Genomic DNA, 45,440 nt, shown 5'->3' on the forward strand with positions numbered 1-45,440 from the left:
GATGCCAAAGTTGCAATCCATAAATTGGATGCGATATCAATTAGAAATAAGGATACCTTGGGAACTTCAATGTCCGTTTTTGAAAATGAAGGAAATTGCAGAGTTGATATCGAATTGGAGGAAGGGGATAAAATTGCTGATTTTGAAGTAATCCACACTCCGGGACATACAAAAGGTGGAATCTGTCTATGGGATGGTGAAAGCCTAATTTCTGGAGATACAATATTTGCTGGCGGTGGCGTCGGCAGAATGGACATAGGTGGGGATTTTGATGATATGAAAAATAGTGTCCGCAGATTAACTGAGCTGGACGTTAAAAACATTTATCCCGGTCATGGTCCGATAGTTGAAAATAATGGAAAAGAACATATTAAAATGTCTTATTCATTATTCTAATTTTATTTTTCTAATTTTTTGGTAACTTTGCTTAGTTTTCCTCTTTTAACAAGTAAAGTGATTTTTTCTCCACGGGCGATTGTATCGTCAGGTTGTGGGATGGCAAGTTTACCGTTTTGATAGGTTGCGATAATAATGTAATCTTTAGTTGGGGAAATCTCTTTAAAGCGTTTTCCGACAACTTTGTCATTTGTAATATTCATTTCATGAATTTCAGCGTTTCCTTCTCCGAGGGTTGTTAATTTAACAACTAATGGGTTGGTTACAACTTGTTGCAATTGTTTTGCAGCTGTAATTTCTGGGCTGATTACCTCATCAATTCCAACTTCTCTGAACGCTTCCTCGTGGTCAGGGTTACTTACACGTGCGATAATGTGTTCAACATCAAATTTTCTAACTAAAATACATGAGAGTAAGTTTGCTTCGTCATTTCCAGTGGCAGCAACGAAGACATCTGCATCATCAATGTTTACCTCTTCAAGCAATTTGGAATTTGTACCGTTTCCACAAATAACGAGTGCATCTAAATCCGCTGCAACTTCATTGCATAATGTCTCGTCACTTTCAATTAAAGTAATGTCGTTTCCATCTTCACTTAATAAGTTTGCAAGAGTGAGTCCTACACGTCCCCCTCCCATAATAATAATGTACATTAAATCACCTATTTAACATTGAATAATCATTATTTATCTTTTGATAATATAAATATTATCTTTTGAAAATCTCGAAAAATGTTCTTAATGTAATCAATACCGGATATATTTCCAGTCTTCCGGTCCACATGTCGAACATACTGACTATTTTTAGGACAGGGTCTAGTGTGTAGTTTATGATTCCGAGTTCCAGACCATTGTTACCTTGAAGGGACATTGCTCCAAATAAACTTCTGAATGGGTCATATCCATATAGGCAGAACAGTGCCCATGTAAACATTATAATCATCATGTATAGTGTGATGAAGTTTCCGGATTGTGCAATGGATTTTTCAGGTATTTTACGGCCTTGCAATTTCACCGCTACAACTCTTCCTTCAGGGGATAGGATTTCTCTGATGTGTCTGTATATTCCTTTGAAATAAGTAATCATACGTACAAGCTTAATAGCACCTACTGTTGATCCGTTTGACCCTCCAGTCAACATTAAGCACATTAGACAAACTATAACGAATGATGGCCAGCTTGCCATTGTCATTGGTGAGGCCACACTTGCTCCAGTGGTTGTAATTGCGGATACTACGGTAAATAGTAAGTCGATTGGAACGATATTTGAAATGAAGTACAGCATTAATGTGACTCCTGCAATTACAGTTATTATTATTTTAAATTGCAAATCATTGATTAATGACCTTCCTCTGGTGCTGATTACCTTGTAATGCACTAAAAAGCTGGTAGCGCCCAGTATCATTAGGATAATGGATATCATATATATTACATCATCATGATAGTAGCCCATATTTGCATTTTTAATGCCCATTCCTCCTGTGGATATGATGTGGAATGTGTTACAAAGGGCATCAAAAACAGGCATTCCTGCAAGCAAATACAATATGAATCCTGCAATTGTATATATTGCATAAATTTGGAATGTTTTTTGCAGTGTTGTTTTAATACTTGGTTTTATACGTTCGTCACGAGCTTCTGAATGGTAAAGTTTTGAGGAAACTGATCCTGGTTTGGTCAAAACACCAATGACCATGACGACCACTCCCAAACCGCCAATCCATTGTTCCAATGCTCTAAAAAATAAGATACTATGAGGTAAAATTTCAACGTTTTCAAACATGGTTATTCCTGTACCGGTCAATGCGGACATGCTTTCAAAAACACCATCGATAAGGGGGATGTTTGTTGCCAGTGTAAAAACGATCCCTCCGATAATACTTGCCCACAGCCATGCGAATGAAGATATAATCATCCCATGTTTCAGACGTATTTTTTTGTCGGTGACGTCATCAAAGTATTTTATGCAGAACAGTCCTGTGAATGCTGAAATTCCTGCAGGAAGTATAAAACTGATTACATCGAACTCAAAATAAATTAAATCAAAAATTAACGGAATTAGGCACATCATACCTATTCCAATCATTAGCATTCCGGAGTTCCTTGCTATGATTCTCAAATCAGTTTTAGTAATATACCTCATTACTGTAAAGTTTGAACAAAATTCTATATAAATTTATAAGTAATCATTTCTATAATTAATATAAACTATGGACCGCAAAACATTATTTTTCTTAGGTGTAAGTATACTGATTTTAGCCATAATGTTATGGTTTGTTGGTATCGAAGAAGTTATTGAGGCTTTAAAGCTGGCTAATTTAACTATTATTGGGTTGGCAGTTCTAGTTCAAATTGGAACTTATTTTTTATATGCTTTTCGTTGGCAAATTCTCAATAAGCTTGCTGACATGGATGTGAGCATTCGTGAATTGATTCCAATGGTATTGGTAGGTTTAGCGGTCAACAATATCACTCCCTCCGGTCGTGGTGGGGGCGAGCCTGTACGTGCATATATTTTATCTAAGCAAAAAGGTTATCCTATGGAAGAATCATTTGCAACAGTTGTGGCTGACAGGGCTTTAGACACTTTTCCTTTTGTGGTGCTTGCAGCCATTACAATTGCCGCAATGGCTATGTACTTTGATTTTGACTTATGGCTATTGATAGTAATGGTTTTGGCAGTAATTGCAATTGTGGCACTATTGTTCGTTCTAATTTACATGTGTATCAATCCAGGGTTCGGTAAAAGGGTTGACGGATGGATTATTGGTCTTGTAAGAAGATTCTACAAGAAAAATTCAGAGGATTTGGAAGAAAAAATTCATGATGCTATTTTCGGATTCCAGGATACCATGAAGCTTTTAATCTCAAACAAGAAGGTTTTGTCCTACACTATACCATTGTCCTTCCTGATATGGGTATTTGAAATTATCAGGGTTTATCTGGTCTTCTTGGCATTTGGCGCTCAAGTTAATCTGGTTGTCATCGGGGAAGTGTTCATTGTCGCTTCTCTTGTCGGTATGATTCCCCTTCTTCCGGGAGGGCTTGGTGCTGTTGACGGTATGATGATCATATTTTATTCAGCAGCAGGAATCTCTGCGTCAGTCAGTGCTGCAGCTACAGTCATTGAAAGGTTAATATCTTTCTGGATGGCTACAATCCTTGGGTTAATAATATTGCCTCATTACGGTTCTTCACTATTGGATAAGGCATCCTCTTCAGTTGAGATTGAAGAGCCTTCGGATGATGACTTGGAGGACGAAGGGTAGATATCATGGCGGAAAGTAATGGACGTATTTTTTATTTTGATGCATTAAGGGCAGTTGCTATTCTATGTGTTATTCTGTTGCATGTGACTGGCCATCTTGGGGAAATAATGAATTATAATGTCCATACTATTTTTTCAGCTAGTGGAATTTTTGAGACTTTCGCTAATAACTTTTTCAGAATTGGCGTTGACTTGTTCCTGATGTTGTCTGGAGCATTGCTTTTGGGCCGTGATTGGGATTTAAGAGGATTTTTGTCTAAAAGGGTCCCTCGTATTGTAAAACCATTTGTTTTCTGGTCTTTGGTATTCAGCATTTTACTCATTGCAGCATCTTATTTTGTTCCAAGCATCAATTTTGTAAAGCATTTTGCAATATTGGACATGCTGACTGTATTCTGGAATACTTTGATGTGTAAAGCTCCGGGATCTGCGGTTTATTGGTTCTTTTGGATGATGCTTGGAGTGTACTTGATAATGCCGGTCTTCAATAAATGGGTTAAGCATGCCGATTTGTCCGAACTCGAATACTTTTTAGTCATCTGGATTGTATCAACATTGTTTGATTATACATTGATGATGGATTGTCCTATAAAGCTGTCCTATTTCACAAGTCCGATAGGATTTGTTGTTTTAGGATATTATCTGAGGTATTCCGAAAGAAAAATATTCAATAGTTCAGTCATTTCATGGATTTTAATCATTGTTCCGGCTATTGCGATGTTGGCTTATTCATGTTCAGTAGCAGATAAGAGCATATTATTCGAATTCCATAGGTATTCACTTCCGGTTATAGTTGAAGTGACTGGTGTGTTTTGCTTATTCAAAACAAGTGGCCGTTTGAACAATATTCCCGTTTCACTTAAAAATTTCATTTCATCAGTTGCAATCTGCAGTTATGGGATGTATTTGATTCACAGTCAGATTATAATGATATTCCGTAAAATATTCCATTTGTCATTTGGCTTTTTAGGCAATTATATTATACTATTCGTTGCAGGTTTTATCTTATCTTGGTTAATAATATATATTTTAGCAAAAATACCATTCATTGATGAATTTATTGGTGTTAAATAACTTTTTTTCTGTTTAAAAAATTACTATTTCCTAGTTAAAATAGAAAACTTTATTTTAATTTATTTTCATAAAATTAATTATCACAAAAAATTATTTTTAAAAAAATTTTGGTGAAATTATGGAAATTAATGGTGTAGAAATACAAGATACCTTTGCTGAAGGTTTTGGAATTAAAGTATCTAGAATTATTATTACTGCAGCTACTAAACATTTAGCTAAAATTGCAGCTACTGAAGCTACAGGATTTGCTACTTCCGTTATCGGATGTCCTGCAGAAGCAGGTATTGACCAATATGTTCCTCCAACTGAATCTCCAGATGGAAGACCTGGTTATGCAATTATGATTTGCCACATGTCCAAAAAAGCTTTAGGCGGACAAATCATGGACAGAATCGGACAATGTGTTTTAACTGCTCCTACTGCAGCAGCATTCAATGCTTTAGAAAGTGAAGAAGCATTCCCAACCGGAAAACAACTCAAGTTCTTCGGTGACGGATACGAAACTGAAAAAGATGTAAACGGTAAAAAAATGCACGTTATCCCTATCATGTCTGGTGAATTCTTAGTGGAAGATGAAATGGGATGGAAAGATGGTGTAGCTGGTGGAAACTTCTTCATCATGGCTGACAGTCAAATGGCTTCCATCGTTGCTGCTGAAGCTGCTGTTGATGCTATTCACGCCGTTGCTGGTGTAATCACTCCTTTCTCCGGTGGTATGGTTGCTTCCGGTTCTAAAACTGGTTCCAAATACTCTTTCATGAGTGCATCTACCAACGAAAAAGAATGTGTAACTTTAAAAGACCAAGTAGAAACTGAATTACCAGAAAACGTATTCGGTAACATGGAAATTGTTATTGACGGTGTAGACGAAGAATCCGTTAAAGCTGCTATGAAAGCAGGTATTGAAGCTGCTTGCCAAGTTCCTGGTGTTATTGAAATCGGTGCTGGTAACTACGGTGGAAACTTAGGACCTTACCAAATCCACTTACAAGACTTATTCTAGAGAATTTCTAATTCTCTACTTTTTTTTATTTTTTGATTATTTAATTAAATATTGGCTGTTTTATTAAAAATGGTGTTAATATAATGTTTAAAAATAAATTATTGTTTCTGTTGATATTAGTTATATTTTTAATTGGTTGCGGTGTTGTTTCAGCTAATGAAAATATAACTGATGTTAATGCGATTGAAAATGTGCATGAAGACGTTGAACGGGATGATTCTATAAGTTTAAGTGAGGAAGACTCACAGGACTTGCAAGATTCTTCCCAAAAACCTGGTAAAGTAGATACTCACATTCAGTCAGGTGACGTGAATAATTATTATAAGGAAAGTTCCGAGCTTGTCAGTTATCTGAAAGATGACAATAACCAACCGATTTCAAACAAGATGCTTTCCATTTCTATAAATGATAAGATATACAACAAAAACACGGATAATGAGGGAAAAATCGTTTTAAAATTAAACCTTAAACCTGGCGTGTATCATGCAACAGTTAAATTTGCTGGTGATGAAAATCACACTTCAAGTGTTGCAAATGCTGTTGTTAAAGTGGATAAATCTGTATTGGCTATTCAAACTAAGGATTTCAAGACTTATTTTGAATCTGGTTTTTATTTTAAGGCAATTGTCATTAATAAAATTACTAAAAATCCCGTTCAAGGTGTTAAGGTAGCTTTTAAGGTAATTAAAAACAATAAGCATAAAACTTACTGGGCAATCACCGATTCTAATGGTGTTGCAATGCTAAAAAAGAATCTTAAAGTCGGATCTTACAAGGTCGTCACTTCTCTTAAAAAGAATGCAAATTTGAAAGCTAAAAAAGTAAAATCCTCATTGACTATTAAGGAAACTGCTGAAACCGGTTGCAGCTCTTTGTATATTCAGGTAAACAAAAATGAAGCGGTTGTTGGGTTCAGAAGAGATGCAACAAATGCCAAGACTTTACACATTGTCAAATATAAGCTGAACGGTAAAGTGGCTGTTAAGCAGTATAAAACCAACAGTTACTTCTTCCATTGTTTAGCAACTGCCGATGGTTGGATGGCAGCAACTGGAGGTATGGACAATCCCTCAATCAACCATGCCATTGAGAAGCTTGCAGGTAAAATGGCAAAATCCGGTAAGATTAAAAAATCTTATTTAAAAAAGATTCAAAGGTATGAAAGACAGTTGGGGATAGGTCATTTTTCAATCAAGGCGCCTAACGGTAAATATGCATTGGTTTGGGCAAGTGGCATATCAACCGGTAAATTGAAGTCCGGTGAATTTATCGACGTTCCAAATGCAAGGTCAATGTTTAGGCATGGAACTTGGGATAAGTACAGTAGCAATCCAGTAAAAGCAGCCATTAAAGTTGCCGCAACTGATTCATTTGGAGTTAACAGAAGGGATGCAACTGCGTTTCATTGGAAAGCCACCACTTCAGAAGGAAAGACCACTTCAACATTAAAGGCTTATGCTGCAAACGATAATGGTCGCCTTGCTGGAAGAAGCACCGCTCATCTAAGGGATGACATTGTCTGCAAGGGCAAGTTCATATCTAAGGAGAGTCTTCCTAAAACTCCATCAAGCAAGTTCATTGGAAAATTTAAATTGGGAAATATTGACAAGTTAATCAAGACACAGACTAATGTTAAGGCTCCAGCATTGAATATGAACTTCAACGATTCCAAAACTTTTGATGTGACTGTAAAGGACAAGAAAACCAAAAATCCAATCAAAAAGCTTAAGTTAAAATTAAAGATTGATAACAAGGTTTACACAGTAAAAACAAATTCGAAAGGGGTGGCAAGCTTCAATCCGAAAACATTGAAAGCGGGCGACCATGAAGTTACAATTTATTCCGGTAATGATAAATACTTTGTGTCTTCTAAAAGTACAATTACAATTAACTAATTGTGCTCTTTTATTTCTTTTTTTTAATTTCTAGAGTTATTTTTTTTTCTGAATTGAGATAATTATATTTATGTCAGAGTCTTATATTTTAATCAATAAAGGTGATTATTTGAATCCGATTGATATGATGGTTACAGATTATAACTGCGAATATTTAGGTTTATCAAGGTTATGCTTAATGGAATCTGCGGGAAAATCCCTTGCAGAGGAAGTGGGTAAAATTGCTGTTTATACATTTTCAAAACCAGTTAAGGTAGTTATCTTCACAGGTTCTGGCGGAAATGGTGGAGACGGTTTTGTTGCAGCAAGATACTTGCTTAATAGGGGATATGATGTTGACATTTACATGTTGAAGGATAACATCCGCTCAACTGAGTCTAAAGTTAATTTTGAAATATTGCAAAACATGAAACCACGTCTTTCACGCTTAAAGATTTATAATTTAAAGACCTTGGACGACATTAACAATACTGAAGTTGCTAAAAGTCAAAATTCTGAGTTTATAATTGTGGATGGTCTTTTGGGCACCGGTATTAAAGGCAAACTTCAGACTAATGTTAAAAGGGCGATTGAAGTCATCAATGAATCAAATGGAATTAAGATAAGTGTTGATGTTCCTTCAGGAATGAATCCGTTGACCGGTGAGGTAAGTGACTTGGCGGTTGTTCCGGATTATACCATCAGTTTTCATAAAATCAAAACAGGTGTGAGGAATGCCGAAGAGGAACTTGTCGGAGGATTGGTCACAGCGGATATTGGAATTCCGTTTGAAGCGGAGTATTTTGTCAATTATGGTGATTTTTTAAGACTTAAAAATCGAGATTCATCATCTCATAAGGGCAATAACGGCAGGCTATTGATTATTGGAGGTTCAAAAGATTATTCTGGAGCACCTGCCATCGCAGGAATGGCTGCAATTGGTGCAGGTGCGGATTTGGTTTATGTTGCAACACCTGAAAAGGCTGCAGCTGCAATTAAATCCACATCACCGGATTTGATTGTCAAGTCTCTTGAAGGGGATAAACTGTCACTTAGTCATGCTGAGGAAATCCTTGAAATTTCTGAGGGTGTTGATGCTGTATTGATTGGGCCGGGATCTGGAATTGATGAGGATACATCCAAGCTATTCAATGTTCTGGTGACAAAAATTAAAAAACCGATTGTCTTGGATGCGGATGCCCTAAAGCAAGTTGAATTAAAATTAATCAAGAATCGTGAGGATATCATACTGACACCGCACATTTTTGAATTCAAGTCATTTTTCAACGTTCATGATGATTTAAAATTGGATATTGACTCTTATGATTTTGATAAGGTTGATGAAAACATTACCAAATTCCAGCAAATTTCCCGCCAGATTAAGGGAAGTGTCATAGTTAAGGGGCAATATGATTTAATCCTGTCCGGAACTAGATTTAGAATTAACAGGTCTGGAAATTCAGGCATGACTGTCGGTGGAACTGGCGATGCACTGGCTGGAATATGCGCTAGTCTGTTTGCACAGGACTTGTCTGCTTTTGATTCTGCATGTTTGGGTGTTTTCATTAATGGATGTGCAGGTGATGAGGCATATGAAGTTAAAGGAAATGGCTTTTCAGCAACGGATTTGGTTTCTCACATTGGTAGTGTGATTAAAAATGGATTATGTTAAGGGAATTTTTAAAGCAAGACCTAACAGGTTCATTGCTGAAGTTGAAATTGAGGGGGAACTTGAAATAGCTCATGTGCCTAATACGGGAAGGTGCAAGGAGCTATTGGTCGAGGATGCTGTTGTCTGGTTAAAACCTTCAGATAATCCAAATAGAAAAACCAAGTTTTCACTTCATTTCGTAGAAAACAAGGGTGCCTTAGTATCACTTTACTCTCAACAGGCCAATAGTATTGTCTATGATGCAATCATTGATGGCAAAATAAATGAACTTGATGGCTATTCACTGCATCAAAGAGAAAAGACAATCGATAACTCAAGGATAGATATATACTTGGCTAATGAAAATGAGCAGTGCTATGTCGAAGTTAAGGGTGTGACATTAATTATCGATGGGGAAGCAAGATTTCCAGATGCTCCAACTGAACGTGGAGCAAAACATCTAAAAGAGTTAATTAAACTTAAAAAAGAAGGAAATAGATGTTGTGTGTTCTTTTTGATTCAACATCCAATCGGTAAATTCTTCAGACCTAATTGGGAAAACGACCCTAACTTTAGCCAGACATTAAATGAGGCCTATGACAGCGGTGTTGAAATTCTGGTCTACCGATGTGATAATCAGCTGTCAGGCATTGAATTGATTCCAGAATCACTCGACTTTGATTTGGGACAAAGTTTTGCCGATGGCATCATTGACGACTAAACTTGCAATGTTGTCGTAAGGTGTTTCACTTTTATTAATTAACACTAAATTCTTGCCGTTGAAGTAATTTATCAATCCTGCGGCAGGATAAACAACAAGTGATGTTCCACCTATTATTAATGTGTCCGCTTGAGATATGTAATCCACTGAAAAATTTAAAACAGCATTGTTTAAAGGTTCCTCGTAAAGGACAACATCTGGTTTTACAATTCCTCCGCAATCGCATCTTGGAATTCCATCACTTTCAAGAATATAATCTAAATCATATGATTTGTTGCAAATTTGACAGTAGTTCCTATGGACACTTCCATGAAGCTCCAACACTTCCTTGCTTCCTGCTTTCTGATGAAGTCCATCGATATTTTGCGTAATGACGGCTTTTAATTTTCCTGATTTTTCCAATTCTGCCAGCTTTAAATGGGCGGCATTTGGTTCGGCATCATTAAAAACGAGAGTGTCCTTGTAGTATTCAAAAAACTCTTCGGTATGGTCCATGTAGTAACTGTGGGATATTAGATTTTCAGGGGTGTCCCCATATTTTTCCAAACTCTTGAAAATTCCACTTTCAGACCTGAAATCCGGAATTCCACTTTCTGTTGAAACGCCTGCTCCTCCAAAGAATACTATGTTGTCAGAATTATCAATAATCTCTTGTAATTGCTGAATTTTAGACATATTTCTATTTATATTTTTGATAAATATTAATTTTTTCTAATTAACTGGTAAATGGCATTTTATTGAAGGTTAAAAAAAAGAAGTGATGGATAGCTTAAAAGCTATCTGTTTAATTTTTGGTAATTTGCAGCTTGAAGACCGTGGTGCTTAATCATACCTTCAACTTCTCTTTGATCAGTGTCTTTGTCTTCAAAGGTAATTTGCTCAATGCTGTGTAAGCTGAATGGAGATTTTCTTGAGATTGGTTGGATTGAACCTTTGAATAGTTTCATTACAACTTCTCCGCTTACTCTTTCTTGCATGTTGTCGATTGCTTGGTCAAGGTCTTCTCTTAATGGTTCTTGCCAGAGTGCTCTGTAGACAAGGTCTGCATAGAGTCCGGACATATATTCTGCAAATCTTAACTCATCAGTGGTTAAAACTAATTCTTCTAATGCTTCGTGAGCTGCAATCAACAATTTAGCACCAGGGGTTTCGTAGATTTCCCTACTTTTAATACCGATCATTCTGTTTTCAATGGTGTCTACTCTACCGATACCGTGAGCTCCTGCAATTTCGTTTGCTTTGATGATAATGTCAATTAATGGCATCATTTCGCCGTTAATTGCTACTGGAATACCTTCTTCAAATTCGATAGATACTTTTTCTGGTTCGTCTTTAGCATCTTCCCAGGAGGCAGTCCATTCGTAGATGTCTTCTGGTGGTTCGTTTGCAGGGTCTTCTAGGACATCTCCTTCAATTGCTCTTCCCCAGAGGTTTTCATCAATACTGTAAATTTTATCGTAGCTTAACTTGATTCCTTTGGATTCTGCATATGCTTTTTCTTCAGATCTGGTCAAGTTCATTTCTCTGATTGGTGCAATGATGTCTAAATCGGACATTGCGCGAATAACTGCTTCAAATCTGAATTGGTCGTTTCCTTTTCCTGTACAACCGTGTGCAATTGCGGTTGCTCCTTCTTTTTCAGCTACTTCTATAAGTTTTTGGGCAATTAATGGTCTTGCAAAAGCAGTGCTTAATGGATATCCTTCGTATTCTGCATTTGCTTTGATTCCACGTGCGATGTATTCGTTTGCGAATTCTTCTTTAGCATCGATATTGAAGTGTTTTAATCCTCCAATGTTAGCTGCACTATTTTTTGCTTTTTCCATTTCTTCTTCGCCTTGTCCTACATCTACGCATGCGGTAATAACTTCTACATTGTATTTTTCTTCTAATAATTTAACACAAACAGAGGTGTCTAGTCCTCCACTAAATGCTAAAAGTACTTTTTCAGTCATTATTAATCACCATTAATTTAAATTATAAATAAGAATGTTTAGTCTATTAAATAATTTTATTATTAATAGTATTTAAAATTTTTAAAAATAGTTGGCAGAAGAAACTCTTAATTGAGGGTATAATTGAGGTTGAAAGACATATTGGTTTTTTTAAAATAAAAACCCCAATTAAGAGTCATGAGTATAAAGTATTTTTCAATACTTTTCATCTCTGTTAATATGTTGGGGCTCATAGTATATAAAAGTTTAGGTATACCTAAATTTTAACCAATAAATTATTTTCTTCAACGAATTTTATGAGTCTGGAATATGTTGAATTTATTTTTAATGTGTCCTTATTTCCTATAATAATTAATTTTCTCTTTGCCCTAGTGATGGCCACATTCAATCTTCTTAAATCCTTTAAAAATCCAATATTTCCATTTTCATTACTTCTTACAGTTGAAATTATGATTATTTCCTTTTCACGGCCTTGGAATCCATCAACGGTTTTCACTTCAACCGGTGTGTTTTCCTGTATTATCTTGACTTGGTCAGCATATGGGCTGATTATTCCAATGTCATCCTCACTAATCCCTGCATTCAGGTAATCTCTAGCGATGCTGACGCTGATGTCTGCTTCTAACTTGTTGACAATTGACTTTGAATCCTTAAGGTGCATTTCACGATTGTCCTCAACATCTGATGTGTCGATAAAAAGCAATGCCTCCTCGTCATGATCAGAATCCAAAATATCGTTGATTGTTATTTCATCAACGCTTGATGCACTCCTCAATCCGTTGTTGTAGAACTCCTCATTCGGGAATTTCATAAGCAGGCTATTCATCCTATACTGAACATTCAACAGTTGGGACTTGTGGGGATACATCTTGATAAGTTCCTCAAACATTGTTTTTTCAAGCTCTCCCGCACGTTCGCTGATGATTGTTGGGGGCAACTGCTTATGGTCTCCTGCAAGGATAAACCTATGCGCCTTTGCAAGGGGAATGAGTATGCTTGGAATTGTTGCCTGTGAAGCCTCATCGATGATTGCAACATCAAACTTGACTCGAGCTATTGATTCCAGTGCCGCAGATGAGTTGGTTGCCAGAATGACGTCGCTTTCCTCAATGATGTTTTTAATCATTCTGTTTTCGATTCTTTTGATTTCGTCATGTGCCTCATCGATTTCCTGATTGATTTCAATCCATTTTGCCATTGACTTCATCTTGTCTGAGCTGACTCCTCTTGCTCCTTTTCCTTTTGATGCGAAGTGCAGAATGTCATAGTCTCCAAGTCCTCGGCGGTATTGGGGGGTTGGCTTTGTGTGAACCTTTCTCTTTTCAATCAGGTTATCAATCTTTTTATGGATTTTTTTAATCTTTTTGTTGAGTTTGTGCTTTTCAACTTTATATGCAAGGGTTTGTGTGATATTATGTTTGGAAACCCTTTGTGGATGGCCCAATCTAGTTAAATTAAGTTTCTTGTTATCCATCAGTCTTTCCAATATATTGTCGACCGCAGCATTACTTTCGGCCGTAGCTAAAACCTTGTGATTCTGACGTGTTTCCTGTGAAATCAGTTCAACAAGTGTGCGTGTTTTTCCTGTTCCGAAAGGCCCATGTATCAAAAAGAAGTTTTCACAGGACAGACTATTTTCAATAGCTATTTTTTGGGAATCATTCAATGATTCGTCAATATAGTTGATGTAAGGTGTCTTGCGGTTTTGTTTAGGGTCTCTTTCGCTTAAGATATATTCAAGTGCGTTTTTTCCCTTTAAACTCAAATGATTCAAATTGTCTTCCATTCTTCTGAATGTGATGTCGTTTGCATATAGGTCAAGGCGGACCTTCTTTTTTATCGCCCATTTTGGAACTCTCTTGTCAAATGCAACCTTGATGAATCTTGCACCCTTTTCGGTAACTGTTCCTGTCAAGTCGCTACGGAGGGGATTGTCTGTACTTACCAGAACCATGTCTCCTACAGATATTTCTGTGTCAATCACCTCAGACCTTCCGAACTGGACGATTTGCATTCCCAATTCCTTCCCTAAACTTTTTCCTTTGACTTTATTGATGGCTCTTCCTAACTCTTCCCTTTTTTGACCTGACATTGTGCTTATCTCTCGTGTCATAAGGTCAATTTCAGCATCTCTTTCATAATTGATGAGCCTAATCAGATTTTTAATATATTTTTTCATTTTCATACTTATTTTTAAATAAGAGTTTTACTGTATATTTAATTATGCATTTTAAAAAAATTGAGGAATTCGGCAATTTGGAAATGGCCTATGTTTCTGATTTTTCAGGAGGTTTCATTTCAAGAAATTCTCATATTCTGAAAAGTTTGGAATTGAATAGATTCACTCAATTCATTCTTGAAAAATGTGTTCATGGAACTCCTATTTTTAAATTGGGAACTGGTGGGAACAAACTTTTAATATTGTCCGGAATCCATGGCAATGAATTGTCTCCCCAACTGGCCAATGTAAGATTGTTAAACGATTTGATTGGAAATGAATTTAACCATACGTTATATTTCATTCCGTTTGCAGCTCCAAAGGCCACTATGAATAATGAAAGGACATTTAATGCAATGGATTTAAATCGTTCTGCGCATATTCATGATTCAGTAAGTAATCTGATTATTCAAAGTGTTGTTGAATTGGGAATCAATGTTGTGGGAGATTTTCACTCAACTGCCTACAATTCAAATCCGGGTAGGGAATCAGTTTTCTCATCAAAATCTCCGACTCCTGAAAGCTATTTGATCGCTAATTATATTTCAAGGGATGTGGGCTCTGAAATCATCTCATTTGATTATGCGGGCTCTTCATATAAGGGGGCTGTGGAGGATGTTTGCAATCTGAAAGGAATCCCTGCAGTGACATGTGAGGTGTTGGCTCCTTTTGGCAGTGTTGGTGCGGGCAATGTTGAAAAATCGTTTTCCCAAATGAAAAGCTTTTTAGATTATTTTGGCGTTTAGACAATATTACTTTTCAAATGCTCTCTGATTAATCTTTTAAATACTCAAATCCTATTTTTAACTAAGGTGATTTAATTGTCTTCCTATAAGGGACATTCAATATTTGCATTAGTACTCGCATTCATGTTTTTTCACAATCCTCTAACAATTGCTTTAACGTTAATTGGTGCAAATATTCCTGACTTTGATCATAAATTCAAGAAGGACAATGTCTACAAGATAATTATTTTAGGATTGATAGTGTTCATTTCACTTTATATCCTTAAATTACCTTATTATATTGGTTTAATAATTGTTTTTTTAGGGGTTACCTTTTATTTTTCAGAACACAGAAGTTTTACCCATTCGATTTTTGGCGTCTTGACTTTGACTGCTGCCGTATCTTTGATTTTGATTTGGGGCTCTCAACTGATTGATGCAGTTACTGTAATCGATAATCATTATCTTCTGATGGCAATTTTGATAGCTCTCTTAAGTTTTTTGTTCTTGAACAAGAAGCTGCTAATGATTTTCATTCCATTATTTTTCATTGGTTTATTTGTATTTCCTACAATGGAAATAAGTTATATTGAAATTGTTTTGAGTTTGTTTTTGGGATTGTTTTCACATGTTGTTCTTGATTCTTTTACTCCTGCGGGAATTAAGATTTTTGCGCCAATCTCATCAAAGAAGGTTTATAGAAATTTTGGATTGAGCATGGTGTTTCTGTTGGCAGTATTATCTTTGATAATTCATATTCCAATTCTTTTTGTGATTTTTGAGCAGTATGTTCTTTAGAATCTGCAAGTAAAGAACAGTCCAGAATTTTTTACCCATAAACAAAACTTGGAAACAATATACAGCACCGGAAGTTCTATTAATGGACCAATAACTAATGCGATTGAAATCAACTCATGTCCGGGGAATGAGTTTATAGCGATTGCAAGTGCCAAAGGTGAATTTCTAGCCAATGTGGTCATTGTCAAGCTTGCATATTCCTCATATGTGAAGTTGATTTTTTCAGATAACAATAGGTCTATTATGGTGTTCGCTACAAAGAATATGAGTAATGGGACAAAAATGCTTACAATTGAGTTTAGGTTATTGAACAATAGTTCTCCTTGGCTTGCGAATATGCAAAATACGGCAAGAGCCAAAAACCAAATCTGTAGTGAAGAGAACAGGTCGCTTGCCTTTTCATTTAACTCATCATTCAATATGAATTTGATGATTTGGGCAGCGATGAATGGGATGACAATGACAATTAAAAGGGAATATGCCAATTGACTGTAATCCATTGTGTTTCCGCTTGAGAAGAATATTATCAGATATATTGGCAACAATATAATTTGCAGCACTAGATTTATAGGTAAAATTGATAAGCTTAGAGTAATGTCTCCTTTTGCCATTTTGGTAAAAACTAAATACCAGTCTGTGCATGGAGTTAATATCAGCATGAAAAATCCAATAAGGATATCAATGTTCCAGTTTAAAAATAGATTTCCTAAAAAGTATCCGAATAATGGTGTCCAGATAAAGTTGATAATCAAGCTTGTTGATGTGAATTTAACATTTTTAAAACTGTCTTTTATTTCTTTTAATGGTATTTCTAGGAATAATCCAAAAAGCATCAAGCAAAGGAATATGTTGATTAGATATGCAGTATTTTCAGCTATTAATGGGATGTTGGAAAAAATTAATCCGAATATTACTGCGGAAAATATTATTATCGGTTCAAGCTTATCTATTAAATCCATATTATCACTTTTTAGGTGTGACTAAATTTATATGTTTTTATATTTATATATTTTAGGTATTGTAAATTTTTGTCTAAAATCCGATTTAACTGGTAGTTTGACGTTATTTTTTTAATTTAGTGAACATTTTTGTTCATTTAATTTTTTTTAAAAATTTTTGTATAGTTTAATTCAAGTTTTAAATATTTTTTTTAAAAAAGCATACATTTATAATAAATAATCATGATAAATAATAATATTATTAATTAATGTCAACTAGGACATTTAATAATTAAATGAAATGGAGCTTGTTTAATGTTTTTGACTAGAATTGGTTATGGAATTATTTATTTCTTAGACCTTATTTATGAAATCATTAAAGCAACTATTGATGTTGCTTTTATAAGGATTATGGGAAGAAATATTGATCCTATAGTTGTTGACATTGAAACAGTTTTAGAGAGGCCTGTTTCACAGACAATTTTAGCAAATAGTATTTCTTTGACTCCTGGTACTTTGTCTATTGACTTAGACAGTGAAAATAACATTATCAAAGTAGCTGCTATTTCTCCAAGAAGTAAAGAGGATATTATTCCTTTTGAACCTTATATAAAGAAAATGTTGGAATAATATTTTTCTTTTAGTAAACAATCGAGTGAGATAGTATGGATATATTATTAATTTCAGAATATATTTTGGTTATTGCATTAATAATAATGATGCTCGCTGCATTGAGAGCTAGCGCATACAAATCTACATCTATGGGGCTTTTAGGAAGTTCCGTAATTGTAAACGCTTTTGCAGTTGCATTACTTATTGTTGGTAGCTTATATAATCTTCAATTCTTTAGAGATATATCATTAGCTTTAATATTCTTTGGTTTTGTAGGCACTGTTGCATTTGCTGTTGTTTTAGGAGGGGATGACAAATGATTGAATATATCAAAGCAGCCCTTTTAATCATTGCGGCGATATTAATCATAATATCTGCAGTGGGCCTTATAAGCTTAAGCAATACTACAAAGAATAAAGTCTATGCAAGAATCCACATTGTTGGACTGTTTGATATTGCATGTATCATTGCGTTGATTGGTTTAGGACAATATCTGTTGGCGGGAGTGTACTTTATATTGTCTCCATTCACAGCACATGCAATAGCTAATGCTTATTGGAAAAATGAAGATAGAGAAAATAATGTTGATTTGATGACAGTTGAAGAAGAAGTAGATGAAAATCATCCGTTCATTCACCCTAAAGAAAAAATGCAAGCTTTAGAAAGTGAAAACTCAGAAAAACTTAAGGCAGACGACAGATTTTCAGTAACTACAATCGAAATTGATGAGGAGGAATAAGATGTTGGAATTTGTATTATGCATAATCATGGTTTTAAGTGCAATTCTTGCTCTTATTCAAAAGGACTTGTTAAAGGCAGCAATATTGACAGGTTTTTCAGGAGGGGCTCTTGCAGTTCTTTTCCAAATCTTATTGGCACCTGATGTTGCGTTGACTCAAGCTATTGTTGGTGCAGCTATTGTACCTGTATTTATTGCTTTAGCTGTTAAAAAGACTCAAAGGAGTGATGACTAATGGCTCAAACACAACTTGCGATATTAATGGCATCAGTTGCGTTAATTGTAATTGGAGTCTACTCTGCAATTTTTATTGATAATATCATTAAAAAGATCATCGGTATAAGTTTCATCGAAGAGGGTGTAAACTTGTTCATTGTTGCTATTGGTTATAAGGCAGGTGGTGTCGTACCTATTTTAATGCCTGGAATGGATACCACTTGGTTTGCATCAAATGCTGCATATCCATTGCCTTTTGGATTGGTATTGACCAGTATTGTAATCGGTGCAAGTACCTTGGCGGTAATGTTGGCTTTAGTGATGGTTTTATACAGAAGATACGGCACTTTGTCTACAAAAGTGATGTTGGCAGACACATCAAAACAGGAGGAGTACAATGAATGAATTAATTCCAATCATGGTTATTGTTCCTTTGATGGCTGCATTGCTTATCAGTGCATTCTCAAAGTTCAATAAGGCGACAAAAATATTTGCATTTGTTGTAGCGATATGTCTTCCGATTATACCATTGGCTTCAAACTATGGTCTTCACTACTTTGGAGGATACGCTCCTATTCTGGATAATGTAACAAATGTGATGTATCATCCTGCGATTACATATTCATTCACATTCCTGCAACAAATATTCATTGCGATTGTTGGTCTTTTAACATTTTTAGTAGTCTTTGTCTACTTGACAAAATATAAGAAAGTTTCAGGACCTTACCTGTTCCTATTGTTCTTAGGTACAGCCGCTGTAACTGCAATGATTTTAACAGATGATATCTTCCACATGTTTGTGTTCTTTGAGATATTGGCTCTTGCACAAGTGGGTATTGTGGCAGCATCATCCATTGATTACAGTTATGAAATGGCTTTGAAATATATGATTTTAGGGTCAATAGGTTCTCCTATAATGCTTTTAGGAATTGGATTCCTCTTGGCATTGACAGGTAGTGTAAACGTTACAGACATTGCAACTGCTGTTCACAATGGTTTGGTTGATATAACATCTCCAGTATTCTTAATGTCTCTCGCATTAATATTCTTCGGTTGGTTATATGCTTCTGGTTTACCACCGTTCCATACTATCAAATCTGGAGTTTATTCAAAAGCAGAACCTCATGGAGCAGCTTTACTTCAATCATTTACAGTAATCTCAATGATTTCAATTGTGTTAATCATGTTTAGAATATTCTCCACACTTCCAATCTTTGAAGTGCTCATAGTGTTCTTCTCTATCTTAGCTATGATATTAGGTGTTTCACTCGCACTTACTCAAACAGACTTCAGAAGAATGATTGGATTTTTAGCGGTAGGAGAATTAGGTTTCATCGGTTTAGGTATTGGGCTTGGAACAACATTTTCATTAACAGCAGGACTTTTCCAAGCATTGAATGAAATCTTGATTACTGCATTATTATTCATAGGATTTGGTGCAATCGTGGAAGCGACAAACGAAGTGGACACAAGAAAACTTGGTGGACTTCTTGCATACCATCCAAAAGTAAGTATCATGCTTCTTATTGGTGGTATGGCAATGGCAGGTGTGCCTCCACTTAACGGTTTCCAATCAAAATTAATGCTTGTTCAAGCTTCCTTAAATTGCGGATATCCGGAATTATCAATTTTAGCAATTATGGTAAGTATAGCTACATTTGTAGTGTTTGTAAAAACATTCTACACAATGTTTTTAAAACCGAAACCAAAGGACTTAGAACTTGAAAACAAAGAGGTTCCTAGATCAATGATTTTCACAATGGGAGTATTGTTGATTATAATCATCCTGTTAGGTATTTTCCCAGATGTGGTGACAACTGGAATTTCTAACTTTGTAGGAGGGATATTATGAAACTCTATGATCAAATATTTGATGTTGTAAAACAATTTAAAAAATTGTTTTCACCGGGTCCTGTAACCAATGCGGACGTTTCCGGAAGTATTACAGCAGAAATATTCATAATTGTATCATTGGTTCTTTCCGCTATATTGTTAAGGCATGTCAATGTTTTATTGGCTGCATTGGTAACATTGATATTGGCGGTTGTATTGATTTCAAATATTCCACTCATTCCTAAATTTAAAAAGGAACAGGATGACTCTCTTGAGAAAATGCTGTTCTATGCAATCGTAACACTTGCAATAATTGTCGTATTCATGTACTGGGGTGGTAATCTTGTCTAAATCTACTATTCGTAATATACTTGCAGCAGTAATGGCAGCAATATTCTCTGTTACATTATTTGATGCTGTTTTCCATTTAAGCAGCATGATTAATCCGGGTGTAAGTAATATTTATAATGCCTTAGGAACACAAATTGCTCCAAACCTGGTAACTGTTGTTATTTTTGATTTCAGAGCATACGATACTTTAGGTGAATCAATTATTTTATTAACTGCTGGTTTAGTGGTTTTATTAGTCTTTGGAAGAGGATTATTGGGGGATAAAAGATGAGTCAAGGCAGTATGATTTTAAAATTAATATCCTTACCAATTTCAATCATATTGATTTGTTTAGGTATAATGACCATTCTTGGAGGTCACATCACTCCGGGTGGAGGTTTCCAAGGTGGTGCAATGATAGCAAGTGGAATTATATTGTCCATACTTGTTTATGGATTGGGTAATTCTCCATTGGAATTATCTCACGCTTATATTGAAGTATTGGAATCCATTGGTGCATTAGGATTTATCCTCTTTGGTTTAATCGGTTTATTTGTAGGGGGGTTCTACTTATACAACTTCGGTACTGATTTACTCAATGTTGTTCCTCAAGCAATTCAAACTGCATTCCATTATCCTGATGTTACAAATGCAGGAATCATTCCATATCTCAACATATTTGTTGGTTTAAAAGTATTTGTAGGATTATCTGCAATTGTAATTGCATTTGCAGGATTTAAGAAAATTGTGGAGGAGAGTGAATGATGATAAGTTTAGGGCCAATAATATTTGGATTAATATTAGGTTTAATTATAGGATCACAAATTAAGCTTAATGTCAGCGATGCAAAGTTCACTCTTGGATCATTTGTATTCATATTTATTGCAGGAATTATTGTGGCATGGCAATCCGGTAACTATCCGTTCTACACAGATTTACCGATTTCAACTGCATTCTTATCTGCTTTAATTGGAATTTTTGTAGGTAAACTAATATTTGCAAGGAGTAAATAAGGGGTTTTTAAAATGTTTTTATCAACTAATACATGTGAAGGAAAAGAGGATTGTATTAAAACATGCCCTACAAAATCTATTAGACTAGTAAATGGTATACCATTCAGCTGTCTCACTTGTGGAATTTGTTATCAAAACTGTCCTAACGGAGCTATATTCCAAAACAGTTATGGGGGATATGTTGTAGACAGGGCCAAATGTAACGGCTGTGGAATGTGCATGTACAACTGTCCGACAAACAACATCACAATTGAGGACGGAATCGTATATGGTATCTGTTCACGTTGTGGAGTTTGTGCAGAGCAATATCCTGAATGTCGTGTTGATGGATTTGAACTTGAAAGAGATAAGCAGATTACATTAATTCAATCTTTAAATATTTTAAATCCTCCATTGGACAATGTTCGTCATAAGAATGAGAAGAATAAGGTCACTGAGGTTTCAAGAAATTGCTTCGCAACCGATTTGGAAAAATGTATCTTCTGTGGTAGATGTGAAGAATACTGTCCAACCGGTGCAATCCATGTTAAAGTGGATAGGGCTGATGGAATCTGTAGGGAATGCAGATTGTGTATGGACGTTTGTCCTAATGGATCTATGAACAAGCTTCAAATTGTTAACAAGTCTACTTGTACACTTTGTTTGAACTGTATGAAGGCATGTCCTAATAACGCTATATCTGTGGATGACTTTAATATAGTTATTAATAACTTGCGTCAAAAACCTACAGGAAGTATCATATCATGTTTGAACTGTGGACTATGTGCTGATTTATGTGAAAACGGTTCACTTAAGAAAGATGAAGGTAAATTAAGATATGATCCGACTGCAGATACTGAAAATAGGACTCATGAATTGGCAATGAGTTACTGTCCTGTTCAGACATTGACTGAAGACCCTGAAATGTTTATCTATGATGAGTATGATGACAAAGAACTGTCCACATTGTCCGGTTTCTGTGTAAGTTGCGGAAAATGTGTACAGGTGTGTGATGAGGTCAATGCTCGTCAATACATTACTCAATGTTGGAACGGTGAAGTGTCTGACGATTGTATTTCATGCGGAATCTGTGTTGAGATGTGTCAAGAGGGTGCGATTACCCTTCATAGGGGCTCAATATCTGTAGACATGAGCAAATGTGTCTTATGTGAAAACTGTGCAGTTCACTGTCCTGTTGATGCGATTCCAAAATCAACAATGTATAAGAATGAAATTGAAGATGGATTTAATTTCATTGAGCAAAAGTTATGTATGCATTGTGGATTGTGCCACGGAATCTGTTCATATGATGCAATTGAGGAAATTGATGGTAATTATGTAGTTAATGAAGAGAAATGTACTTACTGCGGTGCATGTAAGAATGCATGTCCTGCAAAAGCATTTTTATTCGAAAGAAATTTTAAAGATTCAATAGAGGGTATTTAAATGAGTTTACTAAGAATAGCTTTGGAAGGAGCATTTACTAACTTTAAAAGAATCTTTTTTGCAGCTGATAGAGTTACAGACATGGACATGAGAAATCAGATTGCAACACTATCTGTGGAGGTCGATGACAGGGTTGATGAGAAAGCCTGTATCGGATGTGCAGGTTGTGCAAATGTCTGTCCAACAGGTGCAGTGGAGATGAAAAAATTAGCAAGTCCTATTAAGTTAACTGATGATTGGACTAAAAGTGAAGTGCCTGAAATTAATCTTGAAAAATGTGTTGTGTGCTACTATTGTCATGACTTCTGTCCAGTATTCTCATTTTACGGTGAGAAAGGAACAATACACCCAAGTAATGTCGGGGACCAAGAAGTTGACATTGCAAGCACTTTGGAACAGCCATTTAAAATTTCTGATGATAAACTTAAGTTTATTGCACAATATTTATCTGATAAAACAGTGCTGAAAAACAGTGAGGATGGTGATTAGATGGGACTTAAATCATTTTCAAGAGCAAGAGCGATACATGTCATGCTGGTTTATACTGGCGGATGCAATGGATGCGATATTGAAATTGTAAACTCAATTTTATCCCCACGTTTTGATGCTGAACAATATAATGTGTTCTTAACCTGGAATCCTCGTGAAGCTGATGTATTGGTTGTAACAGGTCCGGTTACACATTTAAATAGGAAACCATTAGAAGCGATTTATGAAGCTATTCCTAATCCCAAATTAGTTGTGGCTGCAGGAAGTTGTGCGCTAATGGGTGGTGTTTATAAGAATTGTTATGGTGACATTCCTTCAGAGGAAATTGAGGGTCCAGTCGAAAATATTATACCAGTTGATGCAAAAGTTCCTGGTTGTGCTGTAAGACCTCAAGATGTTTTAGCTGGAGTTGTATCACTTTTACCTACATTATTGGATGCAGATTAAGGAGGAGTTTGATGGATGAAAAAGTACCAAGAAGCGAAATAATTGAAACTGAAATTCCATTAGGTACAGTTCACCCTGCTGCATTGGAACCATATAGGGTAAGGCTTTTTGTTGAGGATGAAATCGTTCAGGAAGCTGAGATAACTATTGGTGTTAATCATAGGGGAGTAGAGAGGATCATGGAAGGTCTTCCTGTTGAAAAGGCCAATGCTTTAACTGAAAAAATTTGTGGAATCTGTTCAAATGCACACATATGGAATTCATGCAGAACTGCAGAGTTAGGTTTAGGTATTGAAATTCCAGAAAGAGCTAAGTTCATTCGTGTAATCATGGGTGAACTCGAACGTTTACATTCACATTTCTTGTATTTAGCACACGGTTGTGAAGTTTTGTCTCATGAAACATTTTCAATGAGGGTATTCTACATGAGAGAAATAGTCATGGAACTTCTCGCAATGATTGGAGGGAACCGTGTACAATACGGATGTTCTGTTTTGGGCGGAGTAAGGCCAAGATGTGACTTGGATGAAGCCAAACTATTGAGACTCAAAAATGATATGGATGCGCTTGAAGAAGGACTCACAGGTTTTGTCGATAGGTTCATGGCTGATTCTATATTGTTATCAAGGGTCACTGGAATTGGGGTATTGCCTCAAAATCAAGCAATTGAACTTGCGGTGACAGGTCCAACTCTTAGGGCAACCGGTGTTGCAAGAGATTTAAGAACAACAATGTTTGAATATGATGACTTTGACTTCAATGTTATCACCCAGCCTGATGGGGACGTTAAGTCAAATCTTGTCATGAGGGCATTGGAATCCTTCGAATCAATCAAGATAATTAGGCAAGCTATTGCAAATATTCCTGAAGGTAAGGTAGTAAACCGTGACTGGGAAATGTTTGACACAGACATTAGTGAAAGTTACATTGAAGTTCCAAGGGGAACTCTGTATCATTCATATGCATTGGAAAGCGGAAGAGTCAGGCACAGTATCATAAGAACACCTTCTATGGCGAATATTGGTGCAATGCAATATGCATGTATTGGTGATCAGATAACTGACGCTCAATTATGTATTGTACAATGTGACCCATGTTTCACATGTACAGACAGAGCAATTGAAATAATAAGGAGATAGAGTCATGTTGGAAAATACTATTATCAATTCAGTCATTGCAGTAATTGCCACAGTGCTTGTCTGTTTCATAATATCAACATTCCTTCCGGGAATTGAAAGAAAATACATTCACGCTAGAATTCAACAAAGGATAGGACCTAAAGTGGTCGCTCCTGGAATTATGGCTCCAATAAAATTCATGTTCAAGGAGAATGTTGAAGTTTCATCTCCGGTTCCAGGATTATACAAATCCTTGCCGATAATCTGTTTCATCGTTGTTTTATGCATCTTTTTGGCATTGACTCCTGAAGCTTACATGATTCCTGCACTTGCAAGCTTAGTGGCAATTGTAGGATTCTTAAAAGTTGAGGAAATCTGTTATGTGTTGATGGGAGCATTGTCTAAGTCAGTAATGTCAGTTAACATGCCATTCCCTGATCAGATTAAAGGTGCAGTTCACAATAATGCAACCCGTTCATTCATTGAGGACATCAGTGCTAAAAGATCCCTCAGAATGATTACTTATGGTTCATTCCCATTGTATTTAGCATTATTCGCTCCGGTAACTGCAGCTAGAAGCGTATTTCTAAAGGATATTGTGGCATTTCAACAAGTAAACGGACCATTCTTATTCACAGTGGCTGGTGGAATTGCAGCAATTGTATTTTTCATTGGTTACATGATAATATTAAACGAATATCCGTTTTCAATCATTAAAGCGAAAAGTGATGTTATTGAAGGGCCATATATGGAATATGCGGCTAAGTATAGGGCTGTCGTTGTGTTAACCAGAGGATTTTTCATGTTCACTCTTGGTGCGGTATTTTCAGTGTTGTTCATTGGAGTGCCTCCAACAATCTTGTCATGGGGAATCTTGGTAAACGTTGCTGTGGCATTGATTTTCGTATTCATGATGGGAATCTTCTCAGCATTTAGCCCAGTATTTACAAACAGACAGTTGTTACCTACAATTTTAGGAGCTACACTACTTGGAATTTTATCTATCGTACTTGGATTATTATAAGGAGGATTATTTATGAAATTTGTTATGAGACCGTATCATATGGTAAGTCTTGGAGGATATATAGTTGAATGGGATTTTCCTTACAGGAATCTTATTGTTGTAAATAAAACCTCTGAACCAATTAAAATTGAAATACCAGTTTTTCATGAGGAATGGATTCAGGAACATAGGGACTTGGGCCTTGATGTAATTCCAGTCAGCAAAGAAGATAACTTTTTAAGCATGTGGAAAAGAGCACATGCAGAACTTGACAAAGTAAGGCCATAAAATGAATGATTATACATTAACAATAAAATCTACTGAGAAAAAAGGAGTATTGGATGATATAACTGATGTCATTACATCCCATGGTGCAAATATCAGTTATGTTCACCTATTCGTTGAAAAGAACAATATGGGTTCTATTAATTTGGAGCTTGAGCATGTTGAAGATATTGACGAGTTGCTTTCCGATTTGGATAATATCGAGGAGGTGCTCTCTGTTGAATTGCATGGTTCTCAGTTGGATATCTATGGAAAACGTATAATTATCGTTGGTGGCGGAGCACAAGTGTCTCAAGTTGCAATGGGTGCAATCACTGAAGCGGATAGGCACAACATACGTGGTGAACGTATCAGTATCGATACAATACCATTGGTTGGTGAAAAGAATCTTGCTGAAGCTATTGAAGCTATCTCAAGGCTTCCTCGTGTAAGTGCATTGGTGCTTGCAGGTTCACTTATGGGTGGTGAAATTACAGAAGCTGTTAAGAAAGTCAAGCAGGAAAGTAATCTGATTGTAATTTGCCTTAACATGCCTGGAAGCGTAACAAAATATGCAGATTTGATTATCACTGATCCTATTCAAGCTGGTGTTTTGGCGGTAATGTCAATCGCTGATACTGCGGTGTTCAATATTTCCCGTTTGGGAGACAACATTAAATTTTAATTCATGTTTATGGACATATGGGAAGGGAGTTATTAGTTAACTCCCTTTTCATCTAATTTTTATCGCAAATTTCTTTATATTCGCATTTTTCACATTTTTTTGGAGTTTTTCTAACATTTGGAATTTTTTTATTATCGATTATTTCCTTAACTTCACGAATAATTTCGAATAATCCTTTTCTAAGGTTAACGTCCATTACAACTGGGCGCCTATCCCCTATTTTTTCATAATCGACAAAGCCTACATACACTTCTGTGTTAAATTCTTCTTCAAGAAGTATTGCATAGGCTACTTGTTCTATCGCGTCCTGGTCCCAAACTCCCTTGAGTGGGGGGTTTGAACTTTTAATGGTGATTGGATAATAATTCCCGTCGATGATTTCTATTTTGTCACATACTCCGATTAAATCAAGACTTTTATCTTTTAACATGTATGAATACATTGAATTTGGAAAAAACATGTCTGTTATGGCAAATGCATTTTTATTGAGAATGGTCATTGCTTGTTTGGTTTTCAATGCTGTTATTTTTATTTTAAAGTAAGCGTCATCAATTATTTCATTTATCTGTGAATTTTCAAGTCCCAGGTTCATTGATTTTATGGATTTTGTTGTGCTTTCGATGTATGGGTCAATGTTCTGTGACAGGATGTTTTCAATTTCGCTTAGTGTCATGTCCTTTTTGACCTTGCGCATGTTTTTTTGAATAAGGTCCTGAATATCAATTTTAAGCTTTTTAATCTCGATTGCCAATTGGTAATCTTCATTTTCGCTTGTATCCACATGGGTTTGTATGTATAACTTCATTGGACAGTACATATGTAATTTGATAGAAGAAATATTTATCATTTTATAACCTCTTAAAATTCTTATTATTAATATTGAACTAATAATATTTAAAATTAGAAGTTATAAATCATTACAATTTAGTTAAATAAAATAAAAAAAGATAATAGCTAATAATTTAGCTATTTGATACAATTTTATACGTTATAGTAATCTTTGTTAACTGCAGTCAATTTTGTAAAGATAAATGGAACTACTATTAATAGTACTGTCAAGATTCCCATAACTATTATGCTCAGGTTATCTGCACTGCTGAGTGTTGAATAAACTCCTTGAATCCAAAGGCCTAAAATACATATAGGCAAGATGAATTTGATTACGATTTTCCAGGTTTTTCCAACTTTGATGTTTGAATTTGCATTTAATGTTTCAATCAAGTCATCAAACTTGTAAATCCAACCGAAGATGATACATTCAAGAAGGATTGCAAAGAGCAATGCGAAATTATTCAAGTATGCATCGAATATTCCTAGGATTGTACTTCCTGCACCGGTTGCAAAGATACATGATATTAAGAATCCAATAATACATACAACAGTTGCGGTCTTTTTACGTTCGATAAGGAATTTTTCGGAAATTGAGTAACATACTCCTTCAAGAAGTGCTATTACAGATGTAATTCCTGCAAATAGGATACATATGAAGAATAGCGGGCCGATTATGTATGCTGCACCACCCATTGTGTTGAACACTTGTGGGAAAACAACAAATGCAAGACCTGTTCCTTCGGTTACAAGTTCATTGAATGGAATTCCTGAACTTAATGTCATGAATCCTAAAATGGAGAATATTCCGATTGAGTTGAACACTTCAAATCCGGAATTTGAAAATGCAACGATGATTGCATTGTCCACCAGTTTTGAACCTTCAGGCAAGTAGCTTGCATAGGTCATTGCAATTGCCATACCTAAACTTAGGGAGAATACGATTTGTCCAAATGCTGCTAACCATACGTCAAGGTTAGTCAATGCACTCCAATCAGGTGTAAATATTTGTGTGTATCCGATAGAAGCACCAGGTAATGTTAATGAGAATGCTACAATTCCAACCACAATCAAACAAAGTAATGGTAATAATATTTGACTTACTTTACCGATTCCATCATTTAAATCTCTTTTGATAATCATCCATGCAATGAACCATATTATGAATACTGAAACGAGCACGTTTGGAACGATGGTTAACAATCCATACATTGAGTCTGTTGCATGTAAAACGTTATTTGAGAAATATAAGTCAGGGTTAGCTCCCCATGCTTTTGTAAAACTCAATACGATATAGATAAAGTCCCAACCGACTACACAAACATAATAGGTTGTTATTAAAAATACGATTAATAGAATGAACCATGCTACTGGCTCTAATTTTTCTTGAACGGAATACAATATTCTTGCAATGGATTTCTTGAATTTGAATCCAACAGCATATTCCACAAGAACAAATGAAATTCCAAGTAGGAATAATGAAACGATGTATGGAATCATGAATGATCCTCCACCGTTGGAATACAATACGTTTGGGAATCTCCAGATGTTTCCAAGTCCAACAGCGGAACCAATCATTGCCATCATGAATGCAAGATTACTATTCCATTCCTGTTTTTTTGTCTCTGTCATTTTTATCACATTAAATTAATAGATAATATATTTGTCATTGAAGTTTATATATTATTTGTATTGATTTTGCTTAACGAGAGTTATATTTTCTTCAAAAAGGTTGAATGAATTGTTAACCCGTTAATTTTTTAATTGAATATTATTTATTTGATTATAATTATTTTTAATTAAATAATAAAAATAGAATGTTTAATGGATTAGTAGGGGTGTTTGTTTAAAAAATAGGTATGAGAGGTGAGACTCTCATGAAATTTTATCTAAGCAGGGCTTTCCTTGAGTTTTAAATATTCGTCAATTGCTTCCCGTGTGGTTCCAACAACAATACGGTAATTGCTGAACTCCCCATTGACAATGACCTTTTCCACTTTGCCCTTAGCAACTACATGCTCTCCGTCAACGACTTCTCCGGCATAAGTGTGAGTAAATGAAACAACCTCTGTTAGTGGAACGTCCACTCCATCGATGATTTCCACATTTTCAATGGTGTATAATGAAGGGTTGTCGAATGCTCCGAGGGCGCTCACGATGTCACATTCGATTTGTGCGATTCCTTGAGGTTCATAAACGGTATCTCCCCAGGTTCCCTCAATCTCATCATAATCCTTTGTGGCCAAGATGTCAAACAATGTTCCGTTGATTGTTCCACGGTTTGCTTTACGGTTTTCATACCATCTGAATTCTTCTTTGGTCAAACTTTCGTCATACATTCTCTTATCGTATACGAAGTCCCAATAATCGTCAGTGATTCCCTCAACGGTAATATGCTTGTCGACTTCCTCGATGTAGACTTCCTTTCCACGGTGTTCCTTAAAAGCAGCTATTGCTCTTCTGTGATTGTCAAGGCCGTAAACTACAAAGTCCAAGTCGGAAACATCGCTTTTTTGAAGCCCTGGCAAGATTGATCCTGAAATTCCCAAATGGTCATAGGGGATGTCTGCCATGAAATGGAAAAAGTCCGCAACATCCATCAATTTTGCAATCAATTCGGGATTTTTAACTTCTCCTCCTTCGTCAAATGTTTTCTTAAGTCCTAATAATCTGTTTTCAGGTTTGATTACTCTTTCAACTTTGTCCAATGGCACTCCCATCATTTCAACATTGGTAACATCAGAGAAATATAAATAATCAGGATGATTTTCCCTTAAGTAGCTGTATGCCTCTTCAGACCCCACTTTTCTATATTTTTTACCGTCTTTTTCACGGTCTCCTTCAGGGTCAGGGACGTATCTTAAAAAGGAAATTACTCTGTTTTCAGGGTGAATATAATTGGTTGATGCGAAATATAAATCGTCACTGGTGTAAATAAAGTCTCTTGTTCTTACTTGTTCCATGTTATTATCTCCTTTATATTACTTTCAATCTTAATATTTATATAAATATTTAATCTTAAATTATTGTATGTCTATTACTCATAAACATGTTGATAAAATATTTGAATATGATGGAAGTCAAATCAATCCGTCATGGGCTTTCCAGGAATTTGGAATTTACGGATCTTCAATCGTAACTTGGATTGGCCCGGTCAATATCACTCCAGATAATCTAAAGGACTTTGCAGATGTGGGCCTTGAAATCAAGTCAAATTACATGGTCAACTTCATTTGTGAATTCTTTGACCAGCAACCTACAAACATGAGAGTCGCATATTTAAGACAAAGGCTTTTGGTTATGATTTTTAGAGAAATATTAACTGAATATGGAGTTTCAACCAAAAGGGAAGGGGATGACATTTTTGTGGATGACAGAAAATTGTCCATTTCCATTGCAAGCGTTTCCCTAAGCTCTGCAAAAATTCACTTTGCGCTTAATTTGGAGGATAAGGGAACTCCTGATGATGTTGAAACTATCGGATTGTATGACATTAAAGTCGAAGATAAGCAAATATTTAATGATGATAATTTATTGGACTTAATCAATACCACTGTAAACAGATTTATTGATGAGTTGGAAACTATTGAAAATGATATAAGTAAAACAAAGGTGTTATGATGAAAATTTTAGTAAATGGTATTCAATCCAATTTAAGATTTTCCTCAGCCCATGTAATTCCGGGTCATGAGTCCTGCGGATACATTCACGGCCACTCCTATTTTGTGGATATTGAAATTGAAGGTGAAAGGGCTGGAAAATTTGAATTTGTAGTTGATTTTAAGGACGTTAAAAAATACACTAAAGCTATTTGTGATGAGCTTGACCACAGATTATTAATTCCCGTTTACAATGATTTAATTGAATTTAAGGATTTTGACAAGAAAAAAGATTCAATTTTCAACTTGAAAAAGGAAAAGTCAATCTACTTTAAGATTGGGGAAAAAGGCTACACCATTCCTAGTGTGGACTGCGTATTGTTACCTTTACCATATACATCTGCAGAGGAATTGTCCAAGTTTTTTGCTGAATCATTGGCTAAAAAGCTATCTGAAACCTATGATAATTTGGAATATATTGCAGTTTGCGTAAATGAAGGTATTGGCCAAGGTGCTGAATATAGGAAAGTTTTAGAATGAAGGCCCCAATAATTGAAATATTTTCATCATTTCAAGGAGAAGGTCTCTGGATTGGCGAAAGACAAATATTTGTCAGGTTTGCAGGGTGCAATTTAAATTGCAACTATTGCGACACCAATGACAGCAAATCCACCAAGTCTGGTATATTAATGACTCCTCAGGAAGTTTTGGAGGAGATTAATAAAATCTTGACTCCTGACTGCAAGACAATTTCATTCACTGGGGGAGAGCCAAGTCTGTATCCTGAATTCATATCCGAAGTCTCTAAAAGTACCGATTTAAATATAATGCTTGAAACTAATGGTACTTTACCGGAGAATATTGATTCAATTGAGAGATTGGACATGGTTTCTTTGGATATTAAACTTCCGGAACATTTTGATGGCGAATTTGATGAAAGTATTTTTTTAAATGAAATTAAATCACTAAATTTATTAATATCAAAGTCTAAAAATGTATATTGTAAAGTAGTTATATTGCCGTCAACAAAAATAAAGTCATTTAAAGAGGTAGTTGAAAAATTATCACAGAATATTTCAAACAAAAGCAACCTTAAAATAATTATCCAACCTTCTAGTCCGTTAGGAGAATGGAAAGACATTAATTTTAAATTATTTGAATTTTCCGAAGTTGTTGGGCAATATTTTGAAGTTTCCACCATTCCTCAAATCCATAAGATATTGGATATTGAGTGAATTATTTTGTTTTTAATATCGTTTTTATGAGTTTATTTTTAAATAAGAAGGCAATTGTGAAATGAGGTGTGAAAATGAAAGATAAAACATCCGTTAATAGAAAATCAAACACAGGTGCAGTTGAACGTGAAACTAAAGTTCATGATAAAGAAGGAGACATCATGGCTATTGCAACCAGAGATGTAATTTCAATTCCTCCTTCCAAAAGTATCAAGGATACTGCAAAAGTAATGATGGAGCATGAATTTAGAAGATTGCCAATCACTGATCCTGGTTCTGGTAAATTATTAGGTATTGTAACAGTAATGGATATATTAGATTTCTTTGGTGGAGGAAAAAAATTCAACATTATTGAGAAAAAATACGAAGACAACTTCTTAGCTGCTATCAATGAGCCAGTTAAAGAAATCATGACTCGTGATTTGATTACAGAATCTAATAAATCTTCAATTGGTGAGACAATTGAAACCATGCTAGCTAATCAATTAGGTGCTATACCTATTGTTGATGCTGATGAAAAACTTGCAGGTATCGTAACTGAAAGGGATATTGCTTTATCTCTCGCAGGCGTTGCAGGTAAAGAAACTGTACAAGATTATATGAGTCCTAAAGTGTTTAATACAACTCCAGGAACTCCATTAGGTGATGCATGTAAAATCATGGTAAGAAATGGTTTAAGAAGAATTCCTATTGTTGGTGGTGAAGCTGACATTTCCAAAGCAGCTAAAAAATTGTTAGGTATACTCACTTCCACTGATGTAATAAGATTCCTAAATGCAAAAGAATTGTTCGACAACTTAAATTCCAATTTGGCAACTGATGTGTTAAAAACCGTCATATCCGATATCATGGTTAAAGAGCCAATCACAGTTGAACCAACAATGACAATTGGTGAGTTATGTGAACTCTTCGCTGAAAAGAATATTGGTGGAGTGCCAGTTGTTAAAAATGATGAAGTAATTGGAATCATCACTGAAAGAGACGTTTTAAACGCAGTTAAAAGATATTAAATACTATATAGGAGATGATAATATGCAAATTAAGAATTTGATGTCTGAGGACGTAATTACCGTAGACAAAGATCAAAATCTTTCTGATGCTTTAAAATTATTACGTAAACATAACGTTTCTCGTTTACCAGTAGTAAATAATAAAGAGTTAGTTGGTATTATTTCTGAAAGGGACATAGCTAATAAGCTTGGTTCCGCAAAATATGAAAGTATGCCTGCATCTAGACTTCATATTTCATCTGTAATGGTTAAAGATGTATTCACAGTTCCTGAAACAATGCAATTAGATGAAGTGGCAAAATTAATGTTAGAAAATGGTATTGGATCTGTTCCAGTCATGAACGAGGATGACAAGATGGTTGGAATAGTTTCCAAAGCAGATTTTGTTACTCTTGCAGTGGGAATTGCTTTTGATAAAATTACTGTTAAAGAAATAATGACTAAAGAATTAACAGTAGTGTCACCAACTGATAGACTTGTTCATGCAAGAAGACAAATGATTGAATCTCATGTGGGCAGAGTGCCAGTTGTGGATGATGATAAGCTTGAGGGAATGGTAACTTCTAAAGACTTAATGAGAGCATTCATCGACTTTAGAAAAAACGTTCCAGAAAAATACCAAAAATCTCAAATCAAAGATGTTTTGGTTGATGATATCATGTCTCACAATCCTACTGTCACATCTAAGGACGCCACAATATCAGAAGTGGCCAATGTCATGATGGAAACAGGATTCAACGGTTTGCCTGTTGTTGAAGAAGGAAAACTCGTTGGTATCGTAACTCAAACTGATATTTTAAGACTAATTGAAAAATTAGAATCTTAAATTATCTATTTTTTTCTTTTTTTAAAGGGGGTCTAAGTATTACTTTAATTTCATTTCTAGGTCCTAAGGGAACATTTACACATGAAGCTGCCAACATGGTTGGCGATGAATTAGTTCCATATTGCACAATTCCGGCAGTAATGGAAAGTGTCAATAATGGAGAAACTTCTTTTGGTATTATTCCAATTGAAAATTCTATTGAAGGTCCAGTTGGAATAACTTTGGATTCTTTGGCTCATAAATTTGATTTAAAGATTTATAAGGAAATTATCATTCCAATCAATCAAAACCTGATAGTTAATCCAGGGACCAAAATGGAGGATATTGAGGACGTTTATTCTCATGCACAGGCTATAGCCCAGTGCCAGGAGTTCATCCGTGAAAATAAAATTCAGCCTCATTACTCAGTTAGTACGGCAAGAGCCAGTAAGGATATTATTGGTTATGGAAATAAAGCAGCTATTGGAAATAAGGTCGCTGCAGAATTATACGGTTTGGAAATTTTGAAACCAAATATCCAAGATGTGGATAATAATGAAACCAGATTTGTTGTTGTTTCAAAAAATGACCATGAACCTACAGGCAATGATAAGACTTCAATAATCTTTTCTATATATGAAGATAAGCCTGGTGGATTGTATGATATTTTAGGGATTTTTCAAAAAAACAATATTAACTTAACTAAAATTGAATCAAGACCATCTAAGAAAGGTTTAGGTAAATATTTATTCTTTGTAGACTTTAATGGCCATAAAAACGATGAAGTTGTTCAAAACATTTTGGATGAAATAGGTGAAAAAACTTATTTTTTAAAAGTTTTAGGTTCTTACCCTGAATTTTAGGAAACTTTAAATTATTGTATTAATATAATTTACATTATAATAATTTCAGGGAGGGTAGGCATGTCAGACGATAGAGATAAACTTTTACATATCATGAGCAGTTTGGAATCAGATTATAAGTCTGGAAAAATTTCTCATGAAAAATATAGTTATTTTCGTTCAAAATATGAAGATAAATTGAATTCTATTGATGCGGTTGAGGCCACAAGAAGAATTAGATCAATGCAAGGCAAATCAACTGCTCCGAAAAATTCTAAGAAAAGACGTAGAAAACCTGCCAAAGATAGAAAGAAACAAGAGCAAGATTTAGTTCAAAAGTATATTATTAACCCTAAAAAGGATGATGCAAGGTATAATCAGAAGAAAAAGTCATCAATGAACAGCGGCACATTTAGATTAATAACCATCTTGATATTGGTTATTGCATTTACTGCAGGTGTTGCATATGGGGTTTTCAATTTTGATTTTGAAACTGGTACAGACACAAATACTGTCGCAATTGTTGAAGATACAGCATTCCCTGAAATTCATGCGGTAATTACCAATACTACAAATGTTACCAAAGTTGATACTTCAAATTACACAGTTGTTAAGAATACAGATGATAAGGATAACTCAAATGATGTAGAAACTACGACCGATAGGGACTCTAGTTCGTCCAGTTCGGATTCAAGTAGTTCTTCAAGTTCTAGTTCGTCCAGTTCGGATTCAGGTAGTTCATCCAGTTCCGATTCCGGAGGTTCATCAAGCTCTGACTCTGGAGGTTCATCCAGCTCTGATTCGAGTTCTGGCGACTAGTGATGGTGAATTAATATTTTAAGGTGATTGAATGGAAAATAAAATATTAAAAGGAAGTGTAATAGCATTTGTCATTATGTTATGCTTAATAGTTATAGCTTCAGGAGTTAGCGCACAGACCAGTCCTGAAGGAGATACCAATATTCAGACATTATCAAAGGGAGGTTTGTCTATTTCATATCCTTCTGATTGGGGATCTTCTGAAGCTACTTCAAATTATTCTATAATGGCTATATCTAAAAAAGATTCTATTGATTCATCCGGTGTAGGTCAAGTTAATATTAATTTTGAGAAGAAACCTCTCACTGGGGAATTCACCAAATTTGTTAATGATACATATAAGCAAATGCAATATGACTCTTCATTCACTTTAGTTTCTTCTGGGGAGTCTGTTGTTGCGGGTAAGAATGCATTAGAATACGTTTACACATCTAATGAAGATGGTGCTCAAAAAGAGCATAAGGCAGTTTGGTTCGAAAAAGGAGGTCAAGCTTACGCTTTATTATATAGCGCACCGTTAGACCAATTCGATGCTAATTTATATGTGTTTAATTATATTTTGACTGATATTCAAATAACATAATTGGGTGTTTTAATGATAATATTGTGTGTTACAGGCAGTATTGCCGCTACTGAATCTATCAAATTGGCTCGTGAACTGAAAAGGCAAGGAATGGAAGTTAAATGTTTCATGAGCGAGTCTGCATGTGAAATAATCCATCCTAATGCGATGGAATTCGCTACAGGCAATGAAGTTGTAACTAAACTGACAGGCAAAATCGAACATGTCAAATATTCTCAGGAAGATTTGATATTGGTTGCCCCTGCAACTGCAAATACAATTTCTAAATTTGCTCATAAAATTGCGGATAATCCTATTTCAACCCTTTTAATCACTGCTCAAGGGCATGACACTCCAATTATTTTTGTCCCATCAATGCATGATTCAATGTATAGGGCAGTAAAAGAGAATATTGATAAAATCAAGAATGAAGGTTCTGCAACTTTTATCAAACCTAGAATGGATGAGGGCAAGGCTAAGTTTCCTTCAAAAGATGACATTGTTCTTGAATCTTTGAGAACCATTAATTTAAATAAAAAGGATTGATATTATTAAAGGAAAAAAAGTTTTAATAAGTCTTGGGGGAACTTATGAACCAATTGATTCAGTAAGGGGAATCACCAATAAGTCTTCAGGAAAGATGGGTTTGGCTCTTGCACGTGAAGCATACATTCGTGGAGCCGATTTAAAATTGGTGGTTGCCAATGTTACTGTAGACATTCCTTCAGTTTTTGATGTTGTTCATGTTGAGACAAGCAAGCAAATGAACGATGCTGTTTTAGAGTTGATTCCTTCTTATGATATTTTCATATCAACTGCGGCCGTTTCTGACTTTGAATTTAAACAGAAATCCGACAAGAAAATTGATTCAGCTAATTCTTTATTTTTGGATTTAAAGCCAACAACTAAAATCATACGTCAGATTAAAAAGATCAATCCTGATATTTTTTTAGTAGGTTTCAAAGCGGAGTTCAATATTTCAAGAGATGAAATTATCGAATGTGCCAGAAAACAAATTAAGGATGCTGGAACAGATCTTGTCGTTGCCAATGACATCTCCAGAGATTGCTGTCATTTTGGATCTGATAACAATGAGGTCTTAATAGTTGATGATGATGATGTTTTAACAGTCCCATTGGCATCAAAAAATGAAATTGCAAAAAAGATTTTAGATGTAATTTCTCAAAAATTATAACTTAATCTACATATGCTTATTTAATCATGCAATTTTCATTCAACGGTTATACTATATTAAATTTTCACTTGATTATTAGTAGGTTATTTCTATTAACCATTATTTTTTTTATTCATATCTTTCATATAATTGAGGGTATTTCTTGTCTAATATTCTTCTTGAATATTTTTTTAGGTAAAATTAAATTGCCTTGTTTGGCTTTTATTTTGGGAATATATTTTTAAATCAATATTGTTTTTAAATTATCATTTGGTATCTTGGTGAAAATTAGTTTTCTTGTTTGTGTTTTTATCATTTTATTTTTTAAAATAAAATGTAAATCTGTAGTTGAATATAAGCATTATTCAGTAATACTTTTTAGATTAAAAAACATGAAATCAATCTCTGAAAAAAAGTTGTCTAAAAATAAGTTATTCAATAAAATAAGTTCATGCCTTTAGGAATGAGTTAAATGGAGTGATTAATAGAGTGAATCAACCTAAAGGACGTTTCAATGAACTTTTATTTTATTTGCATTAGCATATATAATATTTTATTTTATAGTATAAAAAGGTATCTAAGTAATACTTTTTCAGGTTTTTTGTAGTATTTTTTTATGTTTCTCAGAAGTATTTTTTAACGAAAAATCCTATGTAAATTCATTGATTTTAATTAAAAATTTTTTTCTACTAACAATGCAATATGGTCTTTTTCGTAAGGTTCCAATTTCACTTTTTCAATAATTTTAAAACCTTTCTCTTTCAATTTCTTTTCTTGTTCTTTGAATACCTTTTTAGGCTTTTGAACCACGTCTATACTTCTTGCCTTAATCATTAAAAGACCAACCCCTTCTTCAGCTGAGAACAGATTCATATTTTTCATAAACAATTCTGTCTGAGTTGGTTGAGCTACATCACAGTACACTAGGTCTGCCTTTTCAACAATATTGAGATATCCTTTCGGTTTTGTTGCATCTCCTAAAATCGGAGCAATATTATGCCTTTGACGTGAAAGTTGAACCAATTTTTTGGCGGTAGTGGGTGAAAATTCAACCGCATAAACCCTTCCATTTATTACAATATCTGAAATGTGTGATACGGTTGTTCCGGTTGAAGCGCCCAAGTATAATACTTTTGAGGAGTCCTGGATGTCCAGATTTTCTAATCCATTTAAAAGGGCTGCAGCTAATTTTGAGCGTCTAGGATTCCATATCCTATACTCTTCATCTTTTTTAATTAATTCTTCTCCATAAACTGATATTCCTGGAGTTAAATTTTTAGTTGCGACGTTTCCATCCTTAAAATAAACTTTCATGCTCTACCTCCTCTTCCTTTTCTTTTTACCTTTTCTCTTCTTATTTCTGGATTTTGACTTTTCTTCTTTCCTTTTTTTAGTGGTTTTTGTTGGAAAAGGATTGTTTTTTTCTATTTCTTCAACTTCCTGCTTGAACTCTTCAAACACATTTTTATCAAAAGTTTTTGTGAAAACATCTCTTCTTACGGCCAGTGAAATCTTACCTGCAAGCATTCTTGCGATTTTTCCACGATTCCACCACTTAGCGCCCCGCACTTGAGGGTGCTGGTAGATTAATCCGTATTTTGGTGGACGGTCTCCACTTTTCAAATGCCTGAACAATGCTTTTTCCGCACCCATTATCTGAACTGTACTTGAAGGATACATTGCAAGACGTTTTATTCCTCCAGCATGTGAAATTAGTTTTGCACCTAATGTTGAGCCAACTAACAACTTTAAATTCGGAGCGATGCTGTCCATTTTCAAATCAATATACTCTTCAATGTTTTTCCTTGATTTTTGAAGTTCATGAATGGACTTTGCATAATTATTCATAATCTTCAAGTCTTCTTCGTTAATGTCATCTTCTAAATCAATGATGTTGTCGGGGAATGCTTCAGGTTTTGCCTTTATGATTTCATCCTTGCTTTTGTTTTCGGAAATCAGCTTTATGTAGGTCTCATTATTCTTGATGACATCCATTTCAGGGAAGTATAATGCATACCATTCTCTAATTCTTTCAATCAATTTGGATATGCTTTCGTCAATCTCGTCAATGGAATTGATGGCTTGGATTAAGTGTTTATCTTCGCTGGCAGATTCCTTTTTGATCTTGTAGATTGCTAAGTTTTGATAGATGTTTGTGATTTCAGCATCATTTAATCTAAACTCATCATAATTGTTTCTTAAGTATTCTCCTGCCTTATTTGGAGTTTTTATTGTAATCTTGTCATTATCATAATCTGATAAACGTTTATTGGACTCGATGATTATTTCATCATAATCTCTAGAAACCTCTTCAATAATTTCCAATTCTTCCTTAACAATTTTTTTGTCATTAATTTCGGCTAATCTGATGATTATTTCATCCTCTGGAAATAATTTTTGCGAAATTAATTCATTTTCACTATTGAAAGCAAAATATCCTTTAACACAATAAGTTATATAGCATTCCATGAGATAATTTATTCATTTTATTTTTAATAAGTATTTTTATACATTGAAAATTAAATTATCTAATAGGTTATAATCATGTCAAAACAAAGTTTTAGAGATTTAAAAAATGAAATTGAACTAAAAAATGCCGAAATTGATGAGATGTCAATGGAATTGAAAAGCCAGGCGGAACAGATAAATAAATTGAAATTATACTCAACTAAATTAAAATATGAAAATAAGAACCTGGAGGATAAGCTTGATACAAAAATAGACTATGATAAGGCCAGAATAAAGGAGCTTGATGATCTTCATGAAAAAATTGCCGAAAAGGAATCCATAATCGAGGACAAGCAAGACCAAGTGAGGTATTTAAGGTCTTTAATCGATGATTACAAAACCCAAATAAAATCCAATTCGGATGAACTGGAAATTCAGCTTAGGAAAATCTCTAAAAACTATGAAGCTTTGTTATCCCAAAAAGATTCAATCATTGAAAAGCAGGATGAAATCATTTCAAACCTCACTAAAGCAAATGAAGAAATAGTCAAGTCCAATAAAACCAATGTAATAAGTTTAAAATTACAAAATGAAAAATATCAAGAAATCATTGACAAATTTACAAAAACTAATTAAATAATTAATTACAAAGTTGATATTATGTTAAAAACTAATATTTGTGGAGTGGAATTTCAAAATCCATTGATGCTGGCAGCGGGAATAATGGGAAGCAATGCCTCATCAATGAATTGGATTTTAAAATCTGGTGCGGGAGGAGTCGTGTCAAAGTCATTTTCACTGAATCCTCATCCAGGTTATGTAAACCCTACAACCGTTGCGGTTGACGGGGGAATAATAAATGCAATAGGCCTTTCAAATCCGGGAGTTGAAAACTTCAAGGAGGAATTGAAGAAAATCGAAAGGAAAGACAATGTAGTTATTGCTTCAATATATGGGGCAACACCTGATGAGTTTTCAGCCCTTGTGGGTGAAGTTCAGCAATACGTTGACATGATTGAGCTTAACATCTCCTGTCCTCATGCGATGGACGGATACGGGGCTTCAATCGGTCAGAGCTGTGACTTGTCACACACTATCGTTTCAGCATCAAAGGATGCAAGTGACGTGCCAATCATTGCAAAGCTGACACCTAACGTAACAGACATCACTGAAATTGCAAAGACATGTGAGGATGCAGGAGCGGACTGCTTATCCTTAATCAACACTTTAGGTCCTGGAATGAAAATAAACATTGATGTTGCAAAACCTGTATTGTCAAATAAGTTTGGCGGTATGAGCGGCAAGGCAATCAAGCCAATAGCAATACGCAACGTCTACTCAGTTTACGAGGCAGTTGACATTCCATTGATTGGTGTTGGAGGAGTATACACTTTCGAGGATGTTGTTGAATTCATATTTGCAGGTGCCCGTGCAGTTCAGATAGGTACTGCAATCATGGATGAAGGTGTTGAAGTGTTTAGTAAGATTAATGAAGGATTGAAAAAATTCATGGCTGAAAAAGGTTATAACTCAATTGATGAAATGGTGGGGATTGCACATGATTAATGAACCAAAAATTGTAGAGATTAAAGAGATTATCGAAGAGACTCCTACCATAAAGACATTTAAATTTGATTGGGATTTTGAAACACTTGGACGTCCAAATCCCGGTGAATTCTTAATGGTTTGGAATTTCCATAATGAAAAGCCGATGTCCATCTCACAGATCAATGACAATGAATTGGCAATAACCGTCAAAAATATCGGCAAGTTCACCTCCCAGTTGCATGACTTGAAGGTTGGAGACCAAATTGGTATAAGGGGCAGTTACGGTAATGGATTCGATAATTCATTTGAAGGCAAAAAAATCATTGCTATTGGTGGTGGAGTAGGTATGGCTCCAATGAACTCAATTGCTACTGATTTGGCTAAAAATAATAATGTTAGCGTTATTTCTGCAGCCCAAACAAAAGATGAATTGTTATTTTTGGATTCTCTAGAAAGTTTGGGTGTTGAGGTTTACCCATGTACTGATGATGGAAGTTTCGGATTTGAGGGTTTTGCCACAAATTGCCTTAGCAGTTTGCTTGAAGAAACAACTTACGATTATGCATTTGTATGTGGTCCTGAAATCATGATGAAAGGAATATTTGATATCCTTGAAGCATCTGAAATACCTGCCCAATATTCTCTTGAAAGATATATGAAATGCGCTCTTGGAGTGTGTGGTCAGTGCTGTGTTGACAGCGAAGGCTGGAGAATTTGTGTGGAAGGACCTGTTTTTGAAAACGACAAAATCGAACAAATTACAGAATTTGCAAAATACAGAAGGGACGCTTCTGGTGTAAAATATTAAGAGGATGATAACATGGGAATAGACATTAAAGAACAGTTAACTCCTCCAGTATTGTTGATAATCTTTTTATTGATAGTTTCATTAATGTTCATATTTCCTGTTCTGAACATGGTGATTTTAGGAGCTATCTTGGCTTATGGAGTTAGGCCGGTAGCAAATAAGATCCAATCAAAATTAAAATACTCTTCAGTTTCTATTTTGCTTGCAATGGTGGTCATACTGATACCATTGATATTGCTGGTTGCATATATAGTGATGGAGCTTTCAGGAATATTGTCCGGATTTCTTGCCACAAATTCATATAATGACATAAACGCTACCATTACATCAGTCAGTGCATATCTGCCGGGAAATTTTGATATAAACTCAATATCTGCAAATATCAACTCTTCCCTGCATGAAATAGGGAGCTATGCCCTAAATTATTTAGTTAAATTTGCAAGCAGCTTGATGAATGTTACTTTGGATTTATTTATTCTTGTCTGTTCCGTATTTTATTTCGTTCGTGATGGAGAAAGATGCCTTGAATTCATCAAGTCATTTGTTCCTGATGATTCAAAGGACTTCTTTGACAAAACCGTTGAATCAGTAAAGGATGTTTTAAGAAGCATATTTTACGGACACTTCCTGACTTCTGTCATCATCGGAATATTCGCTGCGATAGGATATTCACTTCTAGGTTATCCTTATGGAATATTTTTAGGTGTGATAACCGGAATTCTGCAATTGATTCCTGTGTTCGGGCCTTGGCCTATCTATTGGGCATTGTTCTTCATGGATGTAATGTCTGGAAACTATCCACGGGCAGTGATAGTATTGCTGTTCGGATTTTTCCTAAGTACAGTGGACATGTACATAAGGCCTGCACTTTCAAGTCATTACGCCGACATCCATCCGTTAATATTGCTGATTGGATTCTTGTCTGGCCCTCTTGTTTATGGAATAGTGGGATTCATTGTAGGACCATTGATTTTAGGAATAACCTATGCTGTTTTGGACAATTATAGAAAAGAGTTTCTAATGGGAGATGCGTAAATGCAGAGAAATGTTGTAATTTTGGATATTGATTATGTCACTTATGAGGATAAGCCTGTAATCAGGTTATTTTCAAAAGAAGGCGACAAGAACATAGTTCTCATTGATGATACATTTGAACCTTACTTATATGTAGTAAGCGATGATGTGGACCAATGCATATCTGAAATTGAAGACAATCTTGATGTTGTCAACATTGAAAAGCTAACAAAAAAAGATTTTCAGGTTGAATCTGAATTTATAAAGGTCACATTCAAGCATCCTCAGGAACTGGCTAAAAACAGGGATGCACTAAGGGATTTGGATTCAGTAATTCAAATTAGGGAATTTGACATTCCATTTTACAGAAGATACCTGATGGACCGTGATGTCATTCCGATGACTGAAGTTATCGCAGTTGGAGAGGAATTGGACTCATTCCTTGATTTGGACTCCTCAAAACTGGACATTGAAATTCTTAAATTGACAGAGCCTCTTGAGAGGGTTCCGGAATATCCTCAAAATTTCAGGATATTGAGCTTTGACCTGGAAGTCAGAAACCCTCATGGAATGCCGAATTCCGAAGAGGACGAGATAATCATGATTGGTGTTTCAAGCAACTTTGGAATAAACCAGGTCATCTCAACTAAAACAAACTCTAGCGGGAAAGATAATTTTGTAAATCAGGTGGAATCTGAAAAGGAAATGATTGAAGAGTTTGTAAAAATAATAAAAGACAACAATGTAGATATCATTGTCGGATATAACTCAGACAATTTCGATTTCCCGTATCTCAAGGACCGTGCAAAAATATTGGGCGTCGATTTGGATATTGGAATGGACGGCTCTGACGTCAAGTTCATCAGAAGAGGATATGCCAATGCGGCTTCTTTTAAGGGATTGATTCATGTTGACTTGTATCTGGTGATGAGAAGGTACATGACTCTTGACAGGTATACTCTGGAAAGGGTTTATTATGAACTATTCGGTGAAGAGAAGATTGATGTTCCTGGAGAAAGGATTTTTGAGTTCTGGGATAATGGTGGAGAGGAATTGGACAACTTATTTGATTATTCACTTGATGATGTGGTGTCCACTTTAAAGATTGCAGAACAAACTTTGCCTCTTAATCTGGAACTTACCCGTATTATAGGTCAACCGTTATTTGACGTTTCCCGTATGGCAACCGGCCAACAGGCAGAATGGTTTTTGGTAAAGCAAGCTTATTTTGATGATGAGGTTGTGCCTAACAAGCAAGGATCTAACTTTGCGGATAGGGCATCTGCAGACGATAATGAAGGTGGATATGTAAGGGAACCTGAAAAGGGACTTCATGAAAACTTGGTACAATTCGACTTTAGAAGCCTATATCCGAGTATTATCATCTCAAAGAACATATCTCCTGATGTGATGACCTTGGGTGAAATTGAAAACGAAGATGAGTATAACATTTCACCGGAACATGGAATCAAATTCAAGAAATCCCCTCAAGGGTTCATTCCATCAGTTATTGATAAAATCTTGCAAGAGAGATTTAGAATCAAGCGTGAAATGAAGGCAACAGAAGATCCTCAACAGAAAATAGCTTTGAATGTACAGCAACAGGCAATAAAAAGATTGGCAAATACCATGTATGGTATATATGGTTTTCCACGTTTCAGATGGTATTCCTTTGAATGTGCAAAGGCTATCACCTCATGGGGAAGGCAATACATCAAATCATCAATAAAAAAAGCAGAAGAATTTGGTTTTTATGCAATATATGCTGATACTGATGGTTTTTATGCCAAATATAAAAAAGATTAATTTTTTTTTAAAAAAGAGGCTGACTCATAATTTTTGTGTTTAAAATTTTTTTCTTATTTTATTATCCTTTAATTTTATATACTAGAAAGTACAATCTATTATTAAAGTTAATTAACTTTTTGGTTGTGTTTTTTATGGTTTTGAGGGA

At 35.1% G+C, this 45,440-nt stretch carries 52 protein-coding genes (1 of these 52 only partly in view); 41 read left to right on the plus strand and 11 right to left on the minus strand.

The window, feature by feature from the left end; genetic code table 11:
- Positions 1 to 396 carry the 3' portion of an MBL fold metallo-hydrolase gene (locus ILA26_RS00375; RefSeq protein ID WP_292892848.1) on the plus strand. 210 nt of this gene lie to the left of the window's left edge, so only the last 396 of its 606 coding nucleotides appear in the window; the start codon falls outside the window, past its left edge; the stop codon is at positions 394 to 396.
- Between the two features lie 2 nt (positions 397 to 398).
- On the opposite strand, the gene ILA26_RS00380 is transcribed toward ILA26_RS00375, so the two are convergent.
- Both ILA26_RS00380 and ILA26_RS00385 read right to left on the minus strand, forming a co-directional pair.
- Positions 399 to 1,049, minus strand: a complete 651-nt coding sequence (locus ILA26_RS00380; protein ID WP_292892849.1) for a TrkA family potassium uptake protein — start codon at positions 1,047 to 1,049, stop codon at positions 399 to 401.
- Positions 1,050 to 1,104: 55 nt separating this feature from the next.
- Entirely contained in the window at positions 1,105 to 2,538 is a 1,434-nt protein-coding gene (locus tag ILA26_RS00385) for a TrkH family potassium uptake protein (protein ID WP_292892850.1), read from the minus strand.
- A 67-nt stretch (positions 2,539 to 2,605) separates the two neighbouring features.
- On the opposite strand from ILA26_RS00385, the gene ILA26_RS00390 reads away from it, so the two are divergent.
- From ILA26_RS00390 to sfsA, 6 genes are all read left to right on the plus strand, one after another.
- Complete coding sequence (locus ILA26_RS00390) at positions 2,606 to 3,664, plus strand: UPF0104 family protein (protein WP_292892851.1); 1,059 nt, start codon at positions 2,606 to 2,608, stop codon at positions 3,662 to 3,664.
- A 5-nt stretch (positions 3,665 to 3,669) separates the two neighbouring features.
- Positions 3,670 to 4,737, plus strand: coding sequence for an acyltransferase (locus tag ILA26_RS00395; RefSeq protein WP_292892852.1), 1,068 nt, complete (start codon positions 3,670 to 3,672; stop codon positions 4,735 to 4,737).
- Positions 4,738 to 4,855: 118 nt separating this feature from the next.
- Positions 4,856 to 5,740 (plus strand): formylmethanofuran--tetrahydromethanopterin N-formyltransferase, encoded by an 885-nt coding sequence (gene fhcD, locus ILA26_RS00400; RefSeq protein ID WP_292806796.1) that lies wholly within the window; start codon positions 4,856 to 4,858, stop codon positions 5,738 to 5,740.
- A gap of 83 nt (positions 5,741 to 5,823) precedes the next feature.
- Positions 5,824 to 7,635: an Ig-like domain-containing protein gene (locus tag ILA26_RS00405; RefSeq protein ID WP_292892853.1), complete on the plus strand. Its 1,812-nt coding sequence runs from the start codon at positions 5,824 to 5,826 to the stop codon at positions 7,633 to 7,635.
- A 109-nt stretch (positions 7,636 to 7,744) separates the two neighbouring features.
- Complete coding sequence (locus tag ILA26_RS00410; protein ID WP_292892854.1) at positions 7,745 to 9,286, plus strand: NAD(P)H-hydrate dehydratase; 1,542 nt, start codon at positions 7,745 to 7,747, stop codon at positions 9,284 to 9,286.
- Positions 9,273 to 9,986, plus strand: coding sequence for a DNA/RNA nuclease SfsA (gene sfsA, locus ILA26_RS00415; RefSeq protein WP_292892855.1), 714 nt, complete (start codon positions 9,273 to 9,275; stop codon positions 9,984 to 9,986). The genes ILA26_RS00410 and sfsA overlap by 14 nt, the downstream gene beginning before the upstream one ends.
- Here the strand turns inward: sfsA and ILA26_RS00420 are convergent.
- From ILA26_RS00420 to ILA26_RS00430, 3 genes are all read right to left on the minus strand, one after another.
- The gene (locus tag ILA26_RS00420) at positions 9,933 to 10,661 is read right to left on the minus strand and encodes an NAD-dependent protein deacylase (RefSeq protein WP_292892856.1); all 729 of its coding nucleotides are present in this window, start codon (positions 10,659 to 10,661) and stop codon (positions 9,933 to 9,935) included. The two genes, sfsA and ILA26_RS00420, sit on opposite strands and share 54 nt — an antisense overlap.
- Before the next feature lie 101 nt (positions 10,662 to 10,762).
- Positions 10,763 to 11,941 (minus strand): argininosuccinate synthase, encoded by a 1,179-nt coding sequence (locus ILA26_RS00425; protein WP_292892857.1) that lies wholly within the window; start codon positions 11,939 to 11,941, stop codon positions 10,763 to 10,765.
- A 256-nt stretch (positions 11,942 to 12,197) separates the two neighbouring features.
- A complete protein-coding gene (locus ILA26_RS00430; protein ID WP_292892858.1) occupies positions 12,198 to 14,120 on the minus strand; it encodes an IGHMBP2 family helicase in 1,923 nt (640 codons plus the stop codon).
- 44 nt (positions 14,121 to 14,164) lie between these two features.
- Between ILA26_RS00430 and ILA26_RS00435 the strand changes: the two genes are divergently transcribed.
- Positions 14,165 to 14,905: a succinylglutamate desuccinylase/aspartoacylase family protein gene (locus ILA26_RS00435; protein WP_292892859.1), complete on the plus strand. Its 741-nt coding sequence runs from the start codon at positions 14,165 to 14,167 to the stop codon at positions 14,903 to 14,905.
- Between the two features lie 75 nt (positions 14,906 to 14,980).
- Positions 14,981 to 15,682 (plus strand): metal-dependent hydrolase, encoded by a 702-nt coding sequence (locus tag ILA26_RS00440; RefSeq protein WP_292892860.1) that lies wholly within the window; start codon positions 14,981 to 14,983, stop codon positions 15,680 to 15,682.
- On the opposite strand, the gene ILA26_RS00445 is transcribed toward ILA26_RS00440, so the two are convergent.
- Positions 15,679 to 16,641, minus strand: a complete 963-nt coding sequence (locus ILA26_RS00445) for a bile acid:sodium symporter (RefSeq protein WP_292892861.1) — start codon at positions 16,639 to 16,641, stop codon at positions 15,679 to 15,681. The genes ILA26_RS00440 and ILA26_RS00445 overlap by 4 nt on opposite strands.
- Before the next feature lie 294 nt (positions 16,642 to 16,935).
- Between ILA26_RS00445 and ILA26_RS00450 the strand changes: the two genes are divergently transcribed.
- Genes ILA26_RS00450 through ILA26_RS00530 form a run of 17 tightly spaced genes read left to right on the plus strand, consistent with a single transcriptional unit; the run spans position 16,936 to position 26,794 of the window.
- Complete coding sequence (locus tag ILA26_RS00450; protein WP_292892862.1) at positions 16,936 to 17,250, plus strand: monovalent cation/H+ antiporter subunit E; 315 nt, start codon at positions 16,936 to 16,938, stop codon at positions 17,248 to 17,250.
- A 35-nt stretch (positions 17,251 to 17,285) separates the two neighbouring features.
- Positions 17,286 to 17,552, plus strand: coding sequence for a monovalent cation/H+ antiporter complex subunit F (locus ILA26_RS00455; protein ID WP_292892863.1), 267 nt, complete (start codon positions 17,286 to 17,288; stop codon positions 17,550 to 17,552).
- Positions 17,549 to 17,971: a cation:proton antiporter gene (locus ILA26_RS00460; protein WP_292892864.1), complete on the plus strand. Its 423-nt coding sequence runs from the start codon at positions 17,549 to 17,551 to the stop codon at positions 17,969 to 17,971. Before ILA26_RS00455 ends, ILA26_RS00460 begins: the two co-directional genes overlap by 4 nt.
- Before the next feature lies 1 nt (position 17,972).
- On the plus strand, positions 17,973 to 18,206 hold the full coding sequence (locus ILA26_RS00465; protein ID WP_292892865.1) for a DUF4040 domain-containing protein: 234 nt from the start codon (positions 17,973 to 17,975) through the stop codon (positions 18,204 to 18,206).
- On the plus strand, positions 18,206 to 18,592 hold the full coding sequence (locus ILA26_RS00470; RefSeq protein ID WP_292892866.1) for a cation:proton antiporter subunit C: 387 nt from the start codon (positions 18,206 to 18,208) through the stop codon (positions 18,590 to 18,592). The genes ILA26_RS00465 and ILA26_RS00470 overlap by 1 nt, the downstream gene beginning before the upstream one ends.
- A complete protein-coding gene (gene ehbF, locus ILA26_RS00475) occupies positions 18,585 to 20,039 on the plus strand; it encodes an energy conserving hydrogenase EhbF (protein WP_292892867.1) in 1,455 nt (484 codons plus the stop codon). Before ILA26_RS00470 ends, ehbF begins: the two co-directional genes overlap by 8 nt.
- Positions 20,036 to 20,371, plus strand: coding sequence for a hydrogenase (locus tag ILA26_RS00480; protein ID WP_292892868.1), 336 nt, complete (start codon positions 20,036 to 20,038; stop codon positions 20,369 to 20,371). The genes ehbF and ILA26_RS00480 overlap by 4 nt, the downstream gene beginning before the upstream one ends.
- 31 nt (positions 20,372 to 20,402) lie before the next feature.
- A complete protein-coding gene (gene mbhE, locus ILA26_RS00485) occupies positions 20,403 to 20,642 on the plus strand; it encodes a hydrogen gas-evolving membrane-bound hydrogenase subunit E (protein ID WP_292892918.1) in 240 nt (79 codons plus the stop codon).
- Entirely contained in the window at positions 20,639 to 21,115 is a 477-nt protein-coding gene (locus ILA26_RS00490) for an MnhB domain-containing protein (protein ID WP_292892870.1), read from the plus strand. The genes mbhE and ILA26_RS00490 overlap by 4 nt, the downstream gene beginning before the upstream one ends.
- Positions 21,112 to 21,363: an energy-converting hydrogenase B subunit J gene (locus ILA26_RS00495; protein ID WP_292892871.1), complete on the plus strand. Its 252-nt coding sequence runs from the start codon at positions 21,112 to 21,114 to the stop codon at positions 21,361 to 21,363. The genes ILA26_RS00490 and ILA26_RS00495 overlap by 4 nt, the downstream gene beginning before the upstream one ends.
- Before the next feature lie 12 nt (positions 21,364 to 21,375).
- Positions 21,376 to 22,788, plus strand: coding sequence for a 4Fe-4S binding protein (locus ILA26_RS00500; RefSeq protein WP_292892872.1), 1,413 nt, complete (start codon positions 21,376 to 21,378; stop codon positions 22,786 to 22,788).
- The gene (locus ILA26_RS00505; RefSeq protein ID WP_292892873.1) at positions 22,789 to 23,277 is read left to right on the plus strand and encodes a 4Fe-4S binding protein; all 489 of its coding nucleotides are present in this window, start codon (positions 22,789 to 22,791) and stop codon (positions 23,275 to 23,277) included.
- Complete coding sequence (locus tag ILA26_RS00510) at positions 23,278 to 23,724, plus strand: NADH-quinone oxidoreductase subunit B family protein (RefSeq protein ID WP_292892875.1); 447 nt, start codon at positions 23,278 to 23,280, stop codon at positions 23,722 to 23,724. It begins immediately after the preceding gene.
- Positions 23,725 to 23,735: 11 nt separating this feature from the next.
- Positions 23,736 to 24,863 carry a nickel-dependent hydrogenase large subunit gene (locus ILA26_RS00515; protein WP_292892876.1) on the plus strand — a complete coding sequence of 376 codons (1,128 nt, stop codon included), beginning with the start codon at positions 23,736 to 23,738 and terminating at the stop codon, positions 24,861 to 24,863.
- Positions 24,864 to 24,867: 4 nt separating this feature from the next.
- Positions 24,868 to 25,866, plus strand: coding sequence for an NADH-quinone oxidoreductase subunit H (locus tag ILA26_RS00520; protein ID WP_292892878.1), 999 nt, complete (start codon positions 24,868 to 24,870; stop codon positions 25,864 to 25,866).
- A 12-nt stretch (positions 25,867 to 25,878) separates the two neighbouring features.
- Positions 25,879 to 26,133, plus strand: coding sequence for an energy-converting hydrogenase B subunit P (locus ILA26_RS00525; RefSeq protein ID WP_292892879.1), 255 nt, complete (start codon positions 25,879 to 25,881; stop codon positions 26,131 to 26,133).
- A 1-nt stretch (position 26,134) separates the two neighbouring features.
- Positions 26,135 to 26,794: a DUF5612 domain-containing protein gene (locus tag ILA26_RS00530; RefSeq protein ID WP_292892881.1), complete on the plus strand. Its 660-nt coding sequence runs from the start codon at positions 26,135 to 26,137 to the stop codon at positions 26,792 to 26,794.
- Between the two features lie 52 nt (positions 26,795 to 26,846).
- Here the strand turns inward: ILA26_RS00530 and cas4 are convergent, their stop codons facing one another.
- The 3 genes from cas4 to ILA26_RS00545 all read right to left on the minus strand — a co-directional run bounded on the left by cas4 (position 26,847) and on the right by ILA26_RS00545 (position 30,585).
- Entirely contained in the window at positions 26,847 to 27,599 is a 753-nt protein-coding gene (cas4, locus tag ILA26_RS00535; RefSeq protein WP_292892883.1) for a CRISPR-associated protein Cas4, read from the minus strand.
- A gap of 176 nt (positions 27,600 to 27,775) precedes the next feature.
- A complete protein-coding gene (locus ILA26_RS00540) occupies positions 27,776 to 29,254 on the minus strand; it encodes a sodium-dependent transporter (RefSeq protein WP_292892885.1) in 1,479 nt (492 codons plus the stop codon).
- 257 nt (positions 29,255 to 29,511) lie between these two features.
- Positions 29,512 to 30,585: a DNA polymerase subunit beta gene (locus ILA26_RS00545; protein ID WP_292892887.1), complete on the minus strand. Its 1,074-nt coding sequence runs from the start codon at positions 30,583 to 30,585 to the stop codon at positions 29,512 to 29,514.
- Between the two features lie 67 nt (positions 30,586 to 30,652).
- On the opposite strand from ILA26_RS00545, the gene ILA26_RS00550 reads away from it, so the two are divergent.
- The 10 genes from ILA26_RS00550 to ILA26_RS00595 all read left to right on the plus strand — a co-directional run bounded on the left by ILA26_RS00550 (position 30,653) and on the right by ILA26_RS00595 (position 37,689).
- Positions 30,653 to 31,243 carry a DUF366 family protein gene (locus ILA26_RS00550; protein WP_292892889.1) on the plus strand — a complete coding sequence of 197 codons (591 nt, stop codon included), beginning with the start codon at positions 30,653 to 30,655 and terminating at the stop codon, positions 31,241 to 31,243.
- On the plus strand, positions 31,243 to 31,761 hold the full coding sequence (locus ILA26_RS00555) for a 6-pyruvoyl tetrahydropterin synthase family protein (RefSeq protein ID WP_292892891.1): 519 nt from the start codon (positions 31,243 to 31,245) through the stop codon (positions 31,759 to 31,761). Before ILA26_RS00550 ends, ILA26_RS00555 begins: the two co-directional genes overlap by 1 nt.
- The gene (locus ILA26_RS00560) at positions 31,758 to 32,456 is read left to right on the plus strand and encodes a 7-carboxy-7-deazaguanine synthase QueE (protein ID WP_292892893.1); all 699 of its coding nucleotides are present in this window, start codon (positions 31,758 to 31,760) and stop codon (positions 32,454 to 32,456) included. The genes ILA26_RS00555 and ILA26_RS00560 overlap by 4 nt, the downstream gene beginning before the upstream one ends.
- A 74-nt stretch (positions 32,457 to 32,530) precedes the next feature.
- Complete coding sequence (locus ILA26_RS00565; RefSeq protein WP_292892895.1) at positions 32,531 to 33,466, plus strand: CBS domain-containing protein; 936 nt, start codon at positions 32,531 to 32,533, stop codon at positions 33,464 to 33,466.
- Positions 33,467 to 33,488: 22 nt separating this feature from the next.
- Positions 33,489 to 34,292, plus strand: coding sequence for a CBS domain-containing protein (locus ILA26_RS00570; protein WP_292892897.1), 804 nt, complete (start codon positions 33,489 to 33,491; stop codon positions 34,290 to 34,292).
- A 38-nt stretch (positions 34,293 to 34,330) separates the two neighbouring features.
- Positions 34,331 to 35,134 (plus strand): prephenate dehydratase, encoded by an 804-nt coding sequence (gene pheA / locus ILA26_RS00575; protein ID WP_292892919.1) that lies wholly within the window; start codon positions 34,331 to 34,333, stop codon positions 35,132 to 35,134.
- A 60-nt stretch (positions 35,135 to 35,194) separates the two neighbouring features.
- Positions 35,195 to 35,932, plus strand: a complete 738-nt coding sequence (locus ILA26_RS00580; protein ID WP_292892899.1) for an endoglucanase — start codon at positions 35,195 to 35,197, stop codon at positions 35,930 to 35,932.
- A gap of 31 nt (positions 35,933 to 35,963) precedes the next feature.
- Positions 35,964 to 36,515 (plus strand): PsbP-related protein, encoded by a 552-nt coding sequence (locus tag ILA26_RS00585; protein ID WP_292892901.1) that lies wholly within the window; start codon positions 35,964 to 35,966, stop codon positions 36,513 to 36,515.
- A gap of 12 nt (positions 36,516 to 36,527) precedes the next feature.
- Positions 36,528 to 37,040: a flavoprotein gene (locus tag ILA26_RS00590; protein WP_292892903.1), complete on the plus strand. Its 513-nt coding sequence runs from the start codon at positions 36,528 to 36,530 to the stop codon at positions 37,038 to 37,040.
- 25 nt (positions 37,041 to 37,065) lie between these two features.
- The gene (locus tag ILA26_RS00595; RefSeq protein WP_366514865.1) at positions 37,066 to 37,689 is read left to right on the plus strand and encodes a phosphopantothenoylcysteine decarboxylase; all 624 of its coding nucleotides are present in this window, start codon (positions 37,066 to 37,068) and stop codon (positions 37,687 to 37,689) included.
- A 651-nt stretch (positions 37,690 to 38,340) separates the two neighbouring features.
- Here the strand turns inward: ILA26_RS00595 and ILA26_RS00600 are convergent.
- Together ILA26_RS00600 and ILA26_RS00605 are read right to left on the minus strand one after the other, a co-directional pair.
- Entirely contained in the window at positions 38,341 to 38,982 is a 642-nt protein-coding gene (locus ILA26_RS00600) for a fibrillarin-like rRNA/tRNA 2'-O-methyltransferase (protein ID WP_292892905.1), read from the minus strand.
- A gap of 3 nt (positions 38,983 to 38,985) precedes the next feature.
- Positions 38,986 to 40,137 (minus strand): ATP-binding protein, encoded by a 1,152-nt coding sequence (locus ILA26_RS00605; RefSeq protein WP_292892907.1) that lies wholly within the window; start codon positions 40,135 to 40,137, stop codon positions 38,986 to 38,988.
- 75 nt (positions 40,138 to 40,212) lie between these two features.
- On the opposite strand from ILA26_RS00605, the gene ILA26_RS00610 reads away from it, so the two are divergent.
- Genes ILA26_RS00610 through ILA26_RS00630 form a run of 5 tightly spaced genes read left to right on the plus strand, consistent with a single transcriptional unit; the run spans position 40,213 to position 45,292 of the window.
- Positions 40,213 to 40,752 (plus strand): glycosyl transferase, encoded by a 540-nt coding sequence (locus tag ILA26_RS00610; protein ID WP_292892909.1) that lies wholly within the window; start codon positions 40,213 to 40,215, stop codon positions 40,750 to 40,752.
- A 24-nt stretch (positions 40,753 to 40,776) separates the two neighbouring features.
- A complete protein-coding gene (locus ILA26_RS00615) occupies positions 40,777 to 41,682 on the plus strand; it encodes a dihydroorotate dehydrogenase (protein ID WP_292892911.1) in 906 nt (301 codons plus the stop codon).
- Positions 41,675 to 42,472, plus strand: coding sequence for a dihydroorotate dehydrogenase electron transfer subunit (locus tag ILA26_RS00620; RefSeq protein ID WP_292892912.1), 798 nt, complete (start codon positions 41,675 to 41,677; stop codon positions 42,470 to 42,472). Before ILA26_RS00615 ends, ILA26_RS00620 begins: the two co-directional genes overlap by 8 nt.
- A 12-nt stretch (positions 42,473 to 42,484) precedes the next feature.
- Complete coding sequence (locus ILA26_RS00625; protein WP_292892913.1) at positions 42,485 to 43,507, plus strand: AI-2E family transporter; 1,023 nt, start codon at positions 42,485 to 42,487, stop codon at positions 43,505 to 43,507.
- Positions 43,508 to 45,292, plus strand: coding sequence for a DNA-directed DNA polymerase (locus tag ILA26_RS00630; protein ID WP_292892915.1), 1,785 nt, complete (start codon positions 43,508 to 43,510; stop codon positions 45,290 to 45,292).
- Positions 45,293 to 45,440 lie beyond the last annotated feature (148 nt).

This window comes from Methanobrevibacter sp., assembly GCF_017940815.1.
Taxonomy (GTDB): domain Archaea; phylum Methanobacteriota; class Methanobacteria; order Methanobacteriales; family Methanobacteriaceae; genus Methanocatella.

Coding starts and splice junctions, on each gene's coding strand:
- ILA26_RS00625 (WP_292892913.1), top strand. CDS start 42,485: ATGGGAATAGACATTAAAGAACAGTTAACTCCTCCAGTATTGTTGATA.
- ehbF (WP_292892867.1), top strand. CDS start 18,585: ATGAATGAATTAATTCCAATCATGGTTATTGTTCCTTTGATGGCTGCA.
- ILA26_RS00555 (WP_292892891.1), top strand. CDS start 31,243: ATGAAAATTTTAGTAAATGGTATTCAATCCAATTTAAGATTTTCCTCA.
- ILA26_RS00480 (WP_292892868.1), top strand. CDS start 20,036: ATGAAACTCTATGATCAAATATTTGATGTTGTAAAACAATTTAAAAAA.
- ILA26_RS00390 (WP_292892851.1), top strand. CDS start 2,606: ATGGACCGCAAAACATTATTTTTCTTAGGTGTAAGTATACTGATTTTA.
- ILA26_RS00460 (WP_292892864.1), top strand. CDS start 17,549: ATGATTGAATATATCAAAGCAGCCCTTTTAATCATTGCGGCGATATTA.
- ILA26_RS00565 (WP_292892895.1), top strand. CDS start 32,531: ATGAAAGATAAAACATCCGTTAATAGAAAATCAAACACAGGTGCAGTT.
- ILA26_RS00605 (WP_292892907.1), bottom strand. CDS start 40,137: ATGGAATGCTATATAACTTATTGTGTTAAAGGATATTTTGCTTTCAAT.
- sfsA (WP_292892855.1), top strand. CDS start 9,273: ATGGATTATGTTAAGGGAATTTTTAAAGCAAGACCTAACAGGTTCATT.
- ILA26_RS00620 (WP_292892912.1), top strand. CDS start 41,675: ATGATTAATGAACCAAAAATTGTAGAGATTAAAGAGATTATCGAAGAG.
- ILA26_RS00500 (WP_292892872.1), top strand. CDS start 21,376: ATGTTTTTATCAACTAATACATGTGAAGGAAAAGAGGATTGTATTAAA.
- ILA26_RS00510 (WP_292892875.1), top strand. CDS start 23,278: ATGGGACTTAAATCATTTTCAAGAGCAAGAGCGATACATGTCATGCTG.
- ILA26_RS00525 (WP_292892879.1), top strand. CDS start 25,879: ATGAAATTTGTTATGAGACCGTATCATATGGTAAGTCTTGGAGGATAT.
- ILA26_RS00560 (WP_292892893.1), top strand. CDS start 31,758: ATGAAGGCCCCAATAATTGAAATATTTTCATCATTTCAAGGAGAAGGT.
- ILA26_RS00590 (WP_292892903.1), top strand. CDS start 36,528: ATGATAATATTGTGTGTTACAGGCAGTATTGCCGCTACTGAATCTATC.
- ILA26_RS00585 (WP_292892901.1), top strand. CDS start 35,964: ATGGAAAATAAAATATTAAAAGGAAGTGTAATAGCATTTGTCATTATG.
- ILA26_RS00455 (WP_292892863.1), top strand. CDS start 17,286: ATGGATATATTATTAATTTCAGAATATATTTTGGTTATTGCATTAATA.
- ILA26_RS00550 (WP_292892889.1), top strand. CDS start 30,653: ATGTCTATTACTCATAAACATGTTGATAAAATATTTGAATATGATGGA.
- ILA26_RS00425 (WP_292892857.1), bottom strand. CDS start 11,941: ATGACTGAAAAAGTACTTTTAGCATTTAGTGGAGGACTAGACACCTCT.
- ILA26_RS00495 (WP_292892871.1), top strand. CDS start 21,112: ATGATGATAAGTTTAGGGCCAATAATATTTGGATTAATATTAGGTTTA.
- ILA26_RS00540 (WP_292892885.1), bottom strand. CDS start 29,254: ATGACAGAGACAAAAAAACAGGAATGGAATAGTAATCTTGCATTCATG.
- ILA26_RS00570 (WP_292892897.1), top strand. CDS start 33,489: ATGCAAATTAAGAATTTGATGTCTGAGGACGTAATTACCGTAGACAAA.
- ILA26_RS00470 (WP_292892866.1), top strand. CDS start 18,206: ATGGCTCAAACACAACTTGCGATATTAATGGCATCAGTTGCGTTAATT.
- ILA26_RS00600 (WP_292892905.1), bottom strand. CDS start 38,982: ATGAAAGTTTATTTTAAGGATGGAAACGTCGCAACTAAAAATTTAACT.
- ILA26_RS00505 (WP_292892873.1), top strand. CDS start 22,789: ATGAGTTTACTAAGAATAGCTTTGGAAGGAGCATTTACTAACTTTAAA.
- ILA26_RS00465 (WP_292892865.1), top strand. CDS start 17,973: ATGTTGGAATTTGTATTATGCATAATCATGGTTTTAAGTGCAATTCTT.
- ILA26_RS00395 (WP_292892852.1), top strand. CDS start 3,670: ATGGCGGAAAGTAATGGACGTATTTTTTATTTTGATGCATTAAGGGCA.
- ILA26_RS00610 (WP_292892909.1), top strand. CDS start 40,213: ATGTCAAAACAAAGTTTTAGAGATTTAAAAAATGAAATTGAACTAAAA.
- ILA26_RS00435 (WP_292892859.1), top strand. CDS start 14,165: ATGCATTTTAAAAAAATTGAGGAATTCGGCAATTTGGAAATGGCCTAT.
- fhcD (WP_292806796.1), top strand. CDS start 4,856: ATGGAAATTAATGGTGTAGAAATACAAGATACCTTTGCTGAAGGTTTT.
- ILA26_RS00630 (WP_292892915.1), top strand. CDS start 43,508: ATGCAGAGAAATGTTGTAATTTTGGATATTGATTATGTCACTTATGAG.
- ILA26_RS00430 (WP_292892858.1), bottom strand. CDS start 14,120: ATGAAAAAATATATTAAAAATCTGATTAGGCTCATCAATTATGAAAGA.
- ILA26_RS00385 (WP_292892850.1), bottom strand. CDS start 2,538: ATGAGGTATATTACTAAAACTGATTTGAGAATCATAGCAAGGAACTCC.
- ILA26_RS00515 (WP_292892876.1), top strand. CDS start 23,736: ATGGATGAAAAAGTACCAAGAAGCGAAATAATTGAAACTGAAATTCCA.
- mbhE (WP_292892918.1), top strand. CDS start 20,403: ATGGCAGCAATATTCTCTGTTACATTATTTGATGCTGTTTTCCATTTA.
- ILA26_RS00490 (WP_292892870.1), top strand. CDS start 20,639: ATGAGTCAAGGCAGTATGATTTTAAAATTAATATCCTTACCAATTTCA.
- ILA26_RS00530 (WP_292892881.1), top strand. CDS start 26,135: ATGAATGATTATACATTAACAATAAAATCTACTGAGAAAAAAGGAGTA.
- ILA26_RS00420 (WP_292892856.1), bottom strand. CDS start 10,661: ATGTCTAAAATTCAGCAATTACAAGAGATTATTGATAATTCTGACAAC.
- ILA26_RS00445 (WP_292892861.1), bottom strand. CDS start 16,641: ATGGATTTAATAGATAAGCTTGAACCGATAATAATATTTTCCGCAGTA.
- ILA26_RS00520 (WP_292892878.1), top strand. CDS start 24,868: ATGTTGGAAAATACTATTATCAATTCAGTCATTGCAGTAATTGCCACA.
- ILA26_RS00380 (WP_292892849.1), bottom strand. CDS start 1,049: ATGTACATTATTATTATGGGAGGGGGACGTGTAGGACTCACTCTTGCA.
- ILA26_RS00615 (WP_292892911.1), top strand. CDS start 40,777: ATGTTAAAAACTAATATTTGTGGAGTGGAATTTCAAAATCCATTGATG.
- ILA26_RS00545 (WP_292892887.1), bottom strand. CDS start 30,585: ATGGAACAAGTAAGAACAAGAGACTTTATTTACACCAGTGACGATTTA.
- ILA26_RS00580 (WP_292892899.1), top strand. CDS start 35,195: ATGTCAGACGATAGAGATAAACTTTTACATATCATGAGCAGTTTGGAA.
- ILA26_RS00405 (WP_292892853.1), top strand. CDS start 5,824: ATGTTTAAAAATAAATTATTGTTTCTGTTGATATTAGTTATATTTTTA.
- ILA26_RS00450 (WP_292892862.1), top strand. CDS start 16,936: ATGTTTTTGACTAGAATTGGTTATGGAATTATTTATTTCTTAGACCTT.
- cas4 (WP_292892883.1), bottom strand. CDS start 27,599: ATGAAGTTATACATACAAACCCATGTGGATACAAGCGAAAATGAAGAT.